A 57,671-nucleotide genomic window follows, 5' to 3' on the forward strand; every position below is an offset into this window, starting at 1 on the left:
ACGGCTCCGACCACGTTGGCGCTGGAGCAGTCGCTTCTGACGGCTCCGACCACGTCGGCGCCGGCGCAGTTGCCTCTGACGGCTCCGATCACGTCGGCGCTGGCGCCGTTGCCTCTGACGGCTCCGACCACGTCGGCGCTGGCGCCCTCGCCGCCGATGGCGCAGACAAGGTCGGTGCCAACCGGCTCGCCTACTCCCGCGCAGGCGTCGGTTCGGACCAAGTCGCTTCCGCCCTCATGAGCGGCAGCTATTCCGACCAGTTCAACAGCCCTCAATAATCGCTATCGGCGCAACCAGCCCACCGCTGGTTGCGCCGCACTAGCACATTTGTGCTAATCGACCACCCCGATCCCTGGCGTTATATTCCCTCGCAACCCCTGACGCTCCCCAACATTGCCGCTGTGCAGTGCGCGGGATCGTTGTGCCTGGAAAAACAACAACACCAAGGAAGAAACACCATGAAACCGCACTTCAGCCTTGCCAGAATCACAGTCCTCAGTGCCCTGCTCCTCGGCGCCGCCGGTTGCCAGACCGTAAAACCCACCGAAGACAGCATGAAAGAACGTGCCCAGACGGTCATTGGCCAGCCGGTCAGTAAAATCGCCAACGTACGCAACGACAGCACCCTCACCTATTACACGGCCTACACCGCCGCCGGCGAATACAACTGCGAGCAGCCCAGCGGCGTAATCATGGCGGTCGCCAGCATGGGCATCATGACGCCTCCCCTGTCTTGCCTGCCCAAAGGTGCGTCACCGATTCCGTACCAGTAATCCGGCGCAGAAAAACCGTACCAACGCCTCGTCTCACCCGGTAAAGGATACCGCTCGATCATGAAAACACTCATCGCCACCCTCAGCCTCGCGGCCGTCGTTCTGACCGGCTGCGCCACCCCCAAGCAATGGGAAGCCACCGGCGGCAGCAAGACCGACGGCGTTGTCCAGGTCTCCTATGAACTGGGCCAGTTCGAGAGCGGGCAAACCTCCGCCGCTCAAGGGTTGGCCACGGCTGAAGGCCGTTGCAAGGTCTGGGGCTACAAGAGCGCCGAAGTCTCGGGCTCGGAGAAAAACATCTGCCGCACCATGGGTCAGTACAACTGCCTGCAAACCACCATCACGCAGGACTATCTGTGTAAGCGCTGACCGCTTCGGTCTGCCGGTCGCGCAGCGCACGCAAGGTCGCGCGCAGCTCGGCCGGGCGTACCGGTTTGGACAGAATGGCGATCTGCCGATCATGCAGGGCCGCCTGGATTTTTTCGATGTCATGCCCGGTGATGATCATGGCCGGCACCGCATAACCGCGCTGACGGCGAACCTCATCGATGCACTCGATGCCGGTGCTGTGGGAGCCGAGGTCATAGTCGGCGACGATGATGTCGCAGTCCGTGACCAGCCCCTGCCCGCTCAGCTCAGCCTGCACGACGCAGCCCCAGCGCTCCAGCAACGCAGAAGTCGCCAACAGAACGTTGCGATCATCCTCCACCAGACACACCTTCAACCCCGTCAGCAAACCGACCTGCCGAGCCTCCTCCCGATTGACCGGCACCTGCGGCGGCGCGAGTGGCAGTCCATGCAAGGTCACCGCCGTGCCATGCCCCAGCCGTGAGCGGATCGCAACATCGATACCGATCAACTGCCCCAGACGCCGGACAATCGACAGCCCCAGGCCCACGCCTTCGACGTCCTTGTCGCGCAGCTGGCGAACCCGATAAAACTCCTCGAACACCTTGGGCAAATGCTCTTCGGCGATGCCGTTGCCGCGGTCATAGATCGCGATGGCCAACCCTGCGCCGCGCTTGCGCACACCGATCAGCACCGGCCGGTGCGCCCCGTATTTGAAGCAGTTGGAGAGCACGTTCTGCACCATCGTCGCGAGCAGCGCCGGATCGGTGCGCACCCAGTGTTCGCAAGGCAGCAAGCGCAGTTCGACACCCGCCCAGCGTGCGGCTTCGGCGTTCTGGCGGATCAGATCCGCCAGCCATTCACCCAGCTCAAGCGTCTGCAACCGGGGCAGAATCCGCCCGTTGTCGAGGGTGTAGAGATCGAGAATCGAACGAAACAGCTGCGACACGTTGAGCAGCGAACGGTCGATGCTGTCCACCAGCCGCCGCTCCTCTTCGCCCAGCCGCGACTCGCGCAGGCATGCGGTAAACAGGCCGATGGAATGGATCGGCTGACGCAGGTCATGACTGGCCTGAGCCAGGAAACGCGACTTCTCAAGGTTCGCAGCGACCGCTTCTTCCGATGCCTTGCGCGTACGCTCCAGCAGCAGGTGCGCATACACCGGAATCACCGTGCTGGTGATCATCAGCATCAACACCATGAACGGTTGCGCCTGCCAGTACGGCGTCAACCGATAGACCGCCAGCAGCGCCAGCAATGCCAGCACCGTGGCAATCGCCAGGTAGCGCGAGCCGTAGCGCATGCCGTTGCCGAGGTTGACCCAGACCATGACGGCATAAATGGGCAACGCCGCCTCGCCGCCGACCACCAGCCCGAAACTGGTGCCGGTGTAATCGTGAAGAATGCCGAAAATCCGCCGCGCCGGATAATGCCCCGGCCAGCGCACGATGGCCTGGCGCAGCACGACGGAGGCCAGCAGAAAAAGGGAAATGTAGGTGACCACCGGCAGATAGGTATCGAAGCGCTGGCCCGGCAGGAAACCGAGCACAGCCATGTAAACCAGCGCGATGCTGGCGATGATGATGCGCAGATTGGCCTGGTCGAGCTCGGTGTTCTTTTCGAACTTCATGGGGGAACGTCCTTGTGCGGCAGTCGTCATAAACAGCACGAATCAACAGGCAATGCCTTCGCCCGGTGCTAAGGTGCATGCCGTGAGAAATGCTGACCCAGGGAGGGTTTTGCCATGGCGTGCCGAATCATCATAGCCGACGATCACCCGTTGTTTCGCGAAGCGCTGCTGCGCACCGTCCAGCGTTTGCTGCCCGAAGCCCTGATCGAAGAAGCCGGCGACCTCGACAGCGTGCTCGCCCTGCTGCCGGCCGGCGACGAGCCCGACACCTTGATCCTCGACCTGCGTTTTCCCGGCCTGACCTGTGTCAGCCAGCTCGCGGAACTGCGCCGGCGTTTGCCGCGAACCACGCTGATTGTGGTGTCGATGGTCGATGACGAGGCGCTGATCGGCGAGGTCATGGCGGCCGGCATCGATGGTTTTATCGGCAAGAATATCGCCCCCGACGAGATCGGTCAGGCGATCCGGGCGATTCGTGAAGGTGAGGTACTGGTGAAATTCGCCCCGTCCGGCCTGCTGCCGCTGGACACCGGCACTGCCCTCACCCCGCGTCAGCAAGAGGTGCTGCGGCTGATCGCCCAGGGCAAGACCAACAAGGAAATCGCCCGTGAACTGGATATTTCGCCGTTCACGGTGCGGATTCATGTGTCGTCGTTGTTGCGGGTGCTCAACGTGCCGTCGCGGGCAGCGGCGGCAGTCAAGTATTCCGGTGCGGGTTAGCGCTGGAAGTCGAGATCAAGGATCGACCTGGGCCATCAGTTCAGGCACCGATTCCTGCCGCTTCGCATAGCGCTGCGCCAGCACCGCGCAGACCATCAGTTGAATCTGATGGAACAGCATCAGCGGCAGAATCAGCACGCCGATCGTGCTGCCGGCAAACAGCACCTGCGCCATCGGCACACCGGTGGCCAGACTCTTTTTCGAGCCGCAGAACAGAATGGTGATGCGGTCTTCCAGATTGAAACCGAACAACTTGCCCAGCACGGTGGACGCCAGTAGCACCAGCGCCAGCAGAATGCAGCAGACAACCACCAGCCCCAGCAGGTCGATCACCGGAATCTGGTGCCAGATACCCTCGTTCACCGCTTCGCTGAACGCGCCGTAAACCACCAGCAGAATCGAGCCCTGATCGACGAATTTCAGCCAGTTCTTGTTGCGACCGACCCAGGCGCCGATCCAGCGACGGGCAATCTGACCGGCAATAAATGGCAGCAGCAATTGCACGCTGATTTTCACGATCGCGTCGAGGGTCGAGCCGCCGTCACCGTGGACGTTGAGCAGCAGCGTCACCAGCAGCGGCGTGAGGAAAATCCCGAACAGACTGGACGCCGCCGCGCTGCAGATCGCTGCCGGAATATTGCCCCGCGCCAGCGAGGTGAAAGCAATCGCCGACTGCACCGTGGCCGGCAACGCACACAGGTAAAGCATGCCCATGTACAGCTGATCGCCGATCAGCGGTGACAACAGCGGCTTGAGCGCCAGCCCCAGTAGCGGGAACAGGACAAAGGTCAGGCCGAACACCAGCAAATGCAGGCGCCAGTGGCCGGCGCCGGCGATGATTGATTCCCGCGAAAGCTTGGCGCCGTGCAGGAAAAACAGCAGCGCGATGGCGATGTTGGTCAGCCAGCCGAAACCGGTGGCGACCTGGCCGCTGGCGGGCAGGAAGCTAGCCAGCAGCACCACGCCGATCAGGGTCAGGGTGAAGTTGTCGGGCAAAAATCGTGGGCGCGTCATGGTTTGTTCATCCGGGGGTTGCCAGTACGTGGAAGCGACTCTAACGTGACTGGAAATTACCGACTAACGCCGAAGAACCCACAGATGCCGCCAAAAGGACACGACAAGAGCGTCAGACGCAGCATTCCCGGTCTGCCCAGCCTGCCGCGCCCGCTCTACGGACGCACCGAATCGCTGCCCAATCGCGCGCTGACCCGACGTCACAGTCATCCGTGGGTGCAGTTGTCCTACGCGATTCAGGGCGTACTCGAAGTGCAGACCGCCGTCGGTCGTTTCGTTGCGCCACCGGAGCGGGCGGTGTGGATTCCGGCGGGTGTGCCGCATCGGGTATTCAGTTCACCGCACACCGAAATGCGCAGTCTGTATATCGATTGCAGTGTCGCCAATTGGGCGCCGGAGCGTTGTCATGTGCTCGGGGTCAGTGATCTTTTGCGTGAACTGATCCGGGCCTTCAGTCAGATTCCTGTCGAATATGACCAGAGCGGCCCGCACGGGCGTCTGGCCCAGGTGATCCTCGATCAACTGGCCGATGCCCCGCCCATCGATCTGATGCTGCCATTGCCGCAGGACAGTCGCTTGCGCCAGATCTATCAGAGTCTGGAGCAACATCCGGAACAGCAGACCACCCTGGCCCACTGGAGCGAAAAATTCGGCGTAACCGAGAAAACTCTGACTCGGCTGTTCCTGCGCGACACTGGTTTGACCTTCCGCACCTGGCGCCAGCGCCTGCGTCTGCTAGGTGCGCTGACACCGCTGGAACGCGGAGAACGCGTCACCGACGTGGCTTTGGCTTGTGGTTATGACTCGACGTCGGCCTTTATCGCGGCGTTTCGCCAACAGTTCGGCGAGACACCGGGAGAGTTTTTCCGATGAAATTAACCGATATTTATCGACTTTATGCATGCCATTGGGCAAATTTCAGGGTAGAGTTTCGCCCATCAAGAATCTTTGACATCTTTCGACGATAACAATGATCAACCACCCTTTAGCGAACCTGTCGGCGGTAACAGCATGATCGAAGTCACTGAAGTTTCCATTGCCCAATTGCGCGCGGCGCTCGAATCCGGCCAGACCACCGCGGTTGAACTGGTCCAGGCCTACCTGGCGCGCATCGACGCCTTTGACGGTCCGGACACCGCCACTGCCCTGAACGCAGTGATCGTGCGCAACCCTGAAGCGCTGAAAGAAGCGCAAGCTTCCGATGCCCGTCGTGCCAAGGGCGCAACCCTCGGTCCGCTCGACGGCATCCCCTACACCGCCAAAGACAGCTATCTGGTCAAAGACCTGACCGCCGCGTCCGGCAGCCCGGCCTTCGCCGATCTGGTGGCCCAGCGCGACGCGTTCACCATCGAACGCCTGCGTGCGGGCGGCGCGATCTGCCTGGGCAAGACCAACATGCCGCCGATGGCCAATGGCGGGATGCAGCGTGGCGTCTATGGCCGGGCGGAAAGCCCGTACAACGCTGATTACCTGACCGCGCCGTTTGCTTCCGGCTCCTCCAACGGTGCCGGCACCGCCACCGCTGCCAGCTTCTCGGCATTCGGTCTGGCGGAAGAAACCTGGTCGAGCGGTCGCGGCCCGGCGTCGAACAACGGCCTGTGCGCCTACACACCGTCGCGCGGGGTGATCTCGGTACGCGGCAACTGGCCGCTGACGCCAACCATGGACGTGGTAGTGCCTTACGCGCGCACCATGGCTGACCTGCTGGAAGTGCTCGACGTGGTGGTCGCCGAAGACACCGACACCCGTGGCGACCTGTGGCGCCTGCAACCGTGGGTGCCGATCCCGAGCGTCGCCTCGGTGCGCCCTGCTTCCTATCTTGAACTCGCCGTGAAAAGTGATGCACTGGCCGGCAAACGCCTGGGCGTGCCGCGCATGTACATCAACGCCGACCCTGAAGCCGGCACCAGCGACGAGCCGGGCATCGGCGGCCCGACCGGGCAACGCATTAACACCCGTGCCTCGGTGATCGATTTGTGGAAACAGGCCCGTCAGGCCCTCGAAGCCGCCGGCGCCGAAGTGATCGAAGTAGATTTCCCGCTGGTCTCCAACTGCGAAGGCGATCGTCCGGGCGCGCCGACCGTGTTCAATCGCGGCATCGTCTCCAAAGAGTTCATGCACCACGAACTGTGGGACCTGTCGGCCTGGGCCTTCGATGATTTCCTGCGCGCCAACGGCGACCCGAAACTCAACCGTCTGGCAGACGTCGACGGGCCGAAAATCTTCCCGCACGACCCGGGCACCCTGCCCAACCGTGAAGGCGACCTCGCCGCCGGCATGGACGAATACGTGCGCATGGCCGAACGCGGTATCACGCCGTGGGATCAGATCCCGACGCTGCCGGACGGCCTGCGCGGCCTGGAGAAGACCCGCAAGCTCGACCTCGAAGACTGGATGGATCGCCTCGGCCTCGACGCCGTGCTGTTCCCGACCAACGCCGACGTGGGCCCGGCCGACGCCGACGTCAACCCGGCCTCGGCGGACATCGCCTGGAGCAACGGCATCTGGGTCGCCAACGGCAACCTCGCAATCCGCCACCTCGGCGTGCCGACCGTCACCGTGCCGATGGGCGTGATGGCCGACATCGGCATGCCGGTGGGGCTGACGTTTGCCGGGCGGGCCTATGACGATTCGACATTGCTGCGTCTGGCAGCGGCGTTCGAAGCGACTGGCTCCAAGCGTTTGGTGCCGCCGCGTACGCCAGCACTGGCAACCGGCAAGTAATAAAAAAGGCGGGATCTTTCGATCCCGCCTTTTTCTTTATCTTTCTGCCAACTCTTCCAGTAAATCCGCCGAAGGCACAAAGAACAGACTGCCCGTGACCGCGGTGCTGAAGTCCAGCAACCGGTCGTAATTGCCGGGTGGTTTGCCGACAAACATGTTTTCCAGCATCTGCTCCAGCGGCTCCGGCGAACGCGCATAACCAATGAAATAAGTGCCGAACTCCCCCGCACCGGGCCGGCCGAACGGCATGTTGTCGCGCAGGATTTTCACCTCTTCGCCGTCCTTGGTGATGGTCGTCAAGGCGCTGTGGGAATTGCTCGGTTTGACCGAATCGTCCAGCTCGATATCGGACAGTTTGGTGCGCCCGATCACCCGCTCCTGCGCTTCGACCGACAAATCGTTCCACGCCTTCATGTTGTGCAGGTACTTCTGCACCAGCACGTAACTGCCACCACTAAACACCTGATCTTCATCGCCCACGAGGGTGAAATGCTCGGCTTTGCGACCGACCGGATTTTCCGTGCCGTCGACAAAACCGATGATGCTGCGCATGTCGAAATAGCGGAAACCCTGCACCTCGTCGGTCACCGTTACGGCGCCGTCCAGCGCCGACATCAACTGCGTCGCCAGTTCGAAACACAGGTCCATCTGATCGGCCCGAATGTGCAGCAACAGATCGCCAGGCGTGGAAACGGCGCGCCGCCCTTCTACACCGAATTCGCGAAAGTCATGCAAGGACGCCGGGCGTGGACTGCCGAACAGACGATCCCACGCGCTGGAAGAAAACCCGCAAACGCAGGACAGGTTGCCCGAAGGAACGCGCTTGCCAACCGAGCGCGTCAGCCCTGCGATATCGGCGCACCAGCCGCGGACTTTTTCGGCGGCATCGGCCTCGGCGTTGAGGGTCGCCACGATGAAGATGGCAGCGCTGGTGATCGGGCTGCAGACGGCTTGAGGATCTGGCGTGTCGATGATCGTAGCTCCCTAAGTGGTGGACTGACTCGACAGCGAGGTTAGCAAAGAAGTGTTGAATGAAGTATTACCCGCGCCTGCCCGCGTCATTCGACACTTCGCTTTTAACGAACAATACCCACGAAATAAACGATTTTTCTTTGTCGGAAGGCTCCTACTAGCATGGCCCCGTCTACCCCGAAAAACATAAAGACAGGGAGAACGGCATGCACCCCATCAACATCGGCGAACCCTGGATGTGGGTCGCCTTCATCGTTTTTGTCCTCGCCATGCTGGCCGTCGACCTGTTCGTCTTCGGCGGGCGCAAGGCGCATCGGGTCTCGGTACGTGAAGCCTCGTCCTGGGTAATCGCCTGGTGCATGCTGGCGATGGCCTTCGCCGGATTGCTCTGGTGGTATCTCAACGGCGAATTCGGTCCCGAAATCGCCAAGGTCAAGACTCTGGAATTCCTCACCGGTTACCTGATCGAGCAGTCGCTGTCGATCGATAACATGTTCGTCTTCGTGATGATCTTCAGCTACTTCGCCGTGCCGCCGGAGTTGCAGCGCCGGGTGCTGCTGTACGGCGTGCTCGGGGCAATCGTGATGCGCGCGGCGATGATCTTCGCCGGCGTATGGCTGGTGTCGCAGTTCACGTGGCTGCTGTATGTGTTCGGTGTGTTCCTGATCATCACCGGGATCAAGATGCTGGTGTTCGCCGAGCAGCAACCGGACCTCGATAACAACCCGCTGCTGCGCTGGGTGCGCGGGCACCTGCGGATCACCAACGGCTTTCACGGCGAGCGGTTTTTTGTGCTGCAGAACGGTGTGCGTTGGGCCACGCCGATGTTTCTGGTGCTGGTGCTGATCGAGGCCAGCGACCTGATGTTCGCGGTCGACAGCATCCCGGCGATCTTCGCAGTAACGACGGATCCGTTCATCATTTTCACTTCGAACATCTTCGCGATCATGGGGCTGCGGGCGCTGTACTTTTTGCTGGCGGACATGGCCGACCGTTTCCATCTGCTCAAATACGGACTGGCGCTGGTGCTGGTATTCATCGGCGGGAAGATGACGGCGATGCCGTGGTTTCACATGCCGGTGGAGTGGTCGCTGGCGATTGTCGGCGGGCTGATTCTGGCGTCGGTGGTGCTGAGTCTGATCCTGACGAAGGACAAGTCGCCCGAAGAAAGTCAGGCGAAATAACAGCCGAGGGAGCGAACGTGGTTCGCTCCCTCGGTTTTGGGCTTATTTATCCGACTTGATGCTGGTCCACACCCGCGTCCGCACCCGCTCCAGTTTCTGTGGCAACGGCTGCACCACGTACAGCTTCTTCAGCGCTTCGCTAGTCGGTGTCAGGTTCGGGTTGCCGGTGATTTCCTTGTTGATCAGCGGCAGCGAATCCTTGTTGGCATTCGGGTAACCGAGGAAGTCACTGATCGAAGCAATGACCTTCGGATCCAGCAGGTTGTTGAGGAACTCGTGGGCCTCTTCGACGTTCTTCGCGCTCTTCGGAATGGCGAAGGTGTCGAACCAGATCGGCGCGCCTTCCTTCGGCAGGCGCCAGTCGACCACTACGCCGTTTTTCGCTTCTTTGGCGCGGTTGCCGAACTGGTAGAAGCTGCCGGAGTAACCGATGGCCACGCAGATGTCGCCGTTGGCGATGTCGGTCATGTACTTGGCCGAGTTGAAGTAGGTGACGTAAGGGCGAACCTTGAGCATCAGGTCCTTGGCTTTTTCATAGTCGGCCGGGTTCTGGCTGTTCGGGTCCAGGCCCAGGTAATGCAAGGCCAGCGGCAGGATTTCCGTCGGCGAATCGAGCATCGCCACGCCGCAGGATTTCAGCTTTTCCATGTTCTCCGGTTTGAACACCAGATCCCAACTGTCCACCGGCGCATTCTCGCCGAGTGCAGCCTTGACCTTGGCCGGGTTGAAACCGATCAGCACGGTGCCAACCATGTACGGCACGCCGTACTGATTGCCGGGGTCGTTGACGTCGAGCAACTTGAGCAGCGCCGGGTCTTGGTGACTCCAGTTCGGCAGTTTGGACTTGTCGAGTTTCTGGAACACGCCGGCCTTGATCTGGGTATCGAGGAACTGGTTCGACGGCACCACCAGGTCATAGCCGGAGTTGCCGGTGAGCAGTTTCGCTTCAAGGGATTCGTTGGTGTCGAAGGTGTCCCAGGTCACTTTGATGTTGCTTTTGGCGGCGAAATCCTTGGGCACCGACGGCAGGATGTAATCCGCCCAGTTGTACACCCGCAGTTCGCGCTGTTCGGCCTGTACGGCGCTGGCCAGCAGCGTCAGCCCGAAAACAGTGGCGCCCAGAATGCGTTTCATCGTGACCATGTTGTGTTTCCCCGAATGCAGCGTGAGTCGATGGTTTTTATGTTCTGTACACGGCAGCGGCTTGCAAATCAGCCAAGGGCAAGGAAGGTGCAGCATTTAATTGTGGCTTCGATTCTTCCTGACAGCGTAGACGCGGCACAGTAGCCCGTTGGCCAAAAGGGGATCGAAATGGCCAATTTGCGTGACCGCCGGGATGCGGAAACAACAATGCCCGACGAAGTGCCGGGCATTGTCTGAATAGCCTGCGAAGGATCAGTCGGTAAATCCCAACCGCGCCGCCCTGCTCTGCTGCGTCTGCCCGCGGGTCGCCAGGCAGTAATACAGCGGGCATGTCACGATCAGGCCGACCAGCCACGACAGGTCCGCGCCTTCCACCAGATTGGCGTACGGCCCGACATACAACGACGTGTTGGCGAACGGCAGCTGCACGATGATGCCGATGAAATAGGCAATGATCGCGTGCAGGTTGAAACGCCCATAAATGCCGCCGTCGGCGCGGAAGATCGAGGCAATGTCATAGCTGCCGCGCTTGATCAGGTAGAAGTCGATCAGGTTGATCGAAGCCCACGGCACCAGCACCAATAGCAACGCCAGAATCAAACCGATGAACTCAGAAATGAAATCCGCCGACGCGCCTAGCGCCACCAGGCAGCAACCCGCCAGCACCACGCTCGACAACATCACCCGCACCTTGATGCTCGGCGTCCATTGGCTGGCGAAGGTCTGGATCGAGGTGATGATCGACAGCACCGCGCCATACAGATTCAGCGCGTTGTGGCTGATGATATTGAGCAGGAACAGCACCATCAGAATCGGCCCCAGCCAACCGGTCGACTGCTTGACCGCCGCCATGGCTTCGGTGCCTTCCGGGGTCGCCAGCACCGCCACCGCGCCGAAGGTGAACGACAGAATGGTGCCCAGCGTGGCGCCAAGATAAGTAGCGATAAATGGCTTGCCGATCCCAATGTCCGCCGGCAGGTAGCGGGAGTAATCCGAGACATACGGCGAAAAGCTGATCTGCCAGATGATCCCCAGCGACACCGTCGCCAGCCATCCGGACAGGTTGAAGCTGCCCCGGGTAAAGAAGTCCGCCGGCAACTCATGGGCAAAGATGTAGATGAACCCGGCGAGCAGCGCGCTGCCCATCACCCAGGTGCCGATGCGGTTAAGCGTGTGAATGAAGTTGTAGCCGATCACGCCAATGGCCGTGGCGCTGAGGGCGCCGATCAGGATGCTGAGCGGCGCCGGCACCGACGGCGCAATGCCGACGATGGATTTGCCGGCCAGCACGATGTTGGAAATGAAAAAGCCGATATAGATGATCGCCGCGAAGAACACGATCAACAGCGCACCGTAACGCCCGAACTGACCGCGACTCTGGACCATTTGCGGAATGCCCATGCGCGGGCCTTGCGCCGACGCCAGCGCGATCACCACGCCGCCAATCATGTGCCCCAGCGCAATCGCCAGCAGCCCCCAGAACAGGTCGAGATGAAACACCTGAACCACCATGGCGCCGGTGACAATGGGCAGTGGCGCAATGTTGGTGCTGAACCAAAGGGTGAAAAGGTCGCGGGCCTTCCCGTGGCGTTCCGCGAGTGGGACGTAGTCGACCGTGTGATTCTCGATCAACGGATCTTGCCGGGACATCTGGGACATAAAAATGAACTCGATTGGGTCTGTTCTTATCGTTGTATGAAGCCAAACCGGGGGTGCTTCTTGGCCGCCCCTCAGATGCAGACCATATTATGGTATTCCAACATTTTCACAAGACTGATCCGCTGTTTGCGACGGCATCTGATCCGGCATCCTCCCCGATACCCAGCGTTCACGGCTAGAGCAAAGCCCCGTAAATGCTGAGTTTCCGACGGATGAACCACGTTTATCGTTTCACCAAAAAAGCGCTTGCAATCGATGTATTACGGTATACCATCAGACCCATAAACACATAAAAACACGCTTCACCGCACTCGAGGATTGACCAATGATCGATGCTGCCGTCTACAAACAAGTCATGGGCTCGTTCCCGTCCGGGGTTACCGTCATCACCACGCTGGATGACGACGGCCAGATCGTCGGCCTGACCGCCAGCGCCTTCAGCTCGCTGTCGATGGACCCCGCCCTGGTGCTGTTCTGCCCCAACTACAGCTCCGACTCCTATCCCGTCCTGATCAAGAACAAACGCTTTGCCATTCACGTCCTGTCCGGCGGCCAGCAGAGCGAAGCCTATGCCTTCGCCCGCAAAGGCAAGGACAAGGCGCAGGGCATCGAGTGGACGCTGAGCGAACTGGGCAACCCGATCCTGGCCAACGCGACAGCTATCATCGAATGTGAGCTGTGGCGCGAATACGAAGGCGGCGACCACGCGATCATGGTCGGCGCGGTGAAAAACCTCATTGTTCCTCAGCAGGACGCCGGCCCGCTGGTGTACTGCCACGGCAAGATGGGCGCCCTTCCCGCCTTCGCCTGATCCGCACGATTGCATTTAAACAGGCCGGCAAGCGACCGGCCGACCACAAGAGATTCGAGGTAGCGTCATGAAATTTTCCCTGTTCGTACACATGGAGCGCTGGGACGAAAGCGTCAGCCACCGTCAACTGTTCGAAGACCTGACCGAACTGACGTTGATGGCCGAGGCCGGCGGTTTCAGCACCGTGTGGATCGGCGAACACCACGCGATGGAATACACCATCTCGCCGAGCCCGATGCCGCTGCTGGCCTACCTCGCGGCCAAGACCACCACCATTCACCTGGGCGCCGGCACCATCATCGCGCCGTTCTGGCATCCGCTGCGGGTCGCCGGTGAATGTGCCTTGCTCGACGTGATCAGCAACGGCCGGATGGAAGTCGGCCTGGCGCGCGGTGCCTATCAGGTGGAATTCGATCGCATGGCCGGCGGCATGCCCGCCTCCAGCGGCGGTCAGGCGCTACGGGAAATGGTCCCGGTGGTCCGCGCGCTGTGGCAAGGCGACTACGCCCACAACGGCGAGATCTGGAAATTCCCCACCTCCACCAGCGTGCCGAAACCGATCCAGAAGCCGAACCCGCCGATGTGGATCGCCGCCCGCGACCCGGACTCGCACAACTTCGCCGTGGCCAACGGCTGCAACGTGATGGTCACGCCGTTGATGAAGGGCGATGAAGAGGTTCTCGATCTGAAGAACAAATTCCAGACGGCGCTGGACAACAACCCGGACGTGCCGCGTCCGCAATTGATGGTGCTGCGTCATACCCACGTGCACTCGGCGGATGACCCGGAAGGCTGGAAGGTTGGCGCTAAAGCCATCTCACGTTTTTATCGCACGTTCGATGCCTGGTTCGGCAACAAAGAAGTGCCGGTGAACGGCTTCCTCGCCCCGAGCCCGGAAGAGAAGTTTGCCGGACGTCCGGAGTTTGAACTGGAGAGCCTGCACAAGACGGCGATGATCGGCACGCCGGAAGAGATCATTCCGCGGATCAAGTACTACCAGGAACTGGGGGTGGATGAGTTCAGCTTCTGGTGTGACAACAGCTTGCCGCATGCGGAGAAAAAGAAGTCGCTGGAGCTGTTTATCAAACATGTGGTGCCGGCGTTCAGATAGACCTGCCGCCCGGCAAATAAAAACGCCCCGAGATGTTCGGGGCGTTTTCATTTGGGGTTCAGCTCAGGGATGGAGGCAACGATGACTCTGCCGGATCAGTCGCTAATACTGGTAATCCAGAAAGAAAAATACGGCGTATAGAAAGAAGGCAAAGGCAGCCAACGCAGCACGCCACTCAGGATCTGCATCTCTTCCCAATCCACTTGGGGCAATTGAAATACTCGCACCGCAAAAATAGCAGTAGACCCCCTGCGCAAACCACAGCTGAACCGCGAGCACAGTGAAAAAACGTCCCCAGCTGCCATTGAACTGAAAATAACCGTTGATGAGTGCCGCCGCCAACAAGGCAACACCCACCACGTGGCGATACTTGAAAAGCGCTGCAACCAGTGAGTTTTTGGGTTTACACATCAACCGCTCCATTAGCAGGATTGTGTCTGAGCTCAATATCCAACGGCGAAACTATGCTAAGAGCTTGCATTGAGGATCGGAAAATACAATGTTTTAAGAAAAAGGGGACAGATTTATTTAATCAAATAAATCCATCCTCTTTAATTGTTGATTAACCAGCACCGATCAGCTCTTTCTCAAGCTTCTGAACGACCTCTGACATCACAATTAATGGATCCTTCGTACCCAATGAGTAAATACTACAAAACCTCATATCTTCAGGATAATCAAAGTCCGCATATACCTCCTGAAGTCTTGCGATTTTTTCCTCATCGGAAAGTTCTGCATGGGAAAGACTCAAGAGACAAGCAAGCCGCCATCTTTCCAGCACCGTTTCTTCATCAAGATCGCTGTCGGCTAGCATTAGCAACGCTACCTTTATTTCATTTTCCTTCACATAGCGAGCGCTCACCAACTCTTCTAGAGTATCGTTTTCCGATCCTTTACCTGAAAAATATTGGTCACTAGCGAAAGCGATTACCTCTTGACTGTTCATCCAGCCTCGTTGAAACCCAATAAAAATCGCGAGCCAGGATAGAAATCCGAGCTCTTTCATTACCTGTTTTACATCCATTTTTATCACTCTATCTCTTAAAGCATAAAAAACAAAAAAGGGGTCAGATTTATTTTATTAAATAGTTCTGACCCCTTTCTGCCTTCTTTCTGCCTTCCTTTCTGCCTTCCTTTCTGCCCTTTCTTGACCTAGACCGTCATTAGCTTTGACTCAGGGGGGGGGGGGGCTAAAATCATCAATAGACATATTTTTACTTTTCAATAAAGACACGAAAAACTCCGAATCGAAAGTCATAAAAAATTCCAGAGCATCATAAATTTTCCAACGATGCACCTCTGGACGATCAATTATCGACAAAAGATACTGTTTTAGTGGCACAGCGTATTCGATATAGTTTTCACGCTTAACAAAGCGAAGCATTTCGGAAATCTCGAAAGGCCTCATTCCGGCCAACGCAATAATCTTCAAAAGAAGATCGCAAACCTGTACCCTTGCGACTTCTTTCCCTTCTTTATCAGCGACATTTGCAAAGTACATTGTCACCGCCATTAATATATGACGATAGGTATCATAATAACCATGTAACCGGTGAACATATAGCCCTTCAAAAACTTCAGGCTTACTCATAAACTCTTCCAAGGCGACCAGGCCTTCACGAGCGCCCCAGCTCGTTAACAGCTTTGCAGCATAAAATCGTACTACTTCATCATTCGATTCACGAAGCAGCTCTTTCAGAGAGTCGAGTCTATCCTGTGAAATATCCTCAACATCCAGATCTCCTGCCTCTGCGGCATAGTCTGCATATTCTGGAATACCATTGAGCAATTCATATGTTCTTGGGTCCACGACTAAACCTTCTATTGCACAATTTTAATATAGTCGGCCGGCACACAACCCTTGATCACGCATTCACCGTCTCGATTGGCATTTGAGACCAAAGGGAGGCAAATTCATTACATATATCAAATCCGCCTCCCTTTTTTATTTTCTTATTTAATTTAGAAAAATATTTCTTACAAGCTCCATATCCGACTGAATCACTCTTAGCTCAGCCTCATCAACACCAACCTCAATAAAGTCACCGACGGCACACTTACTGTATGCATCAGCCAGGATTTCCAACATACCCGTTGCATATGGACTTTCCTTCGATAGCTTTAACCCACGGCGATTACCCTCTACATAGATGGCGGTTTGAAGGATTGCATTTGGACCTGGCGCATCTGCTTTCATGAGGCTTTCGACCTCATCCTGAACATATGCAAAAGCTTGTTCCGGTCGAAAACCCCGCTCATCCATTGCATAACTGTAGAGCCCCTCAACCATTTTTTTAGCTTGATTAAATAGACTATCTACTCGCACGTTCGGCCCCCAACCGTAAATACGTTCAATTGAATTTTCGGATGTCTATCACGAAACTGTCTGACAACATCAGTACAACTGGGGCAAACATCTTTCTCGGAAATTAGATTTATCCTACCTGTCGCACCCTTATTACTCCCCAGCCTTTGGGCGACCGTTTCCAGAATTTTAAACTCGGTATCCATATCTGACAAAAAAAGGACAGATTTATTAATCGAATAAATCTGTCCACTTTTCCTTTGGCTAATGACTAGTCTTCTTGCTTTTCCCGTTTGCGCTCAATATCCAACGGTAAAACCATGCTAAGAGCTTGCATCGAGGATTGAAAAACACAATGCCTCACTTGACCTGGGAGATCCGACAACTTTAAAGGAACGACCGGCTTAGCGATCAGCTTATATCCTCCATCATTAAAAACATCATAACTAAAGACCCCTCTACCGGCCATTTCAGAAAAAGACTTCAAATAACGTTGGCGCTCTATATCGCTATTAAACCCTGGTAGGTTTTTCTCAACAATTTCAACGCCACAACCAGCAGATATTGAAAGAATGTAATCATATACTTCTTCGTAGGCTGAAATTGATTGCCTTACAAAATCCGGAACAAAACCGCGTCCACCTGTCGCGAAATGCAATACCGTTCCGTCCAGGCTCGACGCAAACCAGTCCAAATCATGGAGCTCCAAAAATTCCTGATCCATCTCCATCATTCTTCTCCGAACATGTTGATGCAGTTTTGACAACGAGGAATTACCTCACCGGTTCTAGGCCTGATTGCGGATGTAAACTTTATATCCTTAAGCTTTAGATGCGGATTATTCAGAAGCAACTCGTTTGCTGCTCTGAACTCTGCGCAACGTCCCAACGTATTTCCGCAAGCTGTTTTCACGCCCAAACCACCCAAACGCTCTGCATATGCCTTGAGTTCTGGTGCGATTATATCCGGTACCGGACCATTCGAAGAAGCCACAACTTTCCCTGTCCAAGGATCTACAGCCCCAATAGCTGTCGCGGGCTTAAACTTACCAGTGAATGACCCAATAAAAATATCCAGCTGACTTCGAGCGTCATCGAGAAGCTTTGTTATCGGGGCAAAGAACTGATTGCCTGAGTCTGCGGCATCACTTGGGAGCGTTGTATTCGGTCGTCCTATAGTGCCAGTACCTGCTGCTCCTCCTGACGATGTCACCCCGGGCGTGGCAACAGTTTTAGTATCGGCAACTACACCTGGCAGGCCAGTCTCAGTCCGGCCAATAACGCCAGTACCTGCAGTGTCACCTACCAAGGTGGTCTCGGTCCGACTAACAACACTGGTTCCCGCAGCCTCACCTACTAAGGCTGTCTCGGTCCGACCAACGGCATTTGCTGCAGTACCCAAACCTGCTGTGAGCACCGTCCCAGCAATTTCCGCATGATCACCCAACATCGTTTTGTGGGCAGAATTCAGTTCGTCTGTGTGGTTTGAATCCTGGAAATCCTGGACGATCCCTCGCTCTTCGGCATTTAAAGCTCCGTTAGCGTCATAGTCCTCCAGCGCCAGCGTCCCGCCTTCAGCAGCGGTCGTTTGGCCATTGCACTCGGCGAAACCCTCGCACTTGAACAATTCAGTACCGCTGGTTTTTGCGCTTAATTTGGCATATTCATCTTTCACCTTTTGTCGGCAGGCAGCTGGATCTTGAGCGGTCCTACACCCCTTGAGGTCCTTGACGAGGTCGTCGACCTGCTGGTGATTCAGGAAGTTGTACTGAGTCGCGTTGTTCGTAATCCAAGACGCGACCTCCAAAGACTCTTGGTCCGTATTGCCCAGCGCAGTAGCCGACAACACCCCAACAATCTGCGACCCCATCAGCAATAATTCAGGATTACCCTTGAACCACTTGTTCATCTCAACAACGAGCGCTTCGTTCGCGCCTGCCGCCAATGCGCCTGTCGCAAAATCCCCGCCAGTCATTTCGGACAATAATCCGCCCACTGCCGCGTGAATGATGACTTTGCTGGCGGAACCATTATCAACAACGCCTTGGGTAAGATCCCCTACCAGGTTGAAACTGAACGCCGCTACTGTATTGAAAAGGGCGGTTTTCAACACGTCAGCGACGCTTGCATCGCCTCCCACTGCCTTGGTGATCAGCGCGGAGGTACCGCCTTGAATTATCTGGCTTCCCGCGAATCTGCCGACGCCTTCCCATGTCGCCAATGACGGCCCAAGTAACTTGCCGGTGTTAGGGTCGTATTTCAAACCCGTCAACTTAGTCAGGTACTCAGACATCAATCCGGCTGTCACGCCGGAAATGACGTAGCCCTTCAATGCATCGGGTGAAGTGACGTCCGCAAAAACAGCCCCGAGATTTCCGCCATTGTTGATGAAGCTGGTGGTTGCATTCGTGGCTGCTCCCGCCGCGACTGCGGCAAGGCCAGCAGCCCAGGCTGTCCCCATACTCGCACTCAGTGCGGTGAACGCAGCGGGGCCGACAAAGGCTGCCATGATGATTGCGATGATCATCTGCGATGCCGGACCAAGACCCGAATTGCTGTATTTGAACGACTCGTGAATCTCCTTCACTCGCCGCCAATCAACATCCCCCCGCGCCTCGGCATCCTTCAGCCACGCCAATTGCGGATCCGCCTTGACCATGGTGTCGATGGTCTGGCTGACCGACTCCTGGTTCACATCCTTGATATCAATCTTCAGCCCATCAACCGCCTTCAGCACGATGTTGCCCTTGGCAATCATCTGGGTCTGGCGCAGGGTTTCGTCGGTGTTGCCGCGACCTTTGGCGGATACCCATGCGGCGTTGTTGTTGGTTTTGGTATGGCTCTCGTCATGCAGATCCTTCACCCCTTCAAAGGTGATGGAGCCACCACTGTCCAGGATGATGTCCTTGCCGCTGTCGAGCTTCGCCACCTGATAGGTCTGGTCGCCCTTGCTGACCAGCGAGAGATTGCCGCCCGTCTTGATTTCACTGCCGACATGGGTGATCTGGGTGACTTCATCGTGCTTGAGCTTGAGATTGCCGAAGCCGCCCTTCTCCTTCATGTCATAGAGGGTGTAGTCCTTGTTCTGCGCGGCCAGCAGATTCAGGTCATTGCCCGCGTAGACATAGGCTTCATTGCCTGCGCTGATCTTGCTTGCCACCAGGGTCGTGTCGCGACCGGAGCTGGTTTTGACATCGCCACCGGCAATGAACTCGGCAGCCTTCTGGACGGTGTGGTTGTCTTCTTCGTGAACGCGCTTCTTGCCGTCCTTGCTGTGGGTTTCGACGTTGTGTTCGTCGCCCGCAGAGGACAGGTAGATATCGCGTTTGGCGTCGGCGGTCAGGTTGCCCTTGGCCTCGGCGGTGCTGGCGATGACATTGATGTCGCGGCCGGCGTCGAGCTTCAGGTTGCCGCCACTTTTCACGCTGGAGCCGAGGTTCTCCACGGTGGTGGCGATGACCGAGCGATGGCCGCCATCGAACGATTCGTGCAGTTCGCTTTCGTTGCGCGTCGCCAACAGGTTGATGTCGCGGGTGGCACTCAGGGTGGCGTCGCCGCCGCTGCTGATGGACGACGAGTTGACGAGGTCGTTGCCCGACTTGATGGTCAGCATGTCGCGTGCGCTGATGTTGCCACCTTCGTCCACCAGAGTGCGCATACCGTTGCCGTCACGTACGGCGACGGCGGTGCGATCGTTGACGATGTCGCCCTTGAGGCTGGTGAGGCTGACCTGATTGCCACGAATCTCACCGGCCAATGCGTTGCGAATGCTGTCGGAGGCCATGAGCGTGATGCGCTCGTTGGCCTCGACCAGCCCGCCCTGATAAAGACTGCCTTTGACGTCGACAGACAGATCCTTGGTCGCCTGCAACGTGCCGACGTTGACCAGATCATTCCCCGCCATCAGCTCCAGGTCACGACCTTGAATCAGACTGCCGCCACGCACGTTGCGTGACTCGGCCTGGGCCAGATAGAGCACCGGCACCAGCACTTTCTGACCGTCGACAACCCGCTCTTCCATCCAGACGATGTCGTGGGTCAATGCCGCCACTTGCTCGGACGTCAGGCTCACGCCTACCGACAGGTTCAGCTCATTCTTGCTGGCGAGCGCGTTATCCATCAGATAACGGTACTGCTCGTAATCGTTGTTCAGTCCACCGGCCAGGAAACGCTGACCGGTCTGGGCCATCACCGCGTCGCTGATCAGTCGCGTCTCGTAGCGGCCATCGCCAAGTCGGCGCGCCGCTTCATCGGCGCTGAAGTCGAGTTTGCCCAGCAGGTAATCGGAACTCATGAACGGCGCGGACTGGGTCAGCTCCGGGTTGGTTTCGATCAGGTAACGACTCTGCGGATTCGAGCTCTGCACGAACATGCCGTACGGGCCTTTCGGCAGACGGAATGTCGAGGACGCCGTCGGATCCACAGCGGCAAACGGCACGCCTTTGAAGTCGACAGGCACGAAGCTGATCTGCTTCACGCCATCGGCGTCCACGCGCTCGATCCGGGTGACGTCTTTCGGCGCCTGGGCGCTGGCGTCGGTGCTGTGCTTGCCCAGGTTGATGTTGATGCCGCCGACCGAGGTCGTCTGATCGCTGGAGAGCTTGCCGGTCAGTTGATCGTAGGTATTGTCGTAGAGCGTGCCGTTCTGGATGCTGTTGGCGACGTCCAGTTTGACTTTGCCACCGGCCTGGAGCACCGCCGAATAGACGTTGTTGCCGTTTTCATCCCAAGTGGTGACGTCACTCATCTGCGAAAAGCGTGAGTCGCTGGAGCGGCTGACCAGTTCGTTGAAGCGCTCCTCGTCGAAGTTGCCCGCAGCGGTTGCCGCGTTGAAGGCCGGGATGTCGGTGAACTCCATCTTGTCCCAGAGGCTGTTGTCGATGTGCCCGGGAGTACCGATCTTCACCACCCGATGGCCCGAGCGCGACACGCCCCCCTGATTCAGCAGACTGTCGGCAGACACGGTCAGATCGCCGTTCGCGGCCAGCAGGCTGTAGCGGTTCTCGGCGTTATTGGCATGAATGGTGAGGTTCTTGCCAGCGACAAACCGTGCTGCGCGAGAGTCCTTCAAGACCTGGTCGTTGAAATCGGTGGTGATGGTGATAGTGCCGCGTTTCCAGCCGTCACCGCCGCCGCAATGCTGGCCACACACCCAGCTCAGGCTGCCGGACGACTGCCCCGAGGTGATTTCGAATTCGGCCTTGGCGTTTTCAAACGAAACGGCGTTGATGTCGATGTCACCTTCACCTTCGAGGGTGCCCGACAGATTGCTGAACGATGAGGCCCGGCCACCGCCCACAGCGTCGAATGTCAGCTTGCCGCGGCTGTAGATATCGCCATAGAAGTTGCTCAGGCTGTTGCCGTGCAGTTCCATCGTGCCGCCGCTGAACAGCAGCGTGTCAGGGCCGTTGCTGATGCCGTTGGTGGCATTGAACAGAAGATTGCCTTGTGCGCCCAACGTGCCTTTGTTGTCGATCCGCGCAGCGGAGACTGTGAGGTTCTGGTTGGCAATCAGTCGACCCAGGTTGTCGAGCGTGCCGCTCAGCGTCAACTCGGTGTCGCCACCGCTGACCAGGCGACCATCCCGCTGAATCAGGTCGTTGGCGCCGATAACCAGTTTTTGTTTGGCGGACACCCGTCCGCTGTTGATCAGGTTGCCACCTAGGCTCAGCGTAAGGTCACCGTCGCTGGCCAGTTCGCCGGCATTTTCCAGGCTTGCGACATTCAGTTTGAGTGCCGAGGCACTGGCAATACGATCCCCGGCGTTGAGGGTCAGACCCTGCGTGCTGGTGTAGGTCAGGCCGCCGTTCAATTGCCAGGTGCCCACGCCATTGACCGAAGCGATATCCCAAACGCCTTTGCCCAGGCCGGTGAGACTGCCTTGAGTGCCGGTCAGGTTGCTCAGATCCAGATCAAACAGCCCTTGAGCAGCGTGACGAACGCTGCCGCTGAGGTTGTTGAGCTGGGCGCCGGCAAGTTCCAGATCCTGGCTGCCGATCTCGATGACGCCGTTCTGGTTGTTCAGGTTGCCAGTCAGTTTGATCTGGCTGGACGCTCCGCCCAGTGCACGAATCTGCCCGCCAGCGCTGTTGTTCAGTTGGCCGCCGATCAGTTTCAGGTTCGTCGCCGACTCGATCAGTCCGCCCTGATTGAGAATCTGACTGACCGCTTCGAGGCCCAGACGATTGCCGCTGATCTCGCCGCCCGCGTTGTCGAGGCTGGAGCCATCGAAAACAACCTGGTCTTTGCCGAAGATCTTGCCGGCGCGGTTGGTCAGACGTGTCACCGTCAACTTCAAATCGCCCAGCAGGCTGGAGATCAAACCGGCCTTGCCGTTGACTGCGCTGTTGTCGAGGTCGGCGCTGGTGATGTCGAGGGTGTCGGCCTGTAGCGTACCGCCCTGGTTCTGCAGGTTGCCGGCGTCGAGCGCGAGTTCTGCGTGGCTGCCATTGGCGAGGATTGCACCCTGCTGATTCAGCACGGTGCTGCCGACGATTTTCAGACCATCGCTGCCCGCAATGATCTGGCCCGCGTCACGGTTGTCGATGGACGTACTGGTGATGTCCAGACGCTGGCCGCGCAATGTGCCGCCGCGATTGTCGAGTTCGACCAGTTGTTCGAGCAGCAGGCGCTGCTCAGCGGCGTCGACCACGCCCGTGACGTTTTTGAAGACCCCGGCGATTTTCAGCGTAATGTCACCGCCCGTGCCGACGATGCCGCCCTTGTCGCTGTTGTTCAGTTCGGTCGCGTTGACTTCAATGGTTTTGCCCAGCAGGACACCGGCACGGTTGTCGACCGTGTCGCTTTCGATGTACAGGTCAGCGTCGCTCTGGATCCGGCCCTTTTGATTGAGCAGTTGCGACTGACCGGCAACGGTTTGCTTGAGAATCAGCCGAGCGCCGTCAACACCCGCCGCCAACAGACCGCCCTCGCCGTTATCGAGGCTGGCGGCTTGCAGGTCGAGGCGATCGCCGATCACCCGCCCGCCACGGTTGTCGATGTGGCCATTGCGAGCGACCAACAGCAACTGTTGCGCAGCCACCACACCCTTGCGGTTGTCGACACTGCCGGCGTGAACATCCACGTCACCCTGGCTGGCTTGCAATCGACCCAAGGCATTATTCAGGTGTTTGTTGACGACCAGCGTGAGCTTGCCGGTCTCGGCGCTGATCGCGCCTTTGTCATTGCTGGTGAGATTGTCCAGCGTCGCATCGACAACACCGCCGAGCAGTTGGCCGTTGGTGTTGTCCAGATCGCGTGCGGTCAGGTTCAGGGTCGTGTTGCCCTGAATCAGGCCCTGAGTGTTGTCCAGGTCTTCGCTGGCCAGCACGCTGTCATCGGATGAAATCGTGCCTTGGGTGTTGTCGAGTTTGCCGCGACTGGTCAGCCCCAGCGTTTTACCGGTCAGGCTGGCATTGCGGTTGTCGATGCTCTGGGCAGCGACGCTCAAGCGTTTCGATGCCTGCACCTTGCCGTCGTGGTTGTCGAGATCCTGATCCAGCGTCAGATCGACATTGCCGTTTTCGGCACTGATGACACCCTTGCTGCTGTTGTCCAGCCGAGTGCCGGTGATCCGAATCGAATCGGCGGCTAACGTACCGCCCTGATTGAGCAGCTCCGCGCCCGATACGACGAGGTCAGTCTTTGCCTGGATCTTGCCTTTGCCGTTGTCCAGACGCTCGCGGGCGACAACCTTGGTTGCGCTTTGGCTGGCAGCAATCAGGCCACCCTTGTTCTCGAGTTGTCGGGTATCGATATCCAGACGTCCGGCGATGATTTTGCCGTCGTCGTTATGCAGCGCCCGCGCATTGAGTTTCAGGCTGCCGCCGGCGATTTCAATCCGGCCTTTGCGGTTGTCCAGATTGTCGACGGAGAGTGTTGCCGCCTGGCCATCGGCGAAGCGGATCAAGCCGCTGAGGTTGACGATGGCCGGGACGTTGAAAGCAAGGCTGGTTTCGCCGTAGAGCCGCGCACCAGTACCTTGGTTGACCAGGCGAGTGGCGCTCAGCGCGACGTTTTTGGCCTGAACGATACCGTTCTGGTTATCGAACAAACCTGCGGTATTGGCGCTCAGCGAGCGACTGGCCAACACACTGCCACGGTTGCTCACGGCGCCGCTGCTGAGGGTGAGATCGCCATTGCTGTTGCGGCTGTTGTCCGCATTCACCCCGGCCTCGATCACACCGGCATTGACCAGTTTGCCGCCACTGGTCAGGCGAACGCTGTCTCTGGCGGCAAGGCTTTGCTGGTTGACCAGATCCTGTGCGGTTTGCACCGCCAGTTGCGTGCCCGCGTAAACGGACTGCTGGGCTTCGAGACCCTTGGCTTTGATGTCGACCGCATTGCTGGCCGTGACTTTGGCCAGCGTCAGTTGGCCATTGGCGTCAATCTGGATATCACCGGCGCTGGCCGCCAGTTCGCCTGCCAGTTTCACGCCGACACCGGCCTCGGTCCCGACCAGTTTGATTGCCCCGGCGTACATCCCGCCGAGCGCCGAAGAGTCGATCGCCAGCTGCGGCTTGGCGCTGCCGTCATCGGCACGCGCGGTGGCGTTCAGCGTTTCGGCGTTTACATCGTTGCGACCGGTGGTGATGTTCAGGCGTTTGGCGTGGATCTGCGCGTTGATCTGCGCACTGCGGGTAATGATTTCGAAGCTGTCGACGGCGCTGGCATCCAGACCTTTGCCATCGATGGAAACGCTGCCCTGATCGACCTGGAAACGATCCAGCCGACCCGCGCCATCGAGTACCGGTTTACCGGTGGTGAGGGTGACGCGTGGTGTATTGATGAAGCCGCACCCGTTGCAACTGATGCCGTACGGGTTGGCGACGATCACCCGCGCGGACTGCCCCGCCACTTCGGTGTAACCGCGCAACTGGCTCGGACTGCCACCGTTGACTTCGTTGAGGATGGTTTGCGCAGCCGCTGCACGCAGGTTCGGGTTACCGAGAATGATCCCGCCCATCTGCGTCAGCTGAGTACGACTGGTCGCGTTGTTGAGGATCAGGCCTTGGGCGTCCACGTTGTAATCGTGGAACTGGTTGTGCGACAGCCCTGCGCCGTTGGGCGTGGCAATGTTGATGACCGGCACGCCGTTGCCCGCCCGGTCGAGCGTGGTGCCGGGCGCGCTGACCACAATTCCGTCTGCCTGCGCCCACATCGGCTGCCAGAACATGACGTTGGCCAGCAGGAACGCCAGGCCGCGTTTGGGCATGCCCCAGAAGCGTTCGCGGTTTTTTACGGCAGCAGAAGGCTGACTGGCCAGAAAAGCCAGGTGGCGAATGTCCATATTAGAATCTCGGAGCAGGCAGAATTAGATAAAGAAATCCAGGCGGAAATAGATCGGCGCTTCGCGCTCGGTCAGTGCGGCCGGTCGTTCCAGGGAATGGGCAAAAGTCACACTGGCTGCCACGTGTTCGCCACGCGCAAACAGCTCCAGCGAGTTGCTCGACATGCGCCCGTGTTGCTCGCCGTTGTAACGGTCGCCACGGATCACGCCCTGGTCGTAGCCGAGGCTGGTGCCGTACTCGGCGAACACCGGGCGCAGCCATTCGGCGCTCACCGGGCGTGCCCAGCGCAGGTCGTTGCGCCAGTAGCCGCCGCTGTCGCCGGACAACGACTGATCCTTGTAGCCACGGATCGACGACAGCCCGCCGAGGCTGGTGCGTTGCGGGCTGAACAACACGTCTTCACTGCGCTGACCGGTCATCAGGCTGCTGAAGGTGAAGGACTCGCCCCACACTTTGAATGGCTGCAGATAGCTCAGGGTTGCGGTGTATTTGCGATAGCGCGCGTCCGGCTCGCCTGGGCCCGGGTCGTGGCTGCCCTGAGCGTCGAATGCACCGATACCCTCCTGCATGCCGGCGTCGAAGTTGACGAAGGCGCTGCCGATACGACGTCCGTGGTTGAAGCCGAATTGCGCTTCGCTGATCCGGTTACTGCTCAGCTTTAGCTTGCTGTCTTCGATGAAGTTGTTAGTGCGCAGATACGACAGGCCGGTGCTCAGAGAAGTCTTGCTGACGGCGTCGCGATGGATCACCCGCTCGGCTCGCAGCTGATGGCTTTCACTGTCACCGGTCTGCTTGAAATTGAAGCCGCTGGCGGCGATCAGCGAGCGGTACTCGCTCTGGCTGTAGGTGTAGCTGAAATTCCACCAGCCCCACGGCAGGTTGTAGTTGAGCATCGCGTTGTTGGAGGTGTGCTGGTGATCGGTCATCGCGTCGTGGCCGCCGCGCAGACTCAACTGGTCGGCCAGACCCAACGGGCTGTCCCAATCGAATGTTGTGCCCCACTGCTGTTCACCGGTGCTGCGCTGGCCGTCGTTGCTGCGCGACAGGCCTGCGCGCCAAGGCTTTTGCGCCGTGTTGTTGACCAGCACGTCGCTGCCGCCGACGTTCTTGCCCGGAGACAATTCCATCTTGGCCTGATTGGACGGCAGGCGATTGAGCTGATCGACCATCTGCTCGATCTCGCGCAGGTTGACCAGTTCACCGGCCTTGCCGGGAAAGGCCATCGCGAGTTCACGCTCGGAAAGTTTGCTGTTCTCGGCCCCTTTAAGGCTTTCGAGCTTGCCTTCGACCACCAGCACTTTCAGGTGCCCGGCAGACAGATCCTGCTGCGGCAGATAGGCACGGCTGGTCACCAGCCCCTTCCCGATGTAATGGTCGGTAATGGTCTTGAGCAGTTCATTGAGCTGCGCCACGCCCAGGCACTGGCCGATGTACGGTTTAAGCAGGCGCGCCTTGTCACTGTCCGACAGGCTGTCGGCGCCTTTGAGTTCGATGTCCTTGATCGGGAAACAACGGGTGTCGGTCGGCGCCACCGGTTGAACGGGCCTGGCTTCCTTGCCCGGCAGGTCTTTGAGTTCTTCGAGGCGACGGCGCTGCTCGTCGAGCAGTCGATCCTGGCGTTCACGGATCAGGTCGGTTTCACCAGGAGTGGGTGCAGCAAATACAGCGTTAAGCGGAGACAGGCACAGCAAAGCCAGGCACAACCTCGCCCCAAGGGCGGGTGAGTACATGTTCGATCCCTCGAGACGGAAACTGATATCAAAATAGTGGCGCGATAGTAATGAGCCACTATTCTGACGTCAATTTTTGTTATTGCTAAATGTGTATTGCCGACCAGCGGCATCAGTAAATGTCATCCGGGACCTGCTTTTCAGTTTCCTCTCAGTGCTCAACCGCCAGTTTCGTCGCCACATCGTCCAGCGCCAGCACCCGACCATCGGCCGACAGCAACTCAAGCTTCCTGATCGGCTGACGCTTCTGCGCATCCACCATCACCGACCCCGGCTCGCCAGGCTCGAACATGAACTCCCCACCCCACTGCGACAGCGCAACGATCACGGTTTGCAAGGCCCGGCCCTTTTCAGTCAGCACGTACTCCTTGTAAGCGCTGCCATCGGACGCCGGCACCAGGCGCAGGATGTCGCGTTCCACCAGCCCTTTGAGCCGGGTGCTCAACATGTTCTTGGCAATCTCCAGGCTTTTCTCGAAATCGCTGAAACGACAAATGCCTTCCAGCGCATCGCGGATGATCAGCAACGACCACCAGTCGCCGATCAGGTCGAGTGTCCGGGCGATCGGGCAGGCATTGCCCGCAAGGCTTTTGCGCTTCATTTCGGGTGTCTCCGGCAAAACGGCAGGTTGGATGCGGTTGCATCTTACAACTCATGCCGCCAAACCGTTAACGCGTGCGCCACGAAACTTAGCACCTGCGTACAAGTGGCCAATGCCCTTTGTCGCGATAGTGAACGCTGCCATCACGGCATCCACGCAGGCCCACACCCAAGGAGTTTTCATGAGCACGTTCACGACCCAAGACGGCACCGAGATCTATTTCAAGGACTGGGGCAGCGGCAAGCCCGTGCTGTTCAGCCACGGCTGGCCGCTGGATGCCGACATGTGGGAATACCAGATGGAATACCTGAGCAGCCGCGGCTATCGCACCATCGCCTTCGACCGTCGCGGTTTCGGCCGTTCCGAGCAGCCGTGGACCGGCTACGACTACGACACGTTCGCCGACGACATCGCGCAGTTGATCAAGCACCTCGACCTGCGTGACGTGACCCTGGTCGGCTTCTCCATGGGCGGCGGCGATGTCAGCCGCTACATTGCGCGCCACGGCAGCGAGCGTGTCGCCGGGCTGGTGCTGCTCGGCGCGGTGACGCCGCTGTTCGGCAAGAAACCGGACTTTGCCGAAGGTGTCGACAAGTCGGTGTTCGACGGAATCAAGGCCGGCCTGCTGAAGGATCGCGCGCAGTTCATTGCAGACTTCAACGCCCCGTTCTACGGCACCAACCAGGGCCAGAAAGTCTCCGACGGCGTGCTGACGCAAACCCTGAACATCGCGCTGCTGGCCTCGCTCAAAGGCACCGTGGATTGCGTCACCGCTTTCTCGGAAACCGACTTCCGCCCGGACATGGCGAAAATCGATGTGCCGACGCTGGTGATTCACGGCGATGGCGATCAGATCGTCCCGTTCGAAACTACCGGCAAACAAGCTGCTGCGCAGATCAAGGGCGCCGAGCTGAAAGTCTACACAGGCGCACCGCACGGCTTTGCGGTGACCCATGCGCAGCAATTGAATGAAGACCTGCTGGCGTTTCTCGATCGCTGAGTCCTGCTGATCTGAACGCGCCTTGAAAAGGGCCGTCGACAACCCTGTCGGCGGTCCTTTTTTTTGTTGTCCCGGATTCCGGTGCCAGGGCGAAGCCCCGTATTTCCGGGGCTTTCAGGCCTCTGCATCACGTTTTTATCTTCACATGCCAGCTTAATAATATTTTACCGATAACCACCCCCTCCCTAGTCTGATCCCAAGCACAGAGAACAGGTCGACAGCGACCTGAATCCAACGGCCTCGTGAGAAGGGATCAGAGATGACCACTGAAATAATAAAAACAGACACGCTTGTTGTCGGCGCCGGTCAAGCGGGTGTGGCCATGAGTGAACACCTGAGCAAACTCGGTGTGCCGCACCTGGTGCTGGAGCGCAGCCGCGTTGCCGAACGCTGGCGCACCGGGCGCTGGGACTCGCTGGTGGCCAACGGTCCGGCGTGGCACGACCGGTTTCCGGGGATGGAATTCGATGATGTCGATCCGGACGGTTTCGCCCACAAGGAACGTGTCGCCGATTACTTCGAAGCCTATGCGAAGAAATTCAACGCGCCGATCCGCACCGGCGTCGATGTGAAAAGCGTGGTGCGTAATGTCGGGCGCCCGGGCTTCACCGTCGAGACCTCCGAAGGCGTGATCGAAGCGGCCCGCGTCGTCGCTGCAACAGGTCCGTTCCAGCGTCCGGTGATCCCGGCGATTGCGCCGAAAGATGAGCGTCTGCTGCAGATCCACTCGGCTGATTATCGCAACCCGCAGCAGTTGCCGGCCGGCGCAGTGCTGGTGGTCGGTGCCGGTTCGTCGGGCGTACAGATTGCCGATGAATTGCAGCGCTCGGGCAAGCAGGTTTACCTCTCGGTCGGCGCCCATGACCGCCCTCCTCGCGCTTACCGCAATCGTGATTTCTGCTGGTGGCTCGGCGTGCTCGGCGAGTGGGATCAAGCCGCAATGAAACCTGGCCGCGAACACGTGACCATCGCCGTCAGCGGCGCCCACGGTGGCCGCACCATCGACTTCCGTGGTCTGGCCCATCGCGGCATGACTTTGGTTGGTGTCACCGAATCGTTCAGCGACGGCGTGGTGACCTTCAAACAGGACCTGCGCGACAACCTCAAGCGTGGCGACGAGAACTACCTCGCGCTGCTGGATGCCGCCGACGCCTACATCGAACGCAACGGTCTGGATCTGCCACTGGAACCGGAAGCCCGCGAGACTTATCCGGATCCTGAATGCGTGAAAAACCCGCTGGCCGATCTCGATCTGGCCGCCGCCGGTATCACCTCGATCATCTGGGCCACCGGGTTTGCGGTGGACTATTCGTGGCTGAAAGTCGCGGCTTTCGACGACAACGGCAAGCCGCAACATCAGCGCGGTGTGTCCAGCGAAGCGGGCGTGTATTTCCTCGGTCTGCCATGGCAGTCGCGACGTGGTTCGTCGTTCATCTGGGGCGTGTGGCACGACGCCAAACACGTGGCCGATCACATCGCTACCCAGCGCAAATACCTGGCCTATCGCGATGCCGAACAACGCGAAGCCGCGCTGCACAACAACGCTGTCGACACCGTCGACGCTTGATTTCCCACTTCAATCCCGGCGCCCGTCGCGCCGGGTCCGATTTCGTCAGGAGCCGCACATGAGTCAGCCAACCCACACCCGCATTCGTATGTTCAACACCAAGGACACTTACCCGAACCAGACCCTGGACAACGACCTCTGTCAGGCGGTGCGCGCCGGCAACACCGTGTATGTCCGTGGTCAGGTCGGCACCAATTTCGACGGTGAACTGGTCGGCCTCGGCGACCCGCGCGCGCAGACCGAACAGGCGATGCGCAACGTCAAGCAACTGCTCGAAGAAGCCGGCAGTGACCTGAGCCATATCGTCAAGACCACCACTTACCTGATCGACCCGCGCTACCGCGAGCCGGTGTATCAGGAAGTCGGCAAATGGCTGAAGGGCGTGTTCCCGATCTCCACCGGGCTGGTGGTGTCGGCTTTGGGTCAGCCGCAGTGGCTGATGGAAATTGATGTGGTTGCGGTGATTCCCGAGTAATTCGACCTTAGCGAAAGGAGGCCACACATGACATTTTCCATCGCCGCCCGTTGCCCCGAAACCGGTCAGTTCGGCATCGCCATCAGCTCCTCCAGCATTGCCGTCGGCGCCCGCTGCCCGTGGTTGTTGCCGGGTGTCGGCGCGGTGTCGAGCCAGAACATCACCTTGCCGTCGCTCGGCCCGGAAGTGCTCGCCCTGATGGAGCAAGGCCTGGCGCCCGAGGCGGCGCTGGACAAGGTGCTGACCCGCAACGGCTACAGTCAGTACCGGCAGATCACGGCCATCAATCACCTCGGCCAGACCGCGCATTTCAGCGGCGCGCAGACTCTGGGCGTGCACAACGCTGTATCGGGCGAGCAATGCGTGGCGGCCGGCAACATGCTCGCCGAGCGCTCGGTGATCGAAGCCATGGTCAGCGCGTTTGAAGAAGGCGAAGGCCAATTGGCCGATCGCCTGATCAACGCCCTGCACGCCGCCCAGGCCCTGGGTGGTGAAGCAGGCCCGGTGCATTCGGCAGCCGTGGTCGTGGTCGGCGAACTGACCTGGCCCATCGTCAACCTGCGGGTCGACTGGGCCGATGAAGACCCGATCGGGCAATTGCAAAAACTCTGGGACGCCTATCGTCCGCAGCTTCAGGACTACATCGACCGCGCCCTCGACCCGGCCAAGGCGCCGGGCTACGGGGTTGCCGGAGACGATCGATGAGCAACAGCGTCGCGTTGCTCAAGACGCTGGTGGGGTTCGATACCACCAGCCGCGAGTCCAACTTGCAATTGATCGACTTCGTGCGCAGCTACCTCGAAAGTTTCGATGTGCCGTGCGAGCTGATCTACAACGATGAGCGCAGCAAGGCCAATCTGTTCGCCACGATTGGCCCGGCCGATCAGCCGGGCATCGTGCTGTCGGGGCACACCGATGTGGTGCCCGTTGATGGCCAGCCGTGGACGCTGCCGCCGTTTGAACTCAGCGAGCGCGACGGCAAGTTGTTCGGTCGTGGCACGGCGGACATGAAGGGCTACATCGCCTGCGTGCTGGCGCTGGTGCCGTCGTTGATCGAAGCACCGTTGCGCCTGCCGGTGCACATTGCGCTGTCGTACGACGAAGAGGTCGGCTGCCTCGGCGTACGTTCGCTGCTCAAGGTGCTGGAGCAACGTCCGGTCAAACCGTTGCTGTGCATCATCGGCGAGCCGACCGAACTCAAACCGGTGCTTGGGCACAAGGGCAAACTGGCGGTGCGTTGTGATGTCCAGGGGCATGCCTGTCACTCGGCCTACGCGCCGCTCGGAGTGAACGCCATCGAATGCGCGGCCGAGCTGATCGGCGAGCTGGGACGCATCGGCCGGCAACTCAAGGATGAACACGTCGATCCGCGTTTCGACCCGCCGTATTCCACGGTGCAAACCGGCGTGATCAGCGGTGGCAAGGCGTTGAACATTGTTCCCGCCGATTGCCGCTTCGACTTCGAGATCCGCGCCCTGCCCTCGCAGGATCCGGCGATTGTCGCGCAGCAACTCAAGACCTACGCCGTACAGCAAATGCTGCCGCGCATGCGCGCGGTCAGCGAGCAGAGCGATATCCGGTTCAGCGAACTGTCGGCGTATCCGGGGCTGGCTACCGATGCCCGAAGCAAGGCTGCCGAGTTGATCGCCACGTTCTGTGGCTCGGACGATTTCGGCACCGTGGCGTTTGGCACCGAGGGCGGATTGTTCGACGCCGTGGGCATTCCCACAGTGGTGTGCGGCCCCGGCAGCATGGATCAGGGCCACAAGCCGGACGAGTTCGTCAGCGTCAATCAGCTCACGGCCTGCGATGAGATGCTGCAACGGATGCTGGCGGCTATTCGCCTTTAAAAAAACGGTCTGGCTGCCGGATTCAAATCCGCAGCCGAGCCGCAATAACACCGACAGACAGCTGCTCCGATGGAGGTCAGCTGCGCTGTCGTTCATGGCGCTGAAACACCCGGAACAGAGCGTTTTCACCTGACCGGAGAGCCTCGTTTTTTTAACGCCTGAAGCAACAAAACTACTAATTTATCTCTCCCCTTTCCTTGCCCATGATCAACCCCAACAAGAAATGCGCCGTCCGTGCCGGCGCTCACTGAAGTACGTCCACGTACTCGTCCTTGCCTTGGAGTTCGTCATGGCCACCTCTGCAACAACGTCCGCACCGCTCATTGAAAAACACACGATCGGCTATGTGCCGCCCGAAGATCGCCACGGAAAGGTTCGGGATCTGTTCACCCTCTGGTTCGGCGGCAATATCGCGCCGTTGCCCATCGTCACCGGCGCCCTCGGCGTGCAGCTGTTTCACCTGAATCTGGTGTGGGGCATCGTCGCCATTCTGGTCGGTCATCTGGTCGGCGGTGTGCTGATGGCGCTGCACTCGGCGCAGGGCCCGCAGATGGGCATTCCGCAGATGATCCAGAGCCGAGCGCAGTTCGGCTCCCTCGGCGCGCTGCTGGTGGTGCTGATTGCAGGCGTCATGTACATCGGCTTCTTCGCCTCCAACATCGTGCTGGCCGGCAAATCCCTGCATGGCGTGGTCGACAGCGTTCCGGTGCCGGTCGGCATCGTCATCGGCGCGCTGGGCTCGGGAATCATCGGGATCATCGGTTACCGCTTCATCCACGTGCTCAACCGCATCGGCACCTGGGTGCTGGGGATCGGCATCGTTGTCGGTTTCGGCTACATCCTCACCCACATCCAGACCGATGATTTCCTCACTCGCGGCAGCTTCAACATCTCGGGCTGGCTTGCGACGGTTTCGCTGGCGGCGCTGTGGCAGATCGCGTTTGCGCCGTACGTGTCGGACTACTCGCGTTACCTGCCGGCGAATGTGCCGGTGGCCGCGACCTTCTGGACGACCTATCTGGGATCGGCGCTGGGCTCGAGCCTGTCGTTCGTGTTCGGCGCCGTCGCCGTGCTGGCAACCCCGGTGGGCATGGACACCATGGACGCGGTGAAACTCGCCACCGGCGCCATCGGCCCGTTGATGCTGGTGCTGTTCCTGCTCAGCGTGATCAGCCACAACGCCCTCAACTTGTATGGCGCGGTGCTGTCGCTGATCACCTTGGTGCAGACCTTCGCCTATCGATGGATTCCGACCGCCAAGAGCCGCGCGGTGATTTCGATCATCGTCCTGCTGGCCTGCTGCTTCGCGGCGGTCGGTGCCTCGGCAGACTTCATCGGCCACTTCGTCGACATGGTGCTGGTGCTGCTGGTGGTGCTGGTACCGTGGACCGCGATCAACCTGATCGACTTCTACGCCATCCACAAAGGCCAGTACGACATCGGCTCGATCTTCCAGGTCGATGGCGGCATCTACGGCCGTTACAACCCGCAGGCCTTGCTGGCCTATGCGATCGGCATCGCGGTGCAGATCCCGTTCATGAACACGCCGCTGTACGTCGGGCCGGTGTCGGCACACATCAACGGCGCGGACCTGTCGTGGGTGGTCGGCTTGCTGGTGACCTCGCCGCTGTATTTCTGGCTGGCGACTCGTGACAGTGCTTATCGTCGGCGGTTGACCTCCGGAAAACTGGCGGGCAGTCTCTGAGATTGACTCGATGCATCAACAAGGCCCGCCCTGTGCGGGCCTTCTGCTTTGCGTTGTGCTATTTCTTTACGCCCGACGACAACCGGAGATGGAAATCCAATGCTGCGAATTCTGGGCAAAGCCTCATCGATCAATGTGCGCAAAGTGCTGTGGACCTGTGCTGAATTGAACCTTTCCTTCAAACGCGAAGACTGGGGCTCAGGTTTTCAATCGACGTTGACGCCGGAGTTCCTCGCACTCAATCCCTGCGCGATGGTGCCGGTGATTCAGGACGATGACTTCACGCTGTGGGAGTCGAACTCGATCATTCGCTATCTGGCGTCGCGCTACAGCGGCGAACAGCTTTACCCGAGCGAGGCGCGCGCCCGCGCACGGGTGGATCAATGGATCGACTGGCAGGCTTCGGAGCTGAACAAGTCCTGGTCGTACGCGTTCATGTCGCTGGTACGCAAGTCACCTGCGCATCAGGACAGCGCTGCTCTCGCGGCCGGTTGCCGGGAGTGGGCACGGCACATGGAGATCCTCGACCGGCAGCTGCAAAAGACTGGCGCCTATGTCAGCGGCGAGCAGTTTTCCCTCGCCGACATCCCGATCGGCCTGTCGGTCAATCGCTGGTTCGAGACGCCGCTGGAACATCCAAATCTGCCGGCGGTGAGCGCTTATTACGAACGCTTGAGTCAGCGCCCCGCTTACCGATTGCATGGACGAAACGGCACGCCTTGATGCCGGTCACTTGTTTTTGAACGCTTCCCGCCGCGCCTGTCGTTCCGCGGCGTACGCCTCTTGCGGCTGGCTGATCAGATCCTCACGGCGCAACACCTCACCGCAGTGATCGCACAACGGCCCGAGGCCGGCGCTGTGGTTGCAGTTCTTGTGGGTCATGTTCACCGCCAGCCCTTCCTCCGGTGACTTGCACCAGGTCTCGCCCCAGGCACGCAACGCGATCACCACCGGGTAAAACGCCTCGCCCTTCGCGGTGAGGTGGTACTCGTAGCGTTTCGGCCGCTCGTTGTACAAGCGGCGCTCGACCAGCCCGTCCGCTTCCAGGCTTTTCAGACGGGCGGCGACCATCTGCGGCGTACCGCCGGTCTGGGCCAGGATCTCGTCGTAGCGATGGCTGCCCATGAACAATTCGCGCAAAACCAGCACCGTCCAGCGGTCGCCGACGATCGACTCGGCCCGGAAAATCGGGCACAGCGTGTCGGGAAGACTATCGTTTACAGCCATCAGGGCTTGCCTCTTTCACAGTTACTATGATTATCATATCAACACGATGCGGGAACAAGCCCTGAGCATCGATCACTCTCATTGCCGGAGTACATCGTCATGTCGAAACCTCTCTATCCGCTCGACAGAACCGCCTACCTGCTGGTCGATCCGTACAACGATTTTCTCTCGGACGGCGGCAAGATCTTTCCGCTGATCAAGCCGATGGCCGAGCAGAACGGCCTGCTCGACAACCTGCGAAAACTCGATCGCGCCGTGCGGGCCCTGCCAATTCCGGTCGTCATCGTACCCCATCACCGCTGGGTCAAAGGCGACTACGATAACTGGGATCACCCAACCCCGACCCAACAAAAGATCATGCACATGCACCACTTCGCACGCGGCGAATGGGGCGGTGAATGGCATCCGGATTTCGCGCCGAAGGACGGCGACATCGTGGTTCAGGAACACTGGGGCTCCAGCGGTTTCGCCAACACCGATCTGGATTTTCGCCTGAAACAGCAAGGCATCACCCATGTGATCATCGTCGGCCTGCTGGCCAACACCTGCATCGAAGCCACCGCGCGCTATGCATCGGAACTCGGCTATCACGTCACGCTGGTGCGCGATGCCACTGCCGCTTTCAAGGAAGAAATGATGCACGCCGCCCACGAACTCAACGGCCCGACGTTCGCTCATGTCATCACCACCACGGACGAACTGATCGCCACCCTTCAGTCGCAAGGTGACGCGAAATGAGTCTGAGCGGCCACCTGTTGATCGGCGCCGCTGACGTGTCCGCCACCGAGGGCACGATGAAGGCGCTGAATCCGGCGACCAACTCGCTGATCGAACCGGAATTCGCCTTCGGCGGTGCAGCGCAGGTCGATCAGGCGGCAACCCTCGCCGATGCGGCCTTCGACAGCTACAGCCACACCTCGCTGGCCGAACGTGCGGCGTTTCTGGAAAGCATCGCCGACAACCTCGACGCCGTGCGCGAGGAGCTTGCAGCCCGCGCCGCACTTGAAACCGGTCTGCCTCAGGCGCAGCTCGAAGGCGAAGCTGCCAGAGCTGCAACCCAGTTCCGTCAGTTCGCCGATGTGGTGCGCAAGGGTCGCTTCCTGCAACTGGCGATCGACCCGGCACAACCAGATCGTCAGCCGCGACCACGGATGGATCATCGCCTGCAGAAAGTCGCCATCGGCCCGATAGCGATCTTCGGTGCGAGCAATTTTCCGATCTCCTATTCGGTGGCAGGCGGAGATACGGCGTCGGCACTCGCGGCCGGTGCGACGGTGATTCTCAAGGCGCACAACGCGCATCCCGGGGCCTCGGAAATTCAGGCTCACGCTATCCGCAAAGCGGTGCAGATGCATGGCTTGCACGAAGGGGTTTTCTCCATGGTGCGCGGTGGTGGCAATGTCATCGGTGAGGCGCTGGTCGATCATCCTTTGATTAAAGCGGTGACGTTCACAGGTTCAGAGGTGGGCGGTATGGCGCTTTATCGCCTCGCGCAGTTGCGGCCTGATCCGATTCCGGTGTTCACCGAAATGACCAGCGTCAACCCGACGTTCATTTTGCCCGCAGCGCTGTCCGCACGTGGCGGCGAAATCGGCGATGGCTTTATCGAGCGGATGCTGGTGAATGTCGGGCAAGCCTGTCTGTGTCCGTCGATCCTTGTCGCAATCGAAGGCGAAGGTCTGCAAGCGTTGCGCAGCGCGATGATCAAACGGGTCAGTGAAGCGCCAGCACGCACGATGTTGACGCCGGGGATTCACGGTTCATACGTCAAAGGGCTGGTGGCAATGGAAAGTGTGGGGGCGAATCTGGTGGCGGTCGGAGCTCCGGCGGATGGCCAGTTTGAAGGGCGCTCGGCACTGCTGGAAGTTGACGGTCAACGCCTGCTCAGCGAACCGGCGCTGGCCCTTGAAGTGTTCGGTCCGGCGGCGTTGTTGGTAACGGTCAACGATGAAGAAGAGCTGCTGGCAGTTGCCCGTTCGTTCGAGGGTCAGCTCAGCGCAGCCATTCACCTTGAAGACCGCGATCTGGATCTGGCCCGGCGTCTGCTGCCGATCCTCGAACGCCGCACCGGACGCATCGTGGTCAACGCCTTCGCCCATCCGCAGGAAGTGACCTTCGCCACCGTACACGGCGGGCCGTTCCCGGCTACCTCGGACAGCCGCTTCACCTCGGTCGGCATGACGTCAATCGAGCGTTTCTTGCGGCCGGTGGCGTATCAGGGCTTTCCCGATGCATTGCTGCCGGAGGTGTTGCGCGACGGTAATCCACTCGACCTGCCCCGCATTATCGACGGCCAATAAAAAATGCCCGGTTCGACTAATCATCGAACCGGGCATTTTTATCAAGTCGCGGGTTTGATCAGGCCGGCACACCCAGAATGATGTGCGAAGCCTTGATCACGGCTGTCGCGCTGACGCCCGCCGCCAGACCCAGTTCGTTCACCGCATCACGGGTCACGATCGAATAAACCTTCGAACCGCCAGCCAGCTCGATCACCACTTCAGCGTTGACGGCGCCATCAGTCACGCTCAGCACCTTGCCTTGCAGGCAGTTGCGGGCCGAGAGGCGAATGTCGCTGGACTCGGTCATCAACATCACCCAAGGCGCCTTGACCAAGGCCACGGCTTCTTTGCCCACCGCGATGCCCAGGCTCTTGAGGCTGGCGAGAGTCACGACCGCTACCAGCTTCTCACCACCCGGCAGGGTCAGGACAACTTCCGCGTTGACCGAGCCTTCCTGAACCTGGCTGACCTGACCTTTAAAAACGTTGCGGGCACTGACTTTCATGATGGACGTCCTTTTGTTGACTTTGGAGTTAGGAAACGGGCTGCATCATCGGAGCAAGCGCTATGTAGTTACAACTATAGCGCTACACCTGAATCAACATTGACTCCTGACTCTAGATCAACAGGTCTTCATAGAAAGCACCGTACGGAAGCTCAGGATGTTCGATCTGGATTTCCAGAATCCACACACCGGCATTCGGTGCCTGATCGAAGTCACCCAGATTGCCGCCCCGATAGATCGCATGAGGAAAATCGCTGACCCGGTGGCCCTTGATGTCCAGGTTCAGTTTCCAACCCATCGCCTCGGCCTGATCGGTGGCGTAACGGTACAGCTCGACACCGGTTACGCCCTGACGCCAGAAGGCTTCGACCTTGTCGAAGAGTTCTTTGGAGGCCGCTACGCAGGCAATCATCTGCGGATCGGAACCGGTGACAAACGTCGCCCCTGCATCGCCTTCGTGCCCTTCCCAGACCACGCCCATGTCGATGAAGAAAATGTCGTTCTCACCCAGAATCGGATCGCCGTCGGAACGCTCCTTGAAGGTCTTCAGCGTGTTGGCGCCGAAGCGGATCAGCAGCGGATGCCAGATCCGGTCCATGCCCAGTTCGACGAGAATCTCTTTGCCTCGCGCATGCGCTTCCGATTCGCGCATGCCGGGCTTGATCACCTTGGCGATCTCGTCCACCGCCTTCCAGGTCAACTGCTGGGCGTGACGCATGGTCTCCAGCACAAAACGCTCACCTACCGCTTCTTTCCCGCTCAGGGCTGTGGTCATCGCTGATTCCTTCTGGCTAATCGTTGCGCTGTATAGTTTTTTATATTGCGAAACAGGGCGCCTAAGATACAACCATGACACAACGTGTCAATTCTCTTCTGCGCGCACCACACCGCGCTCTTCCAGCAAGCGCACAAACATGCTCAGACTGCGCGAAACCGTGCCCCGCCGCCATACCAGCCACGTCGTCAGATATCGGAAATCCGACGCCAGCGGCCATACGCTGACCGTCGCGCAGCCGGGCATGCTCTGCAGCATGCTGCGCGGCATCAAAGCCAGACCGGCGCCGGCACTGACGCAGGCGAGCATGCCGTGATAGGACTCCATTTCGAAGATCTTGCCCGGCACCGCAGCATCGGTGCTGAACCATTTTTCGAAGTGATGGCGATAGGAGCAGTTCGAGCGGAACGCATAGATGTTCTCGCCGTTCACGTCCGCCGCGCGCTGGATCGGCCCGTGATGCAGCGGCGAGATGATGACCATCTCCTCTTCGAACGCCGGGATGCCTTCCAGCGCCGGGTGCAGGACCGGGCCGTCGACGAACGCGGCCGCCAGGCGCCCGGAGAGCACACCGTCGATCATCGTCCCGGACGGCCCGGTCGACAGGTCCAGATCGACCTTCGGGTGTTGTTGGTTATAGGTCGCGAGCAAACCGGGAATGCGCACCGCCGCCGTGCTTTCCAGGGAGCCCAGCGGGAACGCGCCTTGCGGTTCCTCGCCGGCCACCGTGGCGCGGGCTTCCTGCACCAGATCGAGAATGCGTCGCGCGTATTCAAGAAAACTCCAGCCGGCCGGCGACAGGCGCAAACGGCTTTTCTCGCGGATGAACAGGTCGACGCCCAGATCCTCCTCCAACTGCTTGATGCGCGTCGTCAGGTTCGACGGCACGCGGTGAATCTGCGCCGCCGCAGCACTGATGCTGCCGTGCTCGGCAACGGCCTTGAAGATTTCCAGTTGCACCAGATCCACAGTCATTCTCCAATCGTGAAAGAAACGCTCTTTATTATTCAGTTTCCAGAAACCAAACGCCACCCTACTCTGAGCGCATCCACTGACCTCGCAGGACGATGCCATGAGCCCGATTTCCAGCCAGACCCACGCCATCTCGATCAACCCCGCCACCGGCAAGCAGATCGGTCACTACGCCTTCGAATCCGCCGAAGCCCTCGACGCTGCACTGACCCGCGCCGCGTTCGGTTTCAACAAGTGGAAACGCAAACCGCTGCAGGATCGCTCCCGCGCCCTGACTGCGCTGGCCGGTGCTCTGCGTGACAGCAGCGAAGCCATGGCGACCATGATCACCCAGGAAATGGGCAAGCCGATCGCCCAGGCCCGTGGCGAAATCGAGAAATGCGCCAAGCTCTGCGAGTGGTACGCCGAACACGGCCCGGCCATGCTCAACGCCGAAGCGACGCTGGTCGAAGGCGGCAAGGCGCGCATCGAGTATCGTCCACTCGGCCCGATCCTCGCCGTGATGCCGTGGAACTTCCCGATCTGGCAAGTGCTGCGCGGTGCAGTCCCGGCGCTGATCGCCGGCAACACCTACGTGCTCAAGCACGCGCCGAACGTGATGGGCAGCGCCTATCTGCTGCGCGATGCCTTCACCCGCGCCGGTTTTGCCGATGGCGTATTTGAAGTGATCAACGTCACCCCGGAAGGCGTGTCCACCGCCATTGCTGACTCGCGCATTGCTGCCGTGACCCTGACCGGCAGCGTTCGCGCCGGCATGGCCATCGGCGCACAGGCCGGTGCCGCGCTGAAGAAATGCGTGCTGGAGCTGGGCGGTTCCGACCCGTTCATCGTGCTCAACGACGCCGATATCGACGAAGCCGTGCAAGCCGCAGTCATCGGTCGTTACCAGAACTCAGGGCAAGTCTGCGCTGCCGCCAAACGCCTGATCATCGAAGAAGGCGTGGTCGAAGAATTCACCCGCAAATTCGTCGAAGCCACCCGCCAGTTGAAGATGGGCGATCCGTTGTCCGCCGACAACTACATCGGCCCGATGGCTCGTTTCGATCTGCGTGACGAGCTGGATCAACAAGTGCGCGACACCCTCGAAGAAGGCGCCACCCTGCTGCTCGGTGGCGGCAAGGCCCAAGGCCCGGGCAACTACTACGAGCCGACCGTACTGGCCGACGTCACCGACCGCATGACCTCGTTCAAGCAGGAATTGTTCGGCCCGGTGGCCTCGATCATCACCGCCCGCGACTGCGCTCACGCCGTGGCCCTGGCCAACGACAGCGAGTTCGGCCTGACCGCCACGATCTACACCGCCAACGTCGCCCTGGCCCAGCAACTGACCAGCGAACTGGAAACCGGCGGCGTGTTCATCAACGGCTACTCCGCCAGCGATCCGCGCGTGACCTTCGGCGGCGTGAAGAAAAGCGGTTTCGGCCGTGAGCTGTCGCACTTCGGCGTTCGCGAGTTCTGCAATGCGCAGACGGTGTGGCTGGATCGCCGCTGAGTCAGCAAACAAAAAGAAACCGGGCCAGGCCCGGTTTCTTTTTGCGCTAACACTTTCAGTCCTTGAAATCCGTGGACAGCGCCAGCTCATTCCACTCTGCCAACTCCTGCGCCACCAAGCGGTTCTTCGCTTCGATCCGCGCAATCGTGTCGCTGCCCAGCGCCAGCCGCTGCGGCGGGTTCGGTGCGTTGACCAGCGCCAGCATCGCTTCGGCAAACTTCAGCGGATCGCCCGGTTGTGCATGGTTGGCCGCTTCGGCAAAGGTGCGCATCTTGCCGACGGTTTCGTCGTAGTCCGGCAGTACCAGCGCGGTCTTGATCAGCGATTGTTCGTCGAGGAAGTCGGTGCGGAAGAAGCCCGGTTCGACCACCGTGGCATGAATGCCCAGCGGCGACAGTTCCTGATGCAACGCTTCGCTGATGCCTTCCACCGCGAACTTGGTCGAGCCGTAGACGCCCCAGCCCATGTACGCCTGATAACCGCCAATCGACGAGATATTGATGACCCGTCCGCTGCGCTGGGCGCGCATGTGTGGCAGCACGGCGCGGGTGACGTTGAGCAGACCGAACACGTTGGTGGCGAACAGGCGCTCGGTTTCGCTGGCGCTGGTTTCTTCAACGGCGCCCAACACGCCGAAGCCGGCATTGTTGATCAGCACGTCGATACGGCCGAAGCGCTTGATGCCTGCTGCCACCGCTTGGTGGGCTTCCTCTTCGCGGGTGACATCGAGGCGCACCGCCAGCAGGTTCGGGTTATCGCCGAGGCGGTCGGTGATGTCTTGCGGGTTGCGGGCGGTGGCAATCACCGCGTCACCGGCACGCAGGGCCTGTTCAGTGATAAGGGTGCCAAAACCACGGGAAGCTCCGGTAATCAGCCAGGTACGCATATCAACTCCTCCTGTCGGTGACCCGGGCGAGATTGCCGGGCCTTCTTGATGAGTTGAGTCGACTTTAAAGGCGTGCTACTGATGTGATAATCCCAACAAATTTGCATGACTTTGTGAAAGGCGCTCACAAATGAAAAACCCGTCCACCGCGGATCTGTCGATCTTTCTCTGCATTGCCCAGCACCTGAATTTCAGCCGGGCGGCGGTGGATCTGGGCCTGACACCCTCGGCCCTGAGCCATTCATTGCGAGCACTGGAAAATCGCCTCGGCGTACGTCTGTTCAATCGCACCACCCGCAGCGTGGCGCTTACCGAAGCTGGCGAACGGCTGTATGCGCGGCTGAAACCGGCGTTTCGCGACATCGACGACGCCCTCGAAGACCTCAACCACTTTCGCGACAAACCTTCCGGTAACCTGCGCATCACTGCCGGACGCCAGGCTTGCGAACTGGTGTTGCTGCCGATTGCCGGGGCGTTCCTGCAGGCCTATCCGGACATTCGCCTGGAAGTGGTTGAAAGCGATGCGCTGCTGGATATCGTCGCCGGCGGTTTTGATGCCGGGGTGCGGTTCGGCAATCGGCTGGAGGCGGACATGGTGTCGCTGCCGATCGGGCCGACCCTGCGTTCGGTGGTGGTCGCTTCACCGGCGTTTCTGGAGCGGCACACCGCGCCGCAAAAACCGGAGGATCTGCACGCTCTGCCCTGCATCCGTCATCGGTTTCCCAGCGGCGCGCTGTACCGCTGGGAATTCGAACGCGGTGGCATCGTTCAGGAAATCGAGGTCAACGGCCCGCTGACTCTGGGCGATGTCAGCCTGATGATCGGCCCCGCGTTGCAGGGCTTGGGACTGGCGTATGTCTTCGAGGACATGGCCCGGGAACACCTGGCTAGCGGGCGGCTGGTGCAGGTGCTGGCGGACTGGTGCCCGTACTATCCCGGCCTGCATTTGTACTACCCGAGCCGACGCCACGTACCGGCGCCGCTCAAGGCATTTATCGATTTCGCCCGCAATGCCCGCGAAGGCAAAGCGGGCTAAGCCGCCTTACAGGTACTTCAACCAGGCAATGTCGCGGCGCCGGGCCTTCACTCCCGAGAACCAGCGCACGGCCGGGAACAGCGCGACCGCCAGCACCACCGCCGCCAGCCACACCGCCGTCACCGTCGAGAAACCGAAATACGTTCCCTGATTAAGCCCGAACAGCGCCACGCCGATCAGGTACAACACCTTCAGCGCATACAGGTGCAGCAGGTAGAAAAACATCGGCGCCGAACCGAACACCGTCAGCCAGCGAATCCAGCGCCGATCCTGCGCGCGCTCGAACACCAGCAACAGTAACAGCCCAACGCTCACCGTCAGGGTGATGAACAACAGCGACGGCGGGTATTTGGTGATGTTGAAAAAGCTCATCAGGGTTTGCAGACCGCTGTCACCGAAGGCCCAGGGTTTCTCGCCGTAACCGTTGACCAACCGCAGTGCCACGAATCCCAGCAGCCCGGCGACGCCACCAATCAACAAACGGCGCTGGCGCACACCTGCATCGGCTGCGCGAGCGAACCACGGCCCCAGCGCGTAACCCAATCCGATCACGCCGATCCACGGCAGCAACGGGTACGAAGTGCGCAAGCGCAAAGTCTCGCCGGCCTCGATCCAGCCCCGGTCATGCAGGATTGCCCATGGCACGTGCAGTGCCGACTCGGTTGCGAAGTGCAGTCCGTCGAGCAGGTTGTGCCCGGCGATGATCGTCAGGCTCAGCGTCAACAGCAGCCAGCGTGGCAGCCAGACCAGCAGTGACAACGCGATCATGCTCAGGCCGATCGCCCAGATCACTTGCAGGTAGATCACGGTCGGAGGCAGTTGGAACGTCCAGGCGAAATTCACCAGGGTGAATTCGAGCGCGACCAGAAACAAACCGCGCTTGAACAGGAAGGCACTGACGTCAGCCTTGCCGTCGTACTTCTCGCCGAACAGCCACGCCGACAACCCGGTCAGCAGCACGAACACCGGCGCGCACAAATGCGCAAGGGTACGGCTGAAGAACAGCGCGGGCTCGGTGCTGGCGATGTCCATCGGGTCGGTGACCTGACGATGCAGCAGAAAGGTTTCGCGCACGTGGTCCAGCAACATGAACAGAATCACCAGGCCACGCAGCGCATCAATGGACAGCAACCGGCCAGTCGCCGAGGGGGCAGAACGGGGAACCGCAATCGTCATGGAGGTATCGCAATCGAAAGGTTGATCGATGCAGCCGCCCGAAAGCGGCCGCATAATTTGCGTTACCTTATAACATGAAAAGTCGATCCAATCGCTAGCGGTTCTCAACCAGAGATTACGCTGTACGCAGGATTTCCAGCACAACCTGCAACGGATGGCGCAGCTGTTGATCGGCCTGGCGCTTGACCTGACTGCGGCAGGAATACCCGGTGGCCAGCGCCTCGCCCTTCTCCACCGGCGCCTCGATCTGCTTCGCCCAGGATTGCTCGTAGATCACCGCCGAGGTTTCGCGATTGCGCGCTTCGTGTCCGTAAGTGCCGGACATGCCGCAGCAACCGGTGGCCTGGGTCGCCAGCTTCAGGCCGACGCGTTCGAACACCTGTTCCCATTGCCGGGTGGCGGTCGGTGCGTTGGTTTTTTCGGTGCAGTGCGCTAGCAGGCGGAAGGGTTCGGCGCGGCGCTGGTCGGTCTGCTCCGGTATGACCTTGAGCAACCACTCCTGCACCAGCGCCACCTCCGGGCATTTCTCCATCCCCGGCACTTTCAGATATTCCTGGCGATAGACCAGGGTCATCGCCGGATCGAGCCCCACCAACGGCACGCCGATCTCGGCCAGCGCGCGCAATTGCCCGGCATTGCGCAACGCCGCGCGATTGAACGCCGACAGGAAACCCTGCACATGCAGCGGCTTGCCGTTGGCGCTGAACGGCGCCAGATAAACCTGATAACCGAGGCGCGAAATCAGCTCGATCAGATCCGCCAGCAGCGGTGCTTCGAAGTAACGGGTGAACGCATCCTGCACCAGCACCACGCTGCGTTCACGTTGTGCCTGGGTCAGCGCCGAAAGTACCTCGACCGACGCCGGCTGAACCTGCCAGCGACGCATCGCCGCGTGGAAATCGAAACGACTGAGCAACGGCACATCGACCATGCCGCCAAGGCGCTCGATCAAGCGACGGCTGAACGAGGCGCCCATCAAGCCGTTGTAGAGCAACGGAATCCGCGCCATGTACGGAATCGTGTACTCCAGCGAGGCAATCAGATAATCCCGCGCCGGCCGCAGATAACGGGTGTGGTACAGCTCGAGAAACCGCGAGCGGAAGTCCGGCACGTTCACTTTCACCGGGCACTGCCCCGCGCAGGATTTGCACGCCAGGCACCCGGCCATGGCGTCGTACACCTCGTGGGAGAAGTCCTGTTCCTGCGCACGGCTGTTGCGCCAGCGCTGCAGCAATGTGCTGAAAAACGGCGGACGGCGGCTGGCATCGGCCAACACATCAACACCCGCCTCGCCCTGCAACCGCAGCCATTCACGAATCAGCGAGGCGCGGCCCTTGGGCGATTGCGCACGCTGGCGGGTGGCTTTCCACGACGGGCACATCGCATCGTCGGGATCGAAGTTGTAGCAGGCGCCGTTGCCGTTGCAGTGCATGGCCGCGCCGTAGTCCTGCCAGACTTTTTCGTCGATCTGCCGGTCGAGTTCGCCGCGCAGGGTCACTTCGTCGATCTTCAGCAATGCCGCGCCGGGAATGTTCGGCGTGGCGATCTTGCCGGGGTTGAACTGGTTGAACGGATCGAACGCCGCTTTCAAGGCTTGTAGCGCCGGGTACAACTCGCCGAAAAAGGCCGGCGCGTACTCCGAGCGCAGGCCCTTGCCGTGCTCGCCCCACAGCAGGCCGCCGTAACGCTGGGTCAGCGCGGCGACGCCGTCCGACACCGGGCGCACCAGTGCGGCTTGTTGTGGATCCTTCATGTCGAGAATCGGCCGCACGTGCAGCACGCCGGCATCGACGTGGCCGAACATGCCGTATTGCAGCTTATGGCTGTCGAGCAGGTCGCGCAGTTCGGCGATGTACTCGGCCAGGTGCTGCGGCGGCACAGCGGTGTCTTCGACAAACGGCTGTGGCCGCGCTTCACCGGCGACGTTGCCGAGCAAGCCCACTGCGCGTTTGCGCATGCCGTAGACACGATTCACCGCCGCATGCCCGACGGCCAGCGTATGCCCCAGTCGCTCGACCGTGGCGTCGGTGCCCAGATGCTGGACGAAGGCTTCGACCCGACCTTGCAGTTCCTCGGGATCGTCACCGCAGAACTCAACCAGGTTGATCCCCAGCGTCGGCCGCTCGGCGCTTTCAGGGAAGTATTCGGCGACGCCGTGCCAGACGATGTCCTGCATCGCCAGTAACAGCACTTTGGAATCGACGGTTTCGATCGACAATGGCTTGAGCGCCATTAACGCGCGGGCATCGCGCAAGGCATCCATGAAGCCGGCGTAGCGAATGTTCACCAGCATCGTGTGCTTGGGAATCGGCAACACGTTGAGCCTGGCCTCGACCACAAACCCCAGCGAACCTTCAGCGCCGCACAGCACGCTGTTGAGGTTGAAACGGTTGTCAGCTTCGCGCAGGTGCGCCAGGTCGTAGCCGGTCAGGCAGCGGTTGAGATCGGGGAAGGTTTCCCGGATCAGTTCGCCCTGCTCGTCGATGATCTGCCGCGCGCAGCGATACACCTCGCCGGCCCGGCCCTCGCGGGCGCATTCCGCTGCCAGTTCGCTTTCTTCCAGCGGGCGGCCGTGCAAACGCTCGCCACCGCGCAGGACCATGTGCAGCTCCAGCACGTGGTCGCGGGTCTTGCCGTAAGTGCAGCTGCCCTGGCCGCTGGCGTCGGTGTTGATCATGCCGCCGACGGTTGCACGGTTCGAAGTCGACAGTTCCGGGGCGAAAAACAGCCCGGCGGATTTCAGCGCGGCGTTCAGTTGATCCTTCACCACGCCGGCCTGCACCCGCACCCAACGCTGTTCAACGTTGATTTCGAGGATGCGGTTCATGTGCCGCGACAGGTCGACGACGATGCCGTCGGTCAACGACTGGCCGTTGGTGCCGGTGCCGCCGCCGCGAGGCGTGATCACCACTTTCTGGTAGGCCGGTTCGGCGATCAGGCGCGCCAGCAGCGCCACGTCGTCGGCGTCGCGTGGGAACACCGCCGCTTGCGGCAAGCGCTGGTAGATCGAGTTGTCGGTGGCCAGCACTACGCGGCTGGCGTAGTCGGCACTGATTTCGCCGCGAAAACCGCCGGTTTCAAGGGCTTTGAGAAACTGTTGGTAATCGGTGTTCAGCGCGGTGGAAGGCGACAGCTGGGCAATCATCGGGAGGGCAATCTCGGTCAAAAACGGGCCGTGTGGCGGTGAACAGTTGTGCGCAATGAATGATTGCGTCACGCTCCCGCCATCTCATAGGCCTTATGTTCATTGCAGAGCGATGTCGGGACAACCGTAAAATCGACCCGCAATCCATGACTAAAACGAATGAATCCGCGAACCCTTACTCCCTCGATGTCATTGCTGCTGGCGTTTGAAGCCGCCGCACGCCATGAAAGCTACACCCGCGCCGCCCACGAACTGTCGCTGACCCAGAGCGCGGTCAGTCGTCAGGTGCAGATTCTGGAAAAGATGCTCGGCATGCGCCTGTTCAGCCGCGAAGGCCGGCGGGTGATCCTTACCGACGTCGGGCGCATGTATCAGCGTGAACTGTCCGAAGCCCTCGGCCAGATCCGCAGTGCGACCTTGCAGGCCATGGCGTTTGGCTCGGGCATCCACAGTCTGCGCCTGGCGACCCTGCCGACCTTTGGCTCCAAATGGCTGCTGCCGCGTCTGAAGGATTTCTACACCGCGCACCCGGGCATGACGGTGCACCTGCATTCACGCATCGAAACCATCGATTTCGACATCAGCGAAATCGACGCGGCGATTTGCGTCGGTGGCGGCGACTGGCCGGGGCTGACCGCCCACCGCCTGCACACCGAAGAGCTGGTGGTGATCGCCAGTACGCAGCTGTCCGATGCCGAACGTCTCGCTGCCGACAAGGACATCGCCGGGCAACTGCTGCTCAACGTCAGCAGCAACGCTCAGGCCTGGTCCGAGTGGTTCAGTCATCACGCCCTGCCCCATCGCAGCATGCGCATCGGCCCGAGTTTCGAGATGACCTCGCACTTGATCCAGGCGGTGCGCGCCAATATCGGCATCGGCCTGGTGCCGAGGATTCTGGTGGAGGATGAGTTGCACAACGGCGAGCTGCTGCAACTGGGCGAACCAATCAGCAGCCGGCGCAGCTATTACCTGGTGTACCCGGCGCGCAATGAGTCGCTGGCGTCCCTGAAGGCGTTTCGCGACTGGTTGATGCGTACGCTCTGAGTTTCTACATCGCCAGATCATTGGCATCGCGAGCAGGCCGGTGAACTCAGAACCGCGGCTTCAGCGCTTTCCAGTCAGGTTTGTAGCGCTGCATCTGCCGCACATCATCGCGCTGGCGAATGCCGCAGGTCAGGTACTGATCGTGCAGCTTGCCCAGTTGATCGTGATCCAGTTCCAACCCCAAGCCCGGTGCGCGAGTGATCTTCACGCAGCCATCGACGATCGGCAGTTTGCCGCCCTTGATCACCTCTTCATCCGGTTCCTGCCACGGGTAATGGGTGTCGCAGGCGTAGTCCAGATTCGGCACGGCAGCTGCCACGTGCGCCATCGCCATCAGGCTGATGCCCAGGTGTGAATTGGAGTGCATCGACACGCCGAGGCCGAAGGTGTCGCACATTTTCGCCAGGGTCTGGGTGTCGCGCAGGCCGCCCCAGTAATGGTGATCGGCGAGGACAATCTGCACGCTATTCAGCGCCACGCTGCGACGGAACTCGTCGAAATCGGTGACCACCATGTTGGTCGCCAGCGGCAGACCGGTGCGTTTGTGCAGTTCGGCCATGCCGTCGAGGCCCGGGGTCGGATCCTCGTAATACTGCAGATCATCACCCAGCAACTCGGCCATGCGGATCGAGGTTTCCAGCGACCAGTTGCCGTTGGGATCGATGCGCAGCGGATAACCGGGAAAGGCCTTTTTCAGCGCCTTGATACACGCCACTTCGTGTTCCGGCGGCAGCGTGCCGGCCTTGAGCTTGATGCTCTTGAAGCCATAAGCCTCGATCATTCGCGCGGCCTGGGCGACGATCTGCTGTTCGTTCAGCGCCTCGCCCCAGTTGTCCGGTTTGTACGGTGAATCGACGTGCTGCGCATACTTGAAAAACAGGTAGGCACTGAACGGCACTTCATCGCGCACCGCACCGCCCAGCAGATCCACTAGCGGCACGTTCAGGTAGCGAGCCTGCAGGTCGAGAAACGCCACTTCGAACGCCGAATACGCGTTGCTGACGGCCTTGCTGGCGTGGGAACCGGGGGCGAGTTCAGCACCCGCCAGACTGGCCGGTTTGTTGGCAGCGACCGTCGCCTGAACGATCCGACGCAACTGATTGAGGTTGAACGGATCGAGGCCGATCAACTGCGACTGCAACTGTTGCTGGATCGCCAGCGCCGGGGCATCGCCATAGCTTTCGCCGAGGCCGATGTAACCGTTGTCGCTCTCGATCTCGATGATCGAGCGCAGGGCAAACGGTTCGTGGATGCCACTGGCGTTGAGCAGCGGCGGATCACGGAAGGCAATCGGAGTGACGGTTACGCGAGTGATTTTCAAAATGACGCTCCTGTTGAGTCGGAAATCAGTGGCTCGCCACCGGGCTGGCCGTCGGCGCAACAGCGGTTTCGGGTTCAGGCTTTGCCGGGGTGTTGCCTTTGGCGCCGGGCGCCATGCGGGCGAAGAAAATCACTACCGCCGCTACCAGCGAAGTCGCGGCGAGGCCATACAGACCGCCCTCGATAGAGCCGGTGGTCTGCTCCAGAAAGCCGAACGCGGTCGGCGCAACGAAGCCGCCGAGGTTGCCGATGGAGTTGATCAGCGCGATCACCGCCGCCGCGATACGGGCATCCAGATAGCTTTGCGGAATCGGCCAGAACAGTGCCGAAGCCGCCTTGAAGCCGATGGCCGCAAAACAGATGGCGACGAAGGCGAAAATCGGCCCGCCAGTGGTGGACATGAACATGCCGAACGCAGCAATCACCAGGGTCAGCGCAACCCACGCCTGCTGGAATTTCCACTTGCCGGCCAGCGCCGCAAAGCCGTACATCGCGACGATGGAAATGATCCACGGCACCGAGTTCAACAGCCCGACCTGGAAGTCGCCGAGGTTGCCCATCTTCTTGATCATGCTCGGCAGCCAGAAGGTGGCGCCGTAGATGGTCAGGGCGATGGAAAAGTAGATGAAGCAGAACAGTGCGATCTGCCGGTCCGCCAGCAGTTTGAACATCGAAGGTTTGGCGACGTGGGTTGCTTCGCGGGCACGCTGCTCCTCGGCGATTGCCGTCACCAGCGCTTCACGCTCCTCCTCGCTCAGCCACTTGGCCTGACGCGGATGGGATTGCAGCCAGAACCAGACGAACCCGCAGAGCACCACCGACGCGGCGCCTTCGATCAGGAACATCCACTGCCAGCCGTGCAGGCCCAAGCCGCTGATATGCAACAGCGCGCCGGACACCGGACCGGATATCACCGAAGCGATCGCCGAACCGCTGAGAAACACCGCCATGGTCTTGCCGCGCTCCGAGGCCGGCAGCCATTGGGTGAAGTAATAAATGATCCCCGGGAAGAACCCGGCCTCGGCAGCGCCCAGGATGAAGCGCAACACGTAGAAACTGGTTTCGCCTTTGACGAACGCCATGGCCATCGCCGCGGCGCCCCAGGTGAACATGATCCGCGTCAGCCAGGCGCGCGCGCCGTAGCGTTGCAGAAGCATGTTGGACGGCACTTCAAACAAGGCGTAACCGATGAAAAACAGACCGGCGCCAAGGCCATAGGCAGCGGCGCCGATACCCAGATCGGTTTCCAGATGACTGCGCACGAAGCCGATGTTGACCCGATCGATGTAGTTGACGATGAACATCACCACGAACAACGGCAGCACATGGCGCTTGACCTTGGCGGCGGCGCGGGCGAGTACCGTGATGTCCGGCGGACTCTGGAGGATATTCAAGGGGCGACTCCCGATCTTTGTTTTTGTAGGGATAGCGGTGGCCTTTGAGGCGTAGAGCGATCATGGACGGGGCAATTGATCCCGTCTAATCTAACTTGGCATTCGATTGATACCTGGATTAGATCAATGTTCGAACTGACCCAATTGCGCTGCTTTACCACTGTCGCCACCGAACTCAACTTTCGTCGCGCTGCCGAGCGGTTGAACATGACCCAGCCGCCACTGAGCCGGCAGATCCAGTTGCTGGAGCATCACTTGGGTGTCGAACTGTTTACCCGCAGCACACGCAGCGTGGCACTCACCGCTGCCGGCCGGGCGTTTTTCATCGAGGCGCAGAACCTGCTTGAGCGCGCGCAACAGGCCGCCGTCACCGCCCGACGTTTTGCCGAGGGTGATATCGGTTCCGTGAACATCAGTTTTGTCGGCAGCGCGGTGTACGAGTTTCTACCCAAGGTCATCGCCGAGGCGCGCCTCAAGCAGCCGCAGGTGAAGATCGATCTGACCGAAATGAACACCTATCAACAACACGAAGCCTTGCGTGCCCGTCGCATCGACCTGGGCATCGTCCGCGCGCCGTTGCTGGAGCCGGGTTACGCCACCGAATGCCTGGTGCGCGAGCCGTTTGTGCTCGCGGTGCCGAGTGGTCATCGGCTGGCCGAGGCCGACGAGGTTTCAGTGAAGGATCTGGATGGGCAACCCTTCCTGATGTATTCCCACGCAGCCTATCCGCCGTTCAACGAATTGCTCACCGGCATGCTGCGCTCGGCCCGGGTCGCTCCGGATTACGTGCAGTGGCTGGGTTCTTCGTTGACGATTCTGGCGCTGGTCAATGCGGGCATGGGGCTGGCACTGGTGCCGCGTTGCGCGACCAGTGTGGTGTTCAGGAATGTGGTGTTTCGCGAGATCGATCTGGGCGAAGGGGTGCAGAGCGAACTGCATCTTATCTGGCGGGAAAACAATGACAACCCGGCGTTTGCAATGCTGCTGGAGGGCATTCGCCGGGCGGTGAAGGATGGATGGGGTTAGGAATGCGGATGCATTGCCGGGGGGTACTTCAGCGGTGGGGGTGCCTTTGGCCCCTTGATCAATGGTTTTTCCAACTGTTTCCCATCTGGCCCGTAGAACAGGCGCGCGACGTGCGGCGGCATAGGTTGTGGCGCTCTGGCGGTCATGATGAACCCTCTGACATCGGGCTGAATTCAACCCATTTAACCTTCGTGGAATCTATCAGCAAAAATTCGGCACCAAAAGGCACGTCTGTTCCATCGCTGTTGAGCCAACACGGTGATTGCAAAAGGAACTGTCCGGTGGATGACTCGGGCGGCCACTCCACCGGCCAGCCCAGGACGCGCCTTTCATCATCCAAATGCAGGGTGATAACGCGATCATATTTCGCAAATGCGCTGAACCATTGACTGGGGTAGGAAGATTGTTTCGTGACGTTTCTGCTGCTCAACCAACGATGCAACTTGCCATTGGCTGACAGGCAACAGGCCAACAACCCGAGTACCAGCGAAGCAAAAAATGCCCACGACGCTTCAGCTTTCGCATCCCATTTTCCTACAGAAAACCCCTTCTCCCCCACCCACACACAAACCGCTCCAACCCCCAGCACCATCCCGTGAATCACAAATGTGAAAATCAGCGCCTGCACAATCTGCCCGAACGTATCCGGCCGCTTGAACGCCGTCAGGGTGTAAAAAATCCAGGCCGAGACAAACCCCGGGATCAGGTACTGCAACAGCGGAATCACTTCTTTCACCAAATCATCCATGATCGGCAACTCCTTGAATCAAAAAACCAACCCTCCCAAAACAGCAATGCCGGCCCGTAATGAGCCGGCATTCAAAGCCTAGTGCACGCGGGAAAATCGCCCGCGATCAACTGTCACCGCGCATTACGCGTCCTGCAGAATTAGATCCGCACCCTTCTCCGCCACCATCAGCACCGCCGCATGGGTGTTGCCCGATGTCACGTTGGGGAAGATCGACGCATCGACGATCCGCAACCCGTCGAGGCCATGCACCTTGAGGCGCTTGTCGACCACCGAACTCTGCTCGTCCGCACCCATCGCGCAGGAGCCGCACAGGTGATAGATCGAACCGCAGTTGTCACGGAAGTACTGAAGCATCTGCTCGTCGCTTTCCACTGCCGGCCCCGGCAAAACCTCATCAACCGTGATGCCCTTCAACGAAGGAGCCCCCATGATCTTGCGCATCAGGCGACTGCCCTGGATCACCTCGTCGATGTCCTTTTGCGTGCTCAGGTAGTTCGGGTCGATCAGCGCCGCATCACGTGGATTTTTCGAGGCAATTTCGATGTGCCCGCGACTGGTCGGGCGGCACGGATTGAAGCACAGCAGGAAGCCTGAGTACGGTTCGGGCTTGAGGCTGGCCTTGTTGTTTTTCGGAATCTGATACGACAGCGGGTTGAAATACAACTGCAGGTTCGGATGGCTTTGCTCCGGGTTGCCTCGGAAGAAACCGCCAGCCTGATTGACGCTCATCGCCAGCGCACCCTTGCGGGTCAGCAGGTATTTCACGCCGAGTTTGAACTGGCCGAACAGCGAGCTCAGCTCATCGTTCAAGGTCGGGATATTGGCCTTGTAGTAGTAGCTGACGCACAGGTGATCCTGCAGGTTCTGCCCCACCGCCGGCAGGTGTTTCACCACGGGAATCTGATGCTTGGCCAGCAAGGCACGATCTGCCACGCCGGACAGTTGCAGGATCTTCGGCGTGTCGACGGCGCCGGCGCACAGGATCACTTCCTTGCGCGCCGTGAAGGTACGCGCCACACCATGCTGGGTGATGGAAATACCGGTGGCGCGCTGCTGGCTTTCATCGAACAGCACTCGATCAACCAGCGCGTAATGTTCGACCGTCAGGTTCGGCCGGCTCAGCGCCGGGTGCAGATGGGCGAAGCTGCTGGAGCTGCGCTGACCGTTGCGGGTGTTGACGTCGTAGATGCCCGCGCCTTCGAATTTCGGCCCGTTGAAATCATCGCTGCGCGGATAACCGAGTTCATCGCAGCCCTTGAGGAATACGTCGCAGATCGGGTGTGTCTGGCCAGCCATCGGGGTGATGCTGATCGGGCCGCTGCCACCGTGGTATTCGCTGTCGCCCAGCGGATGGTTTTCCAGTTTGCGGAAATACGGCAGCACATCCTTGAAGCCCCAGCCATCGTTGCCGTTGGCTGCCCAGTCGTTGAAGTCATGGGCCTGGCCACGGACGTAGATCATCGCGTTGATCGAGCCCGAACCGCCCTGGACCTTGCCGCGCGGGGCGTAGATTTCGCGATTGCCCAAGTGTTTCTGCGGCTGGCTGTAGTACATCCAGTTGAAGGTCGGGTTGTAATACATTTTGGCGAAGCCGACCGGGATCTTGAACCACAGGGAACTGTCCTTGCCGCCCGCCTCCAGCAGCAGCACCGTGTGTTGGCCGGAGGCCGAGAGCCGGTTGGCCAGCACGCAGCCAGCGGCGCCTGCGCCAGCGATGATGTAGTCGTATGTCATGCACGGTTACCGCGTAAGTCTTTTTATCGAACCCGCCCGTTGCCGGGCGGGGAAATCCCGTCAGCCCTTGGCCGGCGATGTGTCTTTGACGTCGGCCGGGGTCGGGGCCATTTGCAGGTGCAGACGCTCACCGGTGTACGGCGAATGCTTGCGCACCACGTCCATGTTCAGCTCCACGCCCAGGCCCGGCTCGGTGGACGGAATGATGTAGCCGTCCTCCCACTGCAACGGCTTTTTCAGGACCTCGGCGTGGAAGCCGCCCCAGGTCTCGATGCTTTCCTGGATCAGGAAGTTCGGCGTGCAGGCCGCTAGCTGGAAACTCGCCGCTGCACCGATCGGACCGTTGTACAGATGCGGGGCGATTTGCGCGTAATAGGCTTCGGCCATGCTGGCGATCTTCTTGCCTTCGAGCAGGCCGCCGCAGCGCGCCACGTTCATCTGCAGAATCGACGCACCGCCGGCCTGCAACAGCTTGAAGAACTCGTACTTGGTGGTCAGGCGCTCACCGGTGGCAATCGGAATGCTGGTCTTGGCCGCGACTTGCGCCATCGCCTCTTCCTGACCCGGCGGCACCGGTTCTTCGAACCACAGCGGATCGTATTTCTCCAGGCGCTTGGCCAGGCGAATCGCCGAGGACGGCACCATTTGCCCGTGCGTGCCGAACAGCAGATCGCACTTGTTGCCCACCGCTTCGCGGATCTTGCGGCAGAAGGTTTCGCAGCGTTCCAGCACTTCCAGCGAGATCTGGTGACCGGAGTACGCGGTGTACGGCCCGGCCGGGTCGAACTTCACGGCGGTGAAGCCCTTGTTCATGTTTTCAATCGCGCACTCGGCGGCCAGGTCCGGGTCGTCGTAGTCGTACTCGCCACGGCTGTTGACCGGGTACAGATAGGTGTAGGAACGCAGGCGTTCGTGAACCTTGCCGCCGAGCAGTTCGTAGACCGGTTTGTTCGCCGCCTTGCCGATGATGTCCCAGCAGGCCATTTCCAGACCGCTGACCACGCCCATCATGGTCAGGTCGGGACGCTGGGTGAAACCGCTCGAATAGGCCTGACGGAAGAAGCGTTCGATGTGGTGCGGGTCCTGATTCAGCAGGTAGCGTTCGAACACGTCTTCGATGATCGGCAGCATGGCTTTGGGGCCGAAGGTCGCGGCGTAGATCTCGCCGACGCCTTCGATGCCGCAGTCGGTCTTGAGCTTGACGAACAGCCAGTACATGCCGCCGATATGCGGTGGCGGTACGGCGACGATATGGGTTTCAAGGGCGACGATTTTCATCTCAGGCACCTGTCTTTTTCAAAGATTTGCGGTTGATCCGGGCACGCAGGGTCACGGCAGCCAGGGTGCCGATCAGACCGATCGCGGCGATGTAGCCGAAATAGAGCTTGTAGCCGAGGGCGCCGGGGAAATGCTCAGTGAGGTAGCCGTTGATCAACGGGATAAAAGCATCCGGCATGTAACCGACCACCGACACGATGCCGATGGCCAGTCCGGTGATGCGCAGCGGAATGTTGCAGCTGTCGAGGATCGCCCAGTACAGACCGCGAATCGCGTAGGTCATCAGGCCGATGAAAATCACGGTCGCGATCAGCAGCCCCATGCTGTTGAGCGACGGGAATACGATCAGACCGACAATCGCCAGACTCGCCAGCAACAGCGCGACGATCAGCACCGAGATGTTCGAAAACTTGTCCCCCAGCCAGCCGCCGCCAATGCCGCCGATCGGGCGCATCCACAGTTTGATGGTGGTGATGGTGCCGGCCATGACGGCGGTCAGGCCGCTGCCTTGCAGGTAGTCCGAGAAGCTGTAGGTGGCCCAGAAGATGTGATAACCGCAGAACACGATCGCGGTGACCAGCCACAGTTCAGGGATCTTCACCAAAGTTGCCAGGTCAGTGAGCAGGTTGAACTTGCCCTTCTCCACTGGCGGCGTGTCCTCCATCGACTTCGGGTCCTTGATCAGCACCAGCACACAGCCGATGGCAATACAGGTGAAGGCGTAGAGGTAAACCACGTGCTTGAAACCTTCGGCAGTGGACTCGCCACGGGTTTCGGTGGCGTAGGCGAACAACCCCAGCGCAACCGTTGCCAACAACGCTTCGACCAGCCCGCGACCACCATCGAGAATGCCAAAGAACCGGCCCTGCTCGGTGTGATGGGCAATCATCTTCACGCGCTTGAGCACCGAGGCCCAGAACGTCAGGCCGGTGGTCAGACCCCAGCAACCGAAGATGATCATCAGCCCGGTCATCGACGGCGCCGTCGAGTACCACAGCCCCAGCACGCCGGTTGCCA

Annotated in this window: 48 protein-coding genes and 1 pseudogene (1 of these 49 running past the window's edge); 22 read left to right on the forward strand and 27 right to left on the reverse strand. The window is 59.9% G+C overall.

Going from position 1 to position 57,671, the window contains the following annotated elements; translation table 11 throughout:
• The 3 genes and pseudogenes from PMI24_RS00260 to yecR form a co-directional block, all read left to right on the forward strand.
• A pseudogene (locus PMI24_RS00260) lies at positions 1 to 278 on the forward strand (hypothetical protein); the annotation flags it as partial.
• A gap of 180 nt (positions 279 to 458) precedes the next feature.
• On the forward strand, positions 459 to 773 hold the full coding sequence (locus PMI24_RS00265) for a hypothetical protein (RefSeq protein ID WP_007950439.1): 315 nt from the start codon (positions 459 to 461) through the stop codon (positions 771 to 773).
• A gap of 60 nt (positions 774 to 833) precedes the next feature.
• Complete coding sequence (gene yecR / locus PMI24_RS00270; protein WP_007950440.1) at positions 834 to 1,142, forward strand: YecR family lipoprotein; 309 nt, start codon at positions 834 to 836, stop codon at positions 1,140 to 1,142.
• Here yecR and PMI24_RS00275 read toward each other — a convergent pair.
• The gene (locus PMI24_RS00275) at positions 1,114 to 2,751 is read right to left on the reverse strand and encodes an ATP-binding response regulator (protein WP_007950441.1); all 1,638 of its coding nucleotides are present in this window, start codon (positions 2,749 to 2,751) and stop codon (positions 1,114 to 1,116) included. The genes yecR and PMI24_RS00275 overlap by 29 nt on opposite strands.
• A 114-nt stretch (positions 2,752 to 2,865) precedes the next feature.
• Here PMI24_RS00275 and PMI24_RS00280 point away from each other — a divergent pair, with 114 nt between their 5' ends.
• Positions 2,866 to 3,471, forward strand: a complete 606-nt coding sequence (locus tag PMI24_RS00280) for a LuxR C-terminal-related transcriptional regulator (RefSeq protein ID WP_007950442.1) — start codon at positions 2,866 to 2,868, stop codon at positions 3,469 to 3,471.
• A gap of 15 nt (positions 3,472 to 3,486) precedes the next feature.
• On the opposite strand, the gene PMI24_RS00285 is transcribed toward PMI24_RS00280, so the two are convergent.
• Complete coding sequence (locus PMI24_RS00285) at positions 3,487 to 4,485, reverse strand: bile acid:sodium symporter family protein (RefSeq protein WP_007950443.1); 999 nt, start codon at positions 4,483 to 4,485, stop codon at positions 3,487 to 3,489.
• A gap of 84 nt (positions 4,486 to 4,569) precedes the next feature.
• Here PMI24_RS00285 and PMI24_RS00290 point away from each other — a divergent pair, with 84 nt between their 5' ends.
• Together PMI24_RS00290 and PMI24_RS00295 are read left to right on the forward strand one after the other, a co-directional pair.
• Entirely contained in the window at positions 4,570 to 5,358 is a 789-nt protein-coding gene (locus PMI24_RS00290) for an AraC family transcriptional regulator (protein ID WP_007950444.1), read from the forward strand.
• A 138-nt stretch (positions 5,359 to 5,496) separates the two neighbouring features.
• On the forward strand, positions 5,497 to 7,209 hold the full coding sequence (locus PMI24_RS00295) for an amidase (RefSeq protein ID WP_007950445.1): 1,713 nt from the start codon (positions 5,497 to 5,499) through the stop codon (positions 7,207 to 7,209).
• Positions 7,210 to 7,245: 36 nt separating this feature from the next.
• Here the strand turns inward: PMI24_RS00295 and PMI24_RS00300 are convergent, their stop codons facing one another.
• Positions 7,246 to 8,184: a Dyp-type peroxidase gene (locus PMI24_RS00300; protein WP_045121614.1), complete on the reverse strand. Its 939-nt coding sequence runs from the start codon at positions 8,182 to 8,184 to the stop codon at positions 7,246 to 7,248.
• Between the two features lie 203 nt (positions 8,185 to 8,387).
• Here PMI24_RS00300 and PMI24_RS00305 point away from each other — a divergent pair, with 203 nt between their 5' ends.
• The gene (locus PMI24_RS00305) at positions 8,388 to 9,365 is read left to right on the forward strand and encodes a TerC family protein (RefSeq protein ID WP_007950447.1); all 978 of its coding nucleotides are present in this window, start codon (positions 8,388 to 8,390) and stop codon (positions 9,363 to 9,365) included.
• Positions 9,366 to 9,407: 42 nt separating this feature from the next.
• On the opposite strand, the gene PMI24_RS00310 is transcribed toward PMI24_RS00305, so the two are convergent.
• Positions 9,408 to 10,508, reverse strand: a complete 1,101-nt coding sequence (locus PMI24_RS00310) for a polyamine ABC transporter substrate-binding protein (protein WP_007950448.1) — start codon at positions 10,506 to 10,508, stop codon at positions 9,408 to 9,410.
• 252 nt (positions 10,509 to 10,760) lie between these two features.
• A complete protein-coding gene (locus PMI24_RS00315) occupies positions 10,761 to 12,167 on the reverse strand; it encodes a purine-cytosine permease family protein (RefSeq protein WP_007950449.1) in 1,407 nt (468 codons plus the stop codon).
• Between the two features lie 325 nt (positions 12,168 to 12,492).
• Between PMI24_RS00315 and PMI24_RS00320 the strand changes: the two genes are divergently transcribed.
• Positions 12,493 to 12,978 (forward strand): flavin reductase family protein, encoded by a 486-nt coding sequence (locus PMI24_RS00320; RefSeq protein ID WP_007950450.1) that lies wholly within the window; start codon positions 12,493 to 12,495, stop codon positions 12,976 to 12,978.
• 67 nt (positions 12,979 to 13,045) lie between these two features.
• The gene (locus tag PMI24_RS00325; RefSeq protein WP_007950451.1) at positions 13,046 to 14,089 is read left to right on the forward strand and encodes an LLM class flavin-dependent oxidoreductase; all 1,044 of its coding nucleotides are present in this window, start codon (positions 13,046 to 13,048) and stop codon (positions 14,087 to 14,089) included.
• Between the two features lie 102 nt (positions 14,090 to 14,191).
• Here the strand turns inward: PMI24_RS00325 and PMI24_RS00330 are convergent, their stop codons facing one another.
• The 9 genes from PMI24_RS00330 to PMI24_RS00365 form a co-directional block, all read right to left on the reverse strand.
• The gene (locus PMI24_RS00330; RefSeq protein WP_007950452.1) at positions 14,192 to 14,500 is read right to left on the reverse strand and encodes a hypothetical protein; all 309 of its coding nucleotides are present in this window, start codon (positions 14,498 to 14,500) and stop codon (positions 14,192 to 14,194) included.
• Between the two features lie 151 nt (positions 14,501 to 14,651).
• Complete coding sequence (locus PMI24_RS00335) at positions 14,652 to 15,113, reverse strand: DUF2247 family protein (RefSeq protein WP_007950453.1); 462 nt, start codon at positions 15,111 to 15,113, stop codon at positions 14,652 to 14,654.
• A 150-nt stretch (positions 15,114 to 15,263) separates the two neighbouring features.
• Positions 15,264 to 15,899 (reverse strand): hypothetical protein, encoded by a 636-nt coding sequence (locus PMI24_RS00340; protein WP_007950454.1) that lies wholly within the window; start codon positions 15,897 to 15,899, stop codon positions 15,264 to 15,266.
• 147 nt (positions 15,900 to 16,046) lie between these two features.
• Complete coding sequence (locus tag PMI24_RS00345) at positions 16,047 to 16,415, reverse strand: hypothetical protein (protein WP_157222924.1); 369 nt, start codon at positions 16,413 to 16,415, stop codon at positions 16,047 to 16,049.
• The gene (locus PMI24_RS29665; RefSeq protein ID WP_081493546.1) at positions 16,406 to 16,600 is read right to left on the reverse strand and encodes a deaminase domain-containing protein; all 195 of its coding nucleotides are present in this window, start codon (positions 16,598 to 16,600) and stop codon (positions 16,406 to 16,408) included. The genes PMI24_RS00345 and PMI24_RS29665 overlap by 10 nt, the downstream gene beginning before the upstream one ends.
• A gap of 65 nt (positions 16,601 to 16,665) precedes the next feature.
• Positions 16,666 to 17,124 carry a hypothetical protein gene (locus PMI24_RS00350; protein ID WP_052026214.1) on the reverse strand — a complete coding sequence of 153 codons (459 nt, stop codon included), beginning with the start codon at positions 17,122 to 17,124 and terminating at the stop codon, positions 16,666 to 16,668.
• On the reverse strand, positions 17,124 to 25,682 hold the full coding sequence (locus tag PMI24_RS00355; protein ID WP_007950455.1) for a two-partner secretion domain-containing protein: 8,559 nt from the start codon (positions 25,680 to 25,682) through the stop codon (positions 17,124 to 17,126). Before PMI24_RS00355 ends, PMI24_RS00350 begins: the two co-directional genes overlap by 1 nt.
• Before the next feature lie 24 nt (positions 25,683 to 25,706).
• Positions 25,707 to 27,413: a ShlB/FhaC/HecB family hemolysin secretion/activation protein gene (locus PMI24_RS00360; protein ID WP_007950456.1), complete on the reverse strand. Its 1,707-nt coding sequence runs from the start codon at positions 27,411 to 27,413 to the stop codon at positions 25,707 to 25,709.
• A gap of 151 nt (positions 27,414 to 27,564) precedes the next feature.
• Complete coding sequence (locus PMI24_RS00365) at positions 27,565 to 28,014, reverse strand: winged helix-turn-helix transcriptional regulator (RefSeq protein ID WP_007950457.1); 450 nt, start codon at positions 28,012 to 28,014, stop codon at positions 27,565 to 27,567.
• A 181-nt stretch (positions 28,015 to 28,195) separates the two neighbouring features.
• Between PMI24_RS00365 and PMI24_RS00370 the strand changes: the two genes are divergently transcribed.
• The 7 genes from PMI24_RS00370 to PMI24_RS00400 all read left to right on the forward strand — a co-directional run bounded on the left by PMI24_RS00370 (position 28,196) and on the right by PMI24_RS00400 (position 35,334).
• Positions 28,196 to 29,014, forward strand: coding sequence for an alpha/beta fold hydrolase (locus PMI24_RS00370; RefSeq protein ID WP_007950458.1), 819 nt, complete (start codon positions 28,196 to 28,198; stop codon positions 29,012 to 29,014).
• Between the two features lie 259 nt (positions 29,015 to 29,273).
• Positions 29,274 to 30,581 carry a flavin-containing monooxygenase gene (locus PMI24_RS00375; RefSeq protein WP_007950459.1) on the forward strand — a complete coding sequence of 436 codons (1,308 nt, stop codon included), beginning with the start codon at positions 29,274 to 29,276 and terminating at the stop codon, positions 30,579 to 30,581.
• Positions 30,582 to 30,639: 58 nt separating this feature from the next.
• The gene (locus PMI24_RS00380) at positions 30,640 to 31,056 is read left to right on the forward strand and encodes a RidA family protein (RefSeq protein ID WP_007950460.1); all 417 of its coding nucleotides are present in this window, start codon (positions 30,640 to 30,642) and stop codon (positions 31,054 to 31,056) included.
• A 27-nt stretch (positions 31,057 to 31,083) separates the two neighbouring features.
• Entirely contained in the window at positions 31,084 to 31,761 is a 678-nt protein-coding gene (locus PMI24_RS00385; protein WP_007950461.1) for a DUF1028 domain-containing protein, read from the forward strand.
• Positions 31,758 to 32,906: an acetylornithine deacetylase gene (gene argE / locus PMI24_RS00390; protein WP_007950462.1), complete on the forward strand. Its 1,149-nt coding sequence runs from the start codon at positions 31,758 to 31,760 to the stop codon at positions 32,904 to 32,906. Before PMI24_RS00385 ends, argE begins: the two co-directional genes overlap by 4 nt.
• Positions 32,907 to 33,195: 289 nt before the next feature.
• Entirely contained in the window at positions 33,196 to 34,611 is a 1,416-nt protein-coding gene (locus tag PMI24_RS00395; RefSeq protein WP_007950463.1) for a purine-cytosine permease family protein, read from the forward strand.
• 99 nt (positions 34,612 to 34,710) lie between these two features.
• A complete protein-coding gene (locus PMI24_RS00400) occupies positions 34,711 to 35,334 on the forward strand; it encodes a glutathione S-transferase family protein (RefSeq protein WP_007950464.1) in 624 nt (207 codons plus the stop codon).
• Positions 35,335 to 35,340: 6 nt separating this feature from the next.
• Here the strand turns inward: PMI24_RS00400 and PMI24_RS00405 are convergent, their stop codons facing one another.
• Complete coding sequence (locus tag PMI24_RS00405) at positions 35,341 to 35,838, reverse strand: winged helix-turn-helix transcriptional regulator (protein WP_007950465.1); 498 nt, start codon at positions 35,836 to 35,838, stop codon at positions 35,341 to 35,343.
• 99 nt (positions 35,839 to 35,937) lie between these two features.
• Here PMI24_RS00405 and PMI24_RS00410 point away from each other — a divergent pair, with 99 nt between their 5' ends.
• Together PMI24_RS00410 and PMI24_RS00415 are read left to right on the forward strand one after the other, a co-directional pair.
• Complete coding sequence (locus tag PMI24_RS00410) at positions 35,938 to 36,576, forward strand: isochorismatase family cysteine hydrolase (protein ID WP_007950466.1); 639 nt, start codon at positions 35,938 to 35,940, stop codon at positions 36,574 to 36,576.
• Positions 36,573 to 38,138: an aldehyde dehydrogenase (NADP(+)) gene (locus PMI24_RS00415; protein ID WP_007950467.1), complete on the forward strand. Its 1,566-nt coding sequence runs from the start codon at positions 36,573 to 36,575 to the stop codon at positions 38,136 to 38,138. The genes PMI24_RS00410 and PMI24_RS00415 overlap by 4 nt, the downstream gene beginning before the upstream one ends.
• Before the next feature lie 58 nt (positions 38,139 to 38,196).
• Here the strand turns inward: PMI24_RS00415 and PMI24_RS00420 are convergent, their stop codons facing one another.
• The 3 genes from PMI24_RS00420 to ptrR all read right to left on the reverse strand — a co-directional run bounded on the left by PMI24_RS00420 (position 38,197) and on the right by ptrR (position 40,369).
• Entirely contained in the window at positions 38,197 to 38,625 is a 429-nt protein-coding gene (locus PMI24_RS00420; protein ID WP_007950468.1) for a TOBE domain-containing protein, read from the reverse strand.
• A gap of 112 nt (positions 38,626 to 38,737) precedes the next feature.
• Positions 38,738 to 39,400 carry a M24 family metallopeptidase gene (locus PMI24_RS00425; RefSeq protein ID WP_007950469.1) on the reverse strand — a complete coding sequence of 221 codons (663 nt, stop codon included), beginning with the start codon at positions 39,398 to 39,400 and terminating at the stop codon, positions 38,738 to 38,740.
• Between the two features lie 87 nt (positions 39,401 to 39,487).
• A complete protein-coding gene (ptrR, locus tag PMI24_RS00430) occupies positions 39,488 to 40,369 on the reverse strand; it encodes a putrescine utilization regulator PtrR (protein ID WP_007950470.1) in 882 nt (293 codons plus the stop codon).
• Positions 40,370 to 40,472: 103 nt separating this feature from the next.
• Between ptrR and PMI24_RS00435 the strand changes: the two genes are divergently transcribed.
• Positions 40,473 to 41,864, forward strand: a complete 1,392-nt coding sequence (locus PMI24_RS00435; RefSeq protein WP_007950471.1) for an aldehyde dehydrogenase family protein — start codon at positions 40,473 to 40,475, stop codon at positions 41,862 to 41,864.
• A 55-nt stretch (positions 41,865 to 41,919) separates the two neighbouring features.
• On the opposite strand, the gene PMI24_RS00440 is transcribed toward PMI24_RS00435, so the two are convergent.
• The gene (locus PMI24_RS00440; RefSeq protein ID WP_007950472.1) at positions 41,920 to 42,750 is read right to left on the reverse strand and encodes an oxidoreductase; all 831 of its coding nucleotides are present in this window, start codon (positions 42,748 to 42,750) and stop codon (positions 41,920 to 41,922) included.
• Between the two features lie 130 nt (positions 42,751 to 42,880).
• On the opposite strand from PMI24_RS00440, the gene PMI24_RS00445 reads away from it, so the two are divergent.
• Positions 42,881 to 43,786, forward strand: coding sequence for a LysR family transcriptional regulator (locus PMI24_RS00445; RefSeq protein ID WP_007950473.1), 906 nt, complete (start codon positions 42,881 to 42,883; stop codon positions 43,784 to 43,786).
• Between the two features lie 6 nt (positions 43,787 to 43,792).
• Here the strand turns inward: PMI24_RS00445 and PMI24_RS00450 are convergent, their stop codons facing one another.
• Both PMI24_RS00450 and ydiJ read right to left on the reverse strand, forming a co-directional pair.
• Positions 43,793 to 44,962, reverse strand: coding sequence for a DUF1624 domain-containing protein (locus PMI24_RS00450; RefSeq protein WP_045121621.1), 1,170 nt, complete (start codon positions 44,960 to 44,962; stop codon positions 43,793 to 43,795).
• Between the two features lie 115 nt (positions 44,963 to 45,077).
• Positions 45,078 to 48,107: a D-2-hydroxyglutarate dehydrogenase YdiJ gene (gene ydiJ / locus PMI24_RS00455; RefSeq protein WP_007950475.1), complete on the reverse strand. Its 3,030-nt coding sequence runs from the start codon at positions 48,105 to 48,107 to the stop codon at positions 45,078 to 45,080.
• Between the two features lie 159 nt (positions 48,108 to 48,266).
• On the opposite strand from ydiJ, the gene PMI24_RS00460 reads away from it, so the two are divergent.
• Positions 48,267 to 49,151, forward strand: coding sequence for a LysR substrate-binding domain-containing protein (locus PMI24_RS00460; RefSeq protein ID WP_045121616.1), 885 nt, complete (start codon positions 48,267 to 48,269; stop codon positions 49,149 to 49,151).
• 46 nt (positions 49,152 to 49,197) lie between these two features.
• On the opposite strand, the gene PMI24_RS00465 is transcribed toward PMI24_RS00460, so the two are convergent.
• Together PMI24_RS00465 and PMI24_RS00470 are read right to left on the reverse strand one after the other, a co-directional pair.
• Positions 49,198 to 50,472 (reverse strand): glucarate dehydratase family protein, encoded by a 1,275-nt coding sequence (locus PMI24_RS00465; protein ID WP_007950478.1) that lies wholly within the window; start codon positions 50,470 to 50,472, stop codon positions 49,198 to 49,200.
• A gap of 25 nt (positions 50,473 to 50,497) precedes the next feature.
• Positions 50,498 to 51,865, reverse strand: coding sequence for an MFS transporter (locus PMI24_RS00470; RefSeq protein ID WP_007950479.1), 1,368 nt, complete (start codon positions 51,863 to 51,865; stop codon positions 50,498 to 50,500).
• A 126-nt stretch (positions 51,866 to 51,991) separates the two neighbouring features.
• On the opposite strand from PMI24_RS00470, the gene PMI24_RS00475 reads away from it, so the two are divergent.
• The gene (locus tag PMI24_RS00475; RefSeq protein WP_007950480.1) at positions 51,992 to 52,891 is read left to right on the forward strand and encodes a LysR substrate-binding domain-containing protein; all 900 of its coding nucleotides are present in this window, start codon (positions 51,992 to 51,994) and stop codon (positions 52,889 to 52,891) included.
• Positions 52,892 to 53,033: 142 nt separating this feature from the next.
• Here PMI24_RS00475 and PMI24_RS00480 read toward each other — a convergent pair whose 3' ends face one another.
• From PMI24_RS00480 to PMI24_RS00495, 4 genes are all read right to left on the reverse strand, one after another.
• Positions 53,034 to 53,639 (reverse strand): DUF6338 family protein, encoded by a 606-nt coding sequence (locus tag PMI24_RS00480; RefSeq protein WP_007950481.1) that lies wholly within the window; start codon positions 53,637 to 53,639, stop codon positions 53,034 to 53,036.
• A gap of 123 nt (positions 53,640 to 53,762) precedes the next feature.
• Positions 53,763 to 55,376 carry a GMC family oxidoreductase gene (locus tag PMI24_RS00485; RefSeq protein WP_007950482.1) on the reverse strand — a complete coding sequence of 538 codons (1,614 nt, stop codon included), beginning with the start codon at positions 55,374 to 55,376 and terminating at the stop codon, positions 53,763 to 53,765.
• Positions 55,377 to 55,436: 60 nt separating this feature from the next.
• Positions 55,437 to 56,654 (reverse strand): mandelate racemase/muconate lactonizing enzyme family protein, encoded by a 1,218-nt coding sequence (locus tag PMI24_RS00490; protein WP_007950483.1) that lies wholly within the window; start codon positions 56,652 to 56,654, stop codon positions 55,437 to 55,439.
• Position 56,655: 1 nt separating this feature from the next.
• On the reverse strand, positions 56,656 to 57,671 hold the 3' portion of the coding sequence (locus PMI24_RS00495) for an MFS transporter (protein ID WP_007950484.1). 304 nt of this gene lie beyond the right edge of the window; the window shows 1,016 of its 1,320 coding nt (coding positions 305–1,320); its start codon lies off the right edge, out of view; its stop codon occupies positions 56,656 to 56,658.

The organism is Pseudomonas sp. GM25, from assembly GCF_000282255.1.
GTDB classification, from domain to species: domain Bacteria; phylum Pseudomonadota; class Gammaproteobacteria; order Pseudomonadales; family Pseudomonadaceae; genus Aquipseudomonas; species Aquipseudomonas aphyarum.

Bases quoted from the DNA above. Each gene is read 5' to 3' on its own strand.
- PMI24_RS00265 (WP_007950439.1), top strand. From the start codon at position 459: ATGAAACCGCACTTCAGCCTTGCCAGAATCACAGTCCTCAGTGCCCTG.
- yecR (WP_007950440.1), top strand. From the start codon at position 834: ATGAAAACACTCATCGCCACCCTCAGCCTCGCGGCCGTCGTTCTGACC.
- PMI24_RS00275 (WP_007950441.1), bottom strand. From the start codon at position 2,751: ATGAAGTTCGAAAAGAACACCGAGCTCGACCAGGCCAATCTGCGCATC.
- PMI24_RS00280 (WP_007950442.1), top strand. From the start codon at position 2,866: ATGGCGTGCCGAATCATCATAGCCGACGATCACCCGTTGTTTCGCGAA.
- PMI24_RS00285 (WP_007950443.1), bottom strand. From the start codon at position 4,485: ATGACGCGCCCACGATTTTTGCCCGACAACTTCACCCTGACCCTGATC.
- PMI24_RS00290 (WP_007950444.1), top strand. From the start codon at position 4,570: ATGCCGCCAAAAGGACACGACAAGAGCGTCAGACGCAGCATTCCCGGT.
- PMI24_RS00295 (WP_007950445.1), top strand. From the start codon at position 5,497: ATGATCGAAGTCACTGAAGTTTCCATTGCCCAATTGCGCGCGGCGCTC.
- PMI24_RS00305 (WP_007950447.1), top strand. From the start codon at position 8,388: ATGCACCCCATCAACATCGGCGAACCCTGGATGTGGGTCGCCTTCATC.
- PMI24_RS00310 (WP_007950448.1), bottom strand. From the start codon at position 10,508: ATGGTCACGATGAAACGCATTCTGGGCGCCACTGTTTTCGGGCTGACG.
- PMI24_RS00315 (WP_007950449.1), bottom strand. From the start codon at position 12,167: ATGTCCCAGATGTCCCGGCAAGATCCGTTGATCGAGAATCACACGGTC.
- PMI24_RS00320 (WP_007950450.1), top strand. From the start codon at position 12,493: ATGATCGATGCTGCCGTCTACAAACAAGTCATGGGCTCGTTCCCGTCC.
- PMI24_RS00325 (WP_007950451.1), top strand. From the start codon at position 13,046: ATGAAATTTTCCCTGTTCGTACACATGGAGCGCTGGGACGAAAGCGTC.
- PMI24_RS00330 (WP_007950452.1), bottom strand. From the start codon at position 14,500: ATGTGTAAACCCAAAAACTCACTGGTTGCAGCGCTTTTCAAGTATCGC.
- PMI24_RS00335 (WP_007950453.1), bottom strand. From the start codon at position 15,113: ATGGATGTAAAACAGGTAATGAAAGAGCTCGGATTTCTATCCTGGCTC.
- PMI24_RS29665 (WP_081493546.1), bottom strand. From the start codon at position 16,600: ATGGATACCGAGTTTAAAATTCTGGAAACGGTCGCCCAAAGGCTGGGG.
- PMI24_RS00350 (WP_052026214.1), bottom strand. From the start codon at position 17,124: ATGGAGATGGATCAGGAATTTTTGGAGCTCCATGATTTGGACTGGTTT.
- PMI24_RS00355 (WP_007950455.1), bottom strand. From the start codon at position 25,682: ATGGACATTCGCCACCTGGCTTTTCTGGCCAGTCAGCCTTCTGCTGCC.
- PMI24_RS00360 (WP_007950456.1), bottom strand. From the start codon at position 27,413: ATGTACTCACCCGCCCTTGGGGCGAGGTTGTGCCTGGCTTTGCTGTGC.
- PMI24_RS00365 (WP_007950457.1), bottom strand. From the start codon at position 28,014: ATGAAGCGCAAAAGCCTTGCGGGCAATGCCTGCCCGATCGCCCGGACA.
- PMI24_RS00370 (WP_007950458.1), top strand. From the start codon at position 28,196: ATGAGCACGTTCACGACCCAAGACGGCACCGAGATCTATTTCAAGGAC.
- PMI24_RS00375 (WP_007950459.1), top strand. From the start codon at position 29,274: ATGACCACTGAAATAATAAAAACAGACACGCTTGTTGTCGGCGCCGGT.
- PMI24_RS00380 (WP_007950460.1), top strand. From the start codon at position 30,640: ATGAGTCAGCCAACCCACACCCGCATTCGTATGTTCAACACCAAGGAC.
- PMI24_RS00385 (WP_007950461.1), top strand. From the start codon at position 31,084: ATGACATTTTCCATCGCCGCCCGTTGCCCCGAAACCGGTCAGTTCGGC.
- argE (WP_007950462.1), top strand. From the start codon at position 31,758: ATGAGCAACAGCGTCGCGTTGCTCAAGACGCTGGTGGGGTTCGATACC.
- PMI24_RS00395 (WP_007950463.1), top strand. From the start codon at position 33,196: ATGGCCACCTCTGCAACAACGTCCGCACCGCTCATTGAAAAACACACG.
- PMI24_RS00400 (WP_007950464.1), top strand. From the start codon at position 34,711: ATGCTGCGAATTCTGGGCAAAGCCTCATCGATCAATGTGCGCAAAGTG.
- PMI24_RS00405 (WP_007950465.1), bottom strand. From the start codon at position 35,838: ATGGCTGTAAACGATAGTCTTCCCGACACGCTGTGCCCGATTTTCCGG.
- PMI24_RS00410 (WP_007950466.1), top strand. From the start codon at position 35,938: ATGTCGAAACCTCTCTATCCGCTCGACAGAACCGCCTACCTGCTGGTC.
- PMI24_RS00415 (WP_007950467.1), top strand. From the start codon at position 36,573: ATGAGTCTGAGCGGCCACCTGTTGATCGGCGCCGCTGACGTGTCCGCC.
- PMI24_RS00420 (WP_007950468.1), bottom strand. From the start codon at position 38,625: ATGAAAGTCAGTGCCCGCAACGTTTTTAAAGGTCAGGTCAGCCAGGTT.
- PMI24_RS00425 (WP_007950469.1), bottom strand. From the start codon at position 39,400: ATGACCACAGCCCTGAGCGGGAAAGAAGCGGTAGGTGAGCGTTTTGTG.
- PMI24_RS00435 (WP_007950471.1), top strand. From the start codon at position 40,473: ATGAGCCCGATTTCCAGCCAGACCCACGCCATCTCGATCAACCCCGCC.
- PMI24_RS00440 (WP_007950472.1), bottom strand. From the start codon at position 42,750: ATGCGTACCTGGCTGATTACCGGAGCTTCCCGTGGTTTTGGCACCCTT.
- PMI24_RS00445 (WP_007950473.1), top strand. From the start codon at position 42,881: ATGAAAAACCCGTCCACCGCGGATCTGTCGATCTTTCTCTGCATTGCC.
- PMI24_RS00450 (WP_045121621.1), bottom strand. From the start codon at position 44,962: ATGACGATTGCGGTTCCCCGTTCTGCCCCCTCGGCGACTGGCCGGTTG.
- ydiJ (WP_007950475.1), bottom strand. From the start codon at position 48,107: ATGATTGCCCAGCTGTCGCCTTCCACCGCGCTGAACACCGATTACCAA.
- PMI24_RS00460 (WP_045121616.1), top strand. From the start codon at position 48,267: ATGAATCCGCGAACCCTTACTCCCTCGATGTCATTGCTGCTGGCGTTT.
- PMI24_RS00475 (WP_007950480.1), top strand. From the start codon at position 51,992: ATGTTCGAACTGACCCAATTGCGCTGCTTTACCACTGTCGCCACCGAA.
- PMI24_RS00480 (WP_007950481.1), bottom strand. From the start codon at position 53,639: ATGGATGATTTGGTGAAAGAAGTGATTCCGCTGTTGCAGTACCTGATC.
- PMI24_RS00485 (WP_007950482.1), bottom strand. From the start codon at position 55,376: ATGACATACGACTACATCATCGCTGGCGCAGGCGCCGCTGGCTGCGTG.
- PMI24_RS00490 (WP_007950483.1), bottom strand. From the start codon at position 56,654: ATGAAAATCGTCGCCCTTGAAACCCATATCGTCGCCGTACCGCCACCG.